Annotated in this window: 40 protein-coding genes (1 of these 40 cut by a window edge); 20 read left to right on the top strand and 20 right to left on the bottom strand. The window is 38.5% G+C overall.

All coding sequences use genetic code 11. From position 1 onward, the window contains the following. A protein-coding gene (gene mutS, locus H5116_RS02190) for a DNA mismatch repair protein MutS (RefSeq protein WP_182715450.1) crosses the window boundary here: on the bottom strand, nucleotides 1–377 show its 5' end (the start). It extends 2,209 nt beyond the left edge of the window; only the first 377 of its 2,586 coding nucleotides appear in the window; it begins with the start codon at nucleotides 375–377; its stop codon lies beyond the left edge, outside the window. Nucleotides 378–398: 21 nt separating this feature from the next. On the opposite strand from mutS, the gene H5116_RS02185 reads away from it, so the two are divergent. Further along, nucleotides 399–887 carry a CinA family protein gene (locus H5116_RS02185; RefSeq protein WP_024597314.1) on the top strand — a complete coding sequence of 163 codons (489 nt, stop codon included), beginning with the start codon at nucleotides 399–401 and terminating at the stop codon, nucleotides 885–887. A gap of 67 nt (nucleotides 888–954) precedes the next feature. Next, nucleotides 955–1,998 (top strand): recombinase RecA, encoded by a 1,044-nt coding sequence (gene recA, locus H5116_RS02180; protein ID WP_002958952.1) that lies wholly within the window; start codon nucleotides 955–957, stop codon nucleotides 1,996–1,998. Nucleotides 1,999–2,187: 189 nt separating this feature from the next. Here recA and H5116_RS02175 read toward each other — a convergent pair whose 3' ends face one another. After that, on the bottom strand, nucleotides 2,188–4,311 hold the full coding sequence (locus H5116_RS02175; protein ID WP_182715449.1) for a TonB-dependent siderophore receptor: 2,124 nt from the start codon (nucleotides 4,309–4,311) through the stop codon (nucleotides 2,188–2,190). A gap of 219 nt (nucleotides 4,312–4,530) precedes the next feature. After that, a complete protein-coding gene (locus tag H5116_RS02170; RefSeq protein WP_024600614.1) occupies nucleotides 4,531–5,697 on the bottom strand; it encodes a DcaP family trimeric outer membrane transporter in 1,167 nt (388 codons plus the stop codon). Between the two features lie 444 nt (nucleotides 5,698–6,141). Between H5116_RS02170 and acs the strand changes: the two genes are divergently transcribed. Continuing rightward, complete coding sequence (gene acs, locus H5116_RS02165; RefSeq protein ID WP_024597311.1) at nucleotides 6,142–8,082, top strand: acetate--CoA ligase; 1,941 nt, start codon at nucleotides 6,142–6,144, stop codon at nucleotides 8,080–8,082. 104 nt (nucleotides 8,083–8,186) lie between these two features. Then, complete coding sequence (locus tag H5116_RS02160) at nucleotides 8,187–8,837, top strand: response regulator transcription factor (RefSeq protein ID WP_002958948.1); 651 nt, start codon at nucleotides 8,187–8,189, stop codon at nucleotides 8,835–8,837. Nucleotides 8,838–8,938: 101 nt separating this feature from the next. On the opposite strand, the gene purU is transcribed toward H5116_RS02160, so the two are convergent. After that, entirely contained in the window at nucleotides 8,939–9,769 is an 831-nt protein-coding gene (purU, locus tag H5116_RS02155; protein ID WP_024597310.1) for a formyltetrahydrofolate deformylase, read from the bottom strand. A 206-nt stretch (nucleotides 9,770–9,975) separates the two neighbouring features. Continuing rightward, nucleotides 9,976–11,862, bottom strand: a complete 1,887-nt coding sequence (locus H5116_RS02150; RefSeq protein ID WP_182715448.1) for a hypothetical protein — start codon at nucleotides 11,860–11,862, stop codon at nucleotides 9,976–9,978. Nucleotides 11,863–12,173: 311 nt separating this feature from the next. Between H5116_RS02150 and H5116_RS02145 the strand changes: the two genes are divergently transcribed. The 3 genes from H5116_RS02145 to H5116_RS02135 all read left to right on the top strand — a co-directional run bounded on the left by H5116_RS02145 (nucleotide 12,174) and on the right by H5116_RS02135 (nucleotide 15,700). Then, complete coding sequence (locus tag H5116_RS02145) at nucleotides 12,174–13,151, top strand: DNA topoisomerase IB (RefSeq protein WP_182715447.1); 978 nt, start codon at nucleotides 12,174–12,176, stop codon at nucleotides 13,149–13,151. A gap of 210 nt (nucleotides 13,152–13,361) precedes the next feature. Continuing rightward, a complete protein-coding gene (locus tag H5116_RS02140) occupies nucleotides 13,362–14,687 on the top strand; it encodes a murein L,D-transpeptidase (protein ID WP_182715446.1) in 1,326 nt (441 codons plus the stop codon). 11 nt (nucleotides 14,688–14,698) lie between these two features. After that, nucleotides 14,699–15,700, top strand: a complete 1,002-nt coding sequence (locus H5116_RS02135) for a D-Ala-D-Ala carboxypeptidase family metallohydrolase (RefSeq protein ID WP_182715445.1) — start codon at nucleotides 14,699–14,701, stop codon at nucleotides 15,698–15,700. 273 nt (nucleotides 15,701–15,973) lie between these two features. Here H5116_RS02135 and pelG read toward each other — a convergent pair whose 3' ends face one another. From pelG to H5116_RS02095, 8 genes are all read right to left on the bottom strand, one after another. Continuing rightward, nucleotides 15,974–17,338 (bottom strand): exopolysaccharide Pel transporter PelG, encoded by a 1,365-nt coding sequence (pelG, locus tag H5116_RS02130; RefSeq protein WP_024597305.1) that lies wholly within the window; start codon nucleotides 17,336–17,338, stop codon nucleotides 15,974–15,976. Then, nucleotides 17,326–18,843, bottom strand: coding sequence for a GT4 family glycosyltransferase PelF (gene pelF / locus H5116_RS02125; RefSeq protein WP_154903678.1), 1,518 nt, complete (start codon nucleotides 18,841–18,843; stop codon nucleotides 17,326–17,328). Before pelF ends, pelG begins: the two co-directional genes overlap by 13 nt. Next, nucleotides 18,836–19,819: a protein PelE gene (locus tag H5116_RS02120; protein WP_182715444.1), complete on the bottom strand. Its 984-nt coding sequence runs from the start codon at nucleotides 19,817–19,819 to the stop codon at nucleotides 18,836–18,838. The genes pelF and H5116_RS02120 overlap by 8 nt, the downstream gene beginning before the upstream one ends. Beyond that, the gene (locus H5116_RS20470) at nucleotides 19,816–21,114 is read right to left on the bottom strand and encodes a PelD GGDEF domain-containing protein (protein ID WP_182715443.1); all 1,299 of its coding nucleotides are present in this window, start codon (nucleotides 21,112–21,114) and stop codon (nucleotides 19,816–19,818) included. Before H5116_RS20470 ends, H5116_RS02120 begins: the two co-directional genes overlap by 4 nt. Beyond that, nucleotides 21,111–21,626 (bottom strand): protein PelC, encoded by a 516-nt coding sequence (locus tag H5116_RS02110; RefSeq protein ID WP_076925174.1) that lies wholly within the window; start codon nucleotides 21,624–21,626, stop codon nucleotides 21,111–21,113. Before H5116_RS02110 ends, H5116_RS20470 begins: the two co-directional genes overlap by 4 nt. A 14-nt stretch (nucleotides 21,627–21,640) precedes the next feature. Further along, nucleotides 21,641–24,922, bottom strand: coding sequence for a tetratricopeptide repeat protein (locus H5116_RS02105; protein ID WP_182715442.1), 3,282 nt, complete (start codon nucleotides 24,920–24,922; stop codon nucleotides 21,641–21,643). Continuing rightward, nucleotides 24,922–27,630 (bottom strand): endo alpha-1,4 polygalactosaminidase, encoded by a 2,709-nt coding sequence (locus H5116_RS02100; protein WP_182715441.1) that lies wholly within the window; start codon nucleotides 27,628–27,630, stop codon nucleotides 24,922–24,924. Before H5116_RS02100 ends, H5116_RS02105 begins: the two co-directional genes overlap by 1 nt. 305 nt (nucleotides 27,631–27,935) lie before the next feature. Further along, nucleotides 27,936–30,641, bottom strand: coding sequence for an endo alpha-1,4 polygalactosaminidase (locus H5116_RS02095; protein WP_182715440.1), 2,706 nt, complete (start codon nucleotides 30,639–30,641; stop codon nucleotides 27,936–27,938). 520 nt (nucleotides 30,642–31,161) lie between these two features. Here H5116_RS02095 and H5116_RS02090 point away from each other — a divergent pair. From H5116_RS02090 to H5116_RS02070, 5 genes are all read left to right on the top strand, one after another. Further along, nucleotides 31,162–32,829, top strand: a complete 1,668-nt coding sequence (locus H5116_RS02090; RefSeq protein WP_182715439.1) for a methyl-accepting chemotaxis protein — start codon at nucleotides 31,162–31,164, stop codon at nucleotides 32,827–32,829. A 151-nt stretch (nucleotides 32,830–32,980) separates the two neighbouring features. Further along, the gene (locus tag H5116_RS02085) at nucleotides 32,981–33,466 is read left to right on the top strand and encodes a MarR family winged helix-turn-helix transcriptional regulator (RefSeq protein WP_138490033.1); all 486 of its coding nucleotides are present in this window, start codon (nucleotides 32,981–32,983) and stop codon (nucleotides 33,464–33,466) included. A 133-nt stretch (nucleotides 33,467–33,599) separates the two neighbouring features. Continuing rightward, nucleotides 33,600–34,349 (top strand): RIO1 family regulatory kinase/ATPase, encoded by a 750-nt coding sequence (locus H5116_RS02080; protein WP_182715438.1) that lies wholly within the window; start codon nucleotides 33,600–33,602, stop codon nucleotides 34,347–34,349. 315 nt (nucleotides 34,350–34,664) lie between these two features. After that, nucleotides 34,665–36,017: a magnesium transporter gene (locus H5116_RS02075; RefSeq protein WP_007584828.1), complete on the top strand. Its 1,353-nt coding sequence runs from the start codon at nucleotides 34,665–34,667 to the stop codon at nucleotides 36,015–36,017. Nucleotides 36,018–36,072: 55 nt separating this feature from the next. Beyond that, nucleotides 36,073–37,134, top strand: coding sequence for a DUF21 domain-containing protein (locus H5116_RS02070; protein WP_024598984.1), 1,062 nt, complete (start codon nucleotides 36,073–36,075; stop codon nucleotides 37,132–37,134). 32 nt (nucleotides 37,135–37,166) lie between these two features. Here H5116_RS02070 and H5116_RS02065 read toward each other — a convergent pair whose 3' ends face one another. After that, nucleotides 37,167–37,772: a TIGR04211 family SH3 domain-containing protein gene (locus H5116_RS02065; RefSeq protein WP_002958928.1), complete on the bottom strand. Its 606-nt coding sequence runs from the start codon at nucleotides 37,770–37,772 to the stop codon at nucleotides 37,167–37,169. Nucleotides 37,773–38,079: 307 nt separating this feature from the next. Between H5116_RS02065 and H5116_RS02060 the strand changes: the two genes are divergently transcribed. From H5116_RS02060 to H5116_RS02045, 4 genes are all read left to right on the top strand, one after another. Beyond that, nucleotides 38,080–39,603 (top strand): CYTH and CHAD domain-containing protein, encoded by a 1,524-nt coding sequence (locus H5116_RS02060; protein WP_024596277.1) that lies wholly within the window; start codon nucleotides 38,080–38,082, stop codon nucleotides 39,601–39,603. After that, complete coding sequence (locus H5116_RS02055; RefSeq protein WP_154903669.1) at nucleotides 39,604–40,269, top strand: START domain-containing protein; 666 nt, start codon at nucleotides 39,604–39,606, stop codon at nucleotides 40,267–40,269. A gap of 87 nt (nucleotides 40,270–40,356) precedes the next feature. Continuing rightward, a complete protein-coding gene (locus H5116_RS02050; RefSeq protein WP_182670812.1) occupies nucleotides 40,357–41,166 on the top strand; it encodes a phosphate/phosphite/phosphonate ABC transporter substrate-binding protein in 810 nt (269 codons plus the stop codon). Then, nucleotides 41,153–43,384, top strand: a complete 2,232-nt coding sequence (locus H5116_RS02045) for an ATP-binding protein (protein ID WP_182715437.1) — start codon at nucleotides 41,153–41,155, stop codon at nucleotides 43,382–43,384. The genes H5116_RS02050 and H5116_RS02045 overlap by 14 nt, the downstream gene beginning before the upstream one ends. Before the next feature lie 39 nt (nucleotides 43,385–43,423). On the opposite strand, the gene H5116_RS02040 is transcribed toward H5116_RS02045, so the two are convergent. Next, nucleotides 43,424–44,941, bottom strand: coding sequence for a S10 family peptidase (locus tag H5116_RS02040; protein WP_182715436.1), 1,518 nt, complete (start codon nucleotides 44,939–44,941; stop codon nucleotides 43,424–43,426). Nucleotides 44,942–45,304: 363 nt separating this feature from the next. Here H5116_RS02040 and H5116_RS02035 point away from each other — a divergent pair, with 363 nt between their 5' ends. From H5116_RS02035 to mrcB, 4 genes are all read left to right on the top strand, one after another. Further along, nucleotides 45,305–46,528, top strand: coding sequence for a diguanylate cyclase domain-containing protein (locus tag H5116_RS02035; protein ID WP_002958922.1), 1,224 nt, complete (start codon nucleotides 45,305–45,307; stop codon nucleotides 46,526–46,528). A gap of 211 nt (nucleotides 46,529–46,739) precedes the next feature. Further along, entirely contained in the window at nucleotides 46,740–47,078 is a 339-nt protein-coding gene (locus H5116_RS02030) for a P-II family nitrogen regulator (protein WP_004587162.1), read from the top strand. A 9-nt stretch (nucleotides 47,079–47,087) separates the two neighbouring features. Then, nucleotides 47,088–48,317 carry an ammonium transporter gene (locus tag H5116_RS02025; RefSeq protein ID WP_024596272.1) on the top strand — a complete coding sequence of 410 codons (1,230 nt, stop codon included), beginning with the start codon at nucleotides 47,088–47,090 and terminating at the stop codon, nucleotides 48,315–48,317. Nucleotides 48,318–48,467: 150 nt separating this feature from the next. Then, nucleotides 48,468–50,810 (top strand): penicillin-binding protein 1B, encoded by a 2,343-nt coding sequence (mrcB, locus tag H5116_RS02020; protein ID WP_182715435.1) that lies wholly within the window; start codon nucleotides 48,468–48,470, stop codon nucleotides 50,808–50,810. A 230-nt stretch (nucleotides 50,811–51,040) separates the two neighbouring features. On the opposite strand, the gene H5116_RS02015 is transcribed toward mrcB, so the two are convergent. The 5 genes from H5116_RS02015 to H5116_RS01995 form a co-directional block, all read right to left on the bottom strand. Next, complete coding sequence (locus tag H5116_RS02015; RefSeq protein ID WP_182715434.1) at nucleotides 51,041–52,882, bottom strand: methyl-accepting chemotaxis protein; 1,842 nt, start codon at nucleotides 52,880–52,882, stop codon at nucleotides 51,041–51,043. A 178-nt stretch (nucleotides 52,883–53,060) separates the two neighbouring features. Then, nucleotides 53,061–54,341, bottom strand: coding sequence for a glutamate-1-semialdehyde 2,1-aminomutase (gene hemL / locus H5116_RS02010; protein WP_024596268.1), 1,281 nt, complete (start codon nucleotides 54,339–54,341; stop codon nucleotides 53,061–53,063). Between the two features lie 33 nt (nucleotides 54,342–54,374). Then, entirely contained in the window at nucleotides 54,375–55,391 is a 1,017-nt protein-coding gene (locus H5116_RS02005) for an aspartate carbamoyltransferase (protein ID WP_002958914.1), read from the bottom strand. A 114-nt stretch (nucleotides 55,392–55,505) separates the two neighbouring features. Continuing rightward, nucleotides 55,506–55,940, bottom strand: a complete 435-nt coding sequence (locus H5116_RS02000; RefSeq protein WP_182715433.1) for a CopD family protein — start codon at nucleotides 55,938–55,940, stop codon at nucleotides 55,506–55,508. 15 nt (nucleotides 55,941–55,955) lie between these two features. Beyond that, nucleotides 55,956–57,638 carry a chloride channel protein gene (locus tag H5116_RS01995; RefSeq protein ID WP_002958912.1) on the bottom strand — a complete coding sequence of 561 codons (1,683 nt, stop codon included), beginning with the start codon at nucleotides 57,636–57,638 and terminating at the stop codon, nucleotides 55,956–55,958. Nucleotides 57,639–57,671 lie beyond the last annotated feature (33 nt).

Here is a 57,671-nt window from a genome sequence, read left to right as displayed (position 1 = left end):
TCATCAGAAATTGTACCGGGTGTAACTATACGCACTACTTTACGATCAACAGGGCCTTTACTGGTTGCAGGGTCTCCCACTTGTTCGCAGATAGCGACTGACTCACCCATTTGGACTAGACGTGCTAAGTAGTTTTCTACCGCATGGTAGGGTACGCCAGCCATAGGAATGGGATCGCCGCCAGCTTTACCACGATGAGTTTGCGAAATATCGAGTAATTGAGCGGCGCGTTTTGCGTCATCAAAAAAAAGTTCGTAAAAATCGCCCATACGATAAAACAATAAAATATCGCGATGCTCTGATTTTATTTTTAGATACTGCTGCATCATAGGGGTTTGTTGTTTTATAGTGTGTGGTGCATAAAGATCAAACGACATGTATTTACCCAAAGGCTGAATATGGAGTTACATCAAGAGATTAAAACACTTGCTGCGCAATTAGGCGCTATTTTAACGGATAAATGCTTATGGATCACTACTGCTGAGTCATGTACTGGTGGCGGAGTGAGTTATGCGCTTACCGATACACCTGGAAGCTCAGCTTATATCGACCGTGCATTTGTCACTTATAGTAACCAAGCAAAGCAAGATTTGCTCAATGTTAGTGCTAGTACATTAAATCAATACGGTGCTGTGAGCGAGCAAACAGTCCATGAAATGGCAGTAGGTGCTATTAAAGCAACAAACGCTAATATATCTATAGCTGTATCGGGCATTGCAGGGCCTGGCGGGGCGACAGAAGGTAAACCTGTTGGACTTGTATGGTTTGGCATACAAATTGATGACAAAGTACTGACCTTTAAACAAATATTTACTGGTGATAGGGCTCAAGTAAGACTGCAAGCTATTGTATTTGCATTAAAAAGTGTAATAGATGAGATAAAATGAAAAAATTAGCTTGATACTGTGATTTCATACAGTATACTTGTTCGCATTAGCTGGATTGGAGAACAAAATGAACGATAACAAACAAAAAGCGTTAGACGCAGCACTATCACAAATTGAACGTCAATTTGGTAAAGGCTCAATTATGAAATTGGGTGACAACAAAGCGTTAAACATTGAATCTGTATCTACAGGTTCACTAGGTATTGATATTGCCTTAGGCATAGGTGGCTTACCTATGGGACGTATTGTTGAAGTGTATGGTCCTGAGTCATCTGGTAAAACAACGCTTACTTTACAAGTTATCGCAGAAGCTCAAAAAGAAGGTAAAACATGTGCTTTCATTGATGCTGAGCATGCTCTTGATCCTGTATATGCACAAAAACTAGGTGTAAATATTGATGACCTTTTTGTATCTCAACCTGATACAGGTGAGCAAGCACTAGAAATTTGTGACATGTTAGTACGTTCAAGCGCAGTAGACGTCGTTATTATTGACTCGGTTGCTGCACTTACACCAAAAGCTGAGATTGAAGGCGACATGGGCGACTCGCACATGGGCTTACAAGCACGTTTAATGTCACAGGCATTACGTAAGCTTACTGGTAATATTAAACGTTCTAACACGTTATGTATTTTCATTAACCAAATCCGTATGAAAATTGGTGTTATGTTTGGTAACCCAGAAACAACAACGGGTGGTAATGCACTTAAGTTTTACGCATCGGTACGTATTGATATTCGTCGTATTGGTTCTGTGAAAGAAGGTGATGAAGTTGTTGGTAACGAAACCCGCGTTAAAATTGTTAAAAACAAAGTAGCGCCGCCATTTAAACAAGCTGAATTTATCATCATGTATGGCGAAGGTATTTCTAAGCAAGGCGAGTTAATTGATTTAGGTGTTAAGCATAAAATTGTTGAAAAAGCAGGTGCTTGGTACAGTTACAGTGGCAACAAGGTTGGCCAAGGTAAATCTAACTCAATTAAGTTTTTGAAAGAAAACCCAGAAATTGCAGATGAGATTGAAGGTAAGTTACGCGAAATGCTTTTACTAAAAGCAACTATTGAACCTGAAGACGGTGAAGATAAGTTAGGCGACGATCCAGACCTTTAAACTGCACCCAAATGAGTTTTTAAGCTTGATTTGACCCGAGCTTTGAAAAGCGCTAATCAGTAATGATTAGCGCTTTTTTGTTATTAAAAACTTACATCAGGTTAGATAAAATAAAAACGACACATTAAAAATGTGTCGTTTTTTAATTCAATAGAAAAAAATCTAGAGTCTTTAATTAATCAAATATATTTATAATTGCCAGTTTACAGATAGGGCGTAGTTACGAGGTGCACCGTAGTAACCTTGTGCCCAGTACAGGCTGTGCAAATATTTTTCACCGGTGGTGTTATTTACATTGAAAGTGACTCCTACGTTATCTGTAATTTCGTAAGTGGCCATTAAATCAAGTAACCCGTATGCATCTTGGTGAGTAGTGACGCTTGCAATACCATTTGCATCTTCGACTTGAACTCGGCTAGTTGAATCCTGCCAGCGATAGTTTGCACCAAATGATAAACCATCAACTAAAGGTACTTGGTAGGTTGCGGCCACTTTAAGTTGGTTTTCAGGTGTGTAATCTTTAACTAAATCATCACCATCAATAGTTAGGTTACTAAAACTTACACTTGCGCTTAAATCATCAGTTATTCGACCACTTAGTTCAACTTCAAAGCCGTTGCTGTTAATACCATCTGCTGCATAATAACGCGTATCACTGGGTAGTGAGTCGGGTAAAGCTATGGCAAGCCCTTCCTGCTTTGCATCGAAGTAAGCAAAAGTTACGAAAATTTGGTCATCAAGTAACTGTGCTTTTATACCAACTTCACTGCTTTTACCTATTACGGGAGCTAATTGGTTGGCATTAATATCAAGCTCTTTTTGCGGTACAAATGTTTCTGTGTAGCTTGCATAAGCTGATAGAGACTCGTTAAAGTCGTACACCGTGCCAATATAAGGAATAACTTCAGAGTCGCTTCTTGTTTGCTCAACACCGTAAGCACTCCCTTTTGTTTTCCAATCGGTATAACGCACACCAGCGAGCACACTTAAAGGCTCACTTAATCTAATGCGAGTAGATATGTAAGCTGATTTTTGCTCGTTAGTAATATCACTACCATTTAAGCCATCAGCAAGTGTTGCCTCTGGTACTACACCATCCCACGTTTTAAGTGATGGCATAGCTGGAAAACCATTGCCTGTAGTGTAATCGTAAAGAGATTGCTCGTTGTAATCCATTTTAGCTTGGCTAACACCAAATGATAGGTCGTGCTCTTGGCCAAATAAATTGAACTTACCACTGGCATATAAATCAAATAAGTCATGCTTATCTTCGTAATCATAACGGCTAGCATAACCTGTTAAACCAAGTTCAGTATCTTTATCAGGGGTGCCGTATACGTAGAACAACTCTGAGTCTTGTTCGTTTTCGATGTGAGCATAACGTGCTCTAGCTACCCATGTTGCCGATAAGTTTTGTTCAAGTGTTACATATACTTGCTCAGCACTGTTATCCCAGTAAGACCAGTCAGCAGCGGTGCTGGTTGATTCGTCGTAATCGGTTGCTGTTCCGTCTGTATAATAAAGAGGTAGTGCACCCCACAGCGGGCTATCTGCGTCTTTTTGTTGGTTAACGTAGTTAACGCTTAATAATGTGTTGTCTGTTAATTTGCCTTCGTAGGCTAAGTAAACAATGGTTTTATCTGTTTCGTAGCGATCTAAATATGAGTCAGCTTTTTGCTTTGTAAATACAGCGCGTACAGCGTGGTCTTCATTTATTGGCGTAGATACATCTAAATCTAAACGTTTTTTATTCCATGAGCCATAAGATGCTGATGCATTTGCCTGTGTTGTATAAGTTGGCTTTTTTAAAACCATGTTAACAGTTGCAGAAGGATTACCAGCGCCAGTCATTAAACCATTAGCACCGCGAACTATCTCTACACGGTCATAAATTGATGTATCAAGACTGCCTTGAATAGAGCCTGAGCTTTGTGGGATCCCTAAGCCATCAACTTGAAAGTTCGTAATTTCAAAACCACGGGCCTTAAAGTAAGTACGATCTGTTTCTATTTGCTCTACTGTTACGCCTGGCGTGCTTTCAAGTACTGAGTTTATATCGTCTAGTGAAAAGTCGTCCATTAATGCGCGTGAAACTACCGAGATTGATTGTGGTGTTTCTTTAATTGTTAAACCTAGTTTGGTAGCCGATTGCGCTTCTTCAGTAATGTAGTTTTTATGATGCTGACCATATACCGCAATTTTTTCGAGAGGTTCAGATTTTACATTTGCCTCATCAGCAAGTGCATAACCAGATAAAATTAAAGAAGTAGCAAAGCTTAGTTTAGATAAACGCAAAACTTGAGGGGACGACATAAGTTTTTCCAGTTAGTTCAAAAGAAGTGCGTAACTTAATCTAAATGATATCGATTTGCAATTGTGTTTAGTGTTTTTATCAATAATAATTCTATTTTTTTGGATTTTAGCGCCATATATAAAGATTTTAGGTACGAATTGATGAATTATATAGAACTCAATCTCGCTTATAAAAAAAGCGGCCTAGGCCGCTTTTTAAAGTAGTTAGCTTTTTAGCTATTAAAAAGAGTATTTAACAGAAAACTGTAAGCGGTCTAAATCGCCATCAACGCCGCTTTCAGTTTCACGCTCAGCATGCTTTAGCTCAGCACCAAAAGTTAGACGTTTAACCGGTGAGTATAGAATGTTAGCGCTATAGCTTTGGCTTGATTCAGTCGGATCACCAGAAATAGCTAATAAATCAGTGTTGTTATCAGCACTGAAGAATGAATATAAGAACGTTGAACGCCATTGGCTTGTCCACTTGTGCTGGTAAGCAACAAAACCAGAAGTCGAATCAATTGCATCTAGTTCATCACCATTAAGTACAGCACCGTGAGCAACGTTTAAGCCTACGTAACGGCCTAAGCCTTTACCTTGAGTAAGCATAAATTTAAGGTTGTCTTCACCAAGGTTTATTTTACCTGATGCACTAATACCAAAAGAAGTTTCATCTGCATCAACACTGCCTACTTTATAAGTAAGTTGGCGAGCAAGCGCTGCAACCACAATGTTACCCCAATCGGCTTTGTGTGTGTAACGAGCTGTAAAGTCAGGCAATGATGCATCATCAGTTACTACCATACCGCTAGTAGTAGAAATTGTACTTTCTGGGTTTTCTAATGAAAACGACCATGCGCCAGTGGTGTATTTAATTTGCGATTGACGCACAAACACAGTGCCCTCAGCAGGGCCTACAAAATCAAGCGTTTCAGCAAGCGCCCCCACGTTTTGGAAGTTAGACCATGTTTGACCAAATAACCAACCATCGTAAGTCACAAAGGCATGGCGAATACGCGGGGCGTAAGAATTTGAAACTCGCTCATTACCGCCAGCAGCCGAGGCCAAAAAGTCAATTTCAATTTTAGTATTAACGGTTTTACCGTTATCCATAACAGTGGCTGTGCCAAAGTTAAAACGTGACTCACGAGCATGCATATCAAATACAGCATCTGAGCTGTTATCATCGCCAACTGTTAACGTACTTGGTACGTAAAAGTCACGACCTACGTTTGAGCCTGCAGGCGCACCCGCTGAATAATCACTCCACATAGAGTCGAGTTTAATGTATCCACCGTAAGTAAATTCCGTATCACCAATTTTTGCGGCAGTCGCTGCATAAGCAGTGCTTGATAATGCACATAATACAGCGCTTGCTGCTAATGTTTTTAATGGGGTAAATTTCATTGTGGTGTCCTTTATAGGCTACTTGTTGTTTGTTGCTTTTTTTTTCATGTAAGGTTGTATTACTTGCTACTAGTATTACTTACGAATAAAAAAGGGTGTTAGTTTGGCTTCTCAATACACATATTGTTTTCATTCGTTAAATAAAGCTTTAGCAAGTAATACCGCAAATATCTTTATTAAAAAGTACACAAACACTTTTGAATATGTGCAATATTTACTCAATTACCTATTGGTCTATAAGACTAAGGTTTTAGAGTTGATTAGTTTGCATTTACTTACATTTAACGCGTTGTATTATTTATGTAAAAAAATTGAAAGCAGGTGGATTATAAACTACAAATGAGTAAATTGGAGTAGAGTACAACTAAGGTCTAATACTTAATAAAGTACTGCTGAGTAATCCTTGATAAAAGCTTAAGGCAAGTAATTTAAATGGAGACGAAGATGTCACAAAGTATCTATCCAGTTCCTGCGCACATTAAAGATGCGACTCTCATTGATAAAAATAAATATAATACGCTTTATAAGCAATCTATTGATGACCCTGAAAGTTTTTGGCGTGAGCATGGCAAACGCCTCGATTGGTCTACTCCTTACACTAAAGTTAAAAACACCTCTTTTGATAAAGGCCACATCAGTATTAAATGGTATGAAGATGGCTATTTAAATGCGTCTTACAACTGTATTGACCGCCACTTAAAAACGAAAGCAGACAAAATTGCGCTTATTTGGGAAGGTGATGATCCTTCTCAAAGTGAGAACATTACTTATCAAAAACTTCATGACGAAGTGGCTAAATTTGCCAATGGTTTAAAAAAACTGGGTGTACAAAAAGGTGACCGCGTAGCTATTTATATGCCAATGACCCCACAAGCGGTGTATGCAATGCAAGCTTGTGCACGTATTGGTGCTATTCATTCTGTTGTATTTGGTGGTTTTTCACCATCGGCTATTGCTGATCGTATTAGAGATTCTGGTGCTAAGGTTGTTATTACTTCTGATGAGGGACGCAGAGCAGGAAATTGTGTTCCATTAAAAGCAAATGTAGATGAAGCGGTAGCGCAAGAAACTGTAACCACAATTGAACACGTTATTGTACATCAATTAACAGGCGGTGAAGTTGATTGGAATGAGCACGATATATGGTGGCACGAGCTAGTTGCTGACTTACCGGCACAGTGTGAGCCAGAGCCAATGAATGCTGAAGATCCTTTGTTTATATTGTATACATCAGGTTCTACTGGTCAGCCTAAAGGTGTTGTACATACTACAGGTGGCTACTTAGTTTACTCATCAATGACACATGAATACGTATTTGATTTAAAAGAAGATGATGTGTATTGGTGTAGTGCCGATGTAGGTTGGATCACAGGCCACAGTTACATTGCGTACGGGCCATTAGTAAACGGTTGTACTCAGGTTTTATTTGAAGGAGTCCCCACTTATCCAACTGCAGGGCGTATGGGCGAAGTAGTTGATAAACACGGTGTTACTATTTTATATACCGCCCCTACAGCAATTAGAGCACTAATGGCTAAAGGTGATGAGCCTACAGCTTCGTCACATCGCGATAGTTTACGTATTTTAGGTTCAGTAGGTGAGCCAATAAATCCAGAAGCGTGGACATGGTATTACGAGAGTATTGGTAAATCTAATTGCCCGATTGTTGATACATGGTGGCAAACAGAAACCGGTGGCATTATGATCACACCACTTCCGGGTGCTACTGATACAAAACCAGGTTCTGCAACACATCCATTTTTTGGTATTGCGCCTGCATTATTTGATGCTGAAGGTAATACACTCGAAGGTGCCGTAGATGGTAATTTAGTTATTTTAGATAGTTGGCCATCGCAAGCTCGAACTGTTTATGGCGACCATGAACGTTTTGAACAAACTTATTTTAGCGCCTACCCAGGAGTTTACTTTACAGGCGATGGTTGTCGTCGTGATGAAGATGGTTATTACTGGATCACAGGCCGTGTGGACGATGTACTTAATGTGTCTGGGCACCGCCTTGGTACTGCCGAAATTGAAAGTGCGTTAGTTGCGCATGAAGCGGTAGCAGAAGCTGCTGTTGTAGGTTACCCCCATGATATTAAAGGCCAAGGTATTTATGTTTACATTACGCCTAACGAAGGTGTAACTGTAAGCGATGAATTAACTAAAGAGGTACGTAATTGGGTTCGTAAAGAGCTCAGCCCAATTGCATCTCCAGATATGATTCAATGGTCACCGGGTTTGCCAAAAACACGTTCAGGCAAGATTATGCGTCGTATTTTACGTAAAATCGCTGCAAATGAGCACCAACAACTCGGTGATACGTCAACGCTTGCCGATCCTTCAGTTGTCGATGAACTAATCGAGAACAGATTAAATCGTTAAATGTGCGTTAAAAACTTGATTACAAGTTGATTCTAAACGTAGTATATCGGCTGTCAGTAAAGGTTTTAAACCTAACTGGCAGCCGAATTTATTAGGAGTGAACCATGAGTCAGTTTTTAATAGCGGACGATCATCCGTTATTTCGTGAAGCACTAAAGGGCGCACTGAGCGCAAAATTTGAGGGTTTAGAGGTTTTTGAATCATCCGATTTTGACAGCACACTGCAAGTGTTAAGCGAGCAAGAGGATCTTGATATATTACTGCTAGACCTTCACATGCCAGGTAATGGTGATTTATATGGTCTTATTCGTATTAGAGAAGAATACCCAAGCTTACCTATTGCCGTTGTTTCGGGTAGTGAAGACGTGAATATCGTTTCTAAAGTAATGGGTTACGGCGCTATGGGTTTTATTCCTAAATCATCATCGTCTGATGATATTGCCAGTGCAATTAACCAAATACTTGAAGGCGATACATGGCTACCAAAAGAGCTAAAAAACAAAGTAGCTGAAATTGAAGGTGAAGATAGAGAAATAGCAGCGCAAGTTGCCTCATTAACGCCTCAACAATACCGAGTGCTGCAATATCTGCACGAAGGTTTACTTAATAAGCAAATTGCTTATGAACTACACATATCAGAAGCGACAGTAAAAGCACACATTACAGCCATATTTAGAAAACTCGGTGTGTACAATCGTACCCAAGCCGTTTTAATTGCCGCTAAATTAAAGCTCGAACCAATAGAGCAGGCATAATTTACATTTAAAAAGTTATTAGCTTATTTATGAGCAAAAAAATGCCAGCAACAATGCTGGCATTTTTTCATATGTAGAATAATTAAGCAGTTGGATTAATGCTAAGAAAACACCACGGTTTTATTACCATTAATAAATAGCTTATGCTCTGAGGCAAGTTGAAGTGCTTTACAAAACACAGTCTTTTCAACATCTTTGCCCATTTTAGCCATCATTTCGGCGGTATTAGCATGTGTAACGCTGGTTACATCTTGCAAAATAATAGGACCTTCATCAAGCTCATTATTAACAAAGTGAGCGGTAGCACCAATAATTTTTACACCGCGCTCAAATGCTTGATGATAAGGTTTAGCCCCTATAAATGCTGGCAAAAATGAGTGATGAATATTAATTATTTTACCTTCAAATCGACCCACAAATTCAGGACTTAAAATACGCATGTATTTAGCAAGACCAATAATGTCAGGATTGTAACTGGCAATTAAATCGCCTACCTTTTTATCATGCTCGCTACGGGTTAATCCTTCGTGCGATACAACATGAAATGGCACCCCAAACCCTTTAGCTAGCGGCTCTAAATCAGCATAGTTAGCAATTACAGCGAGTACTTCAATATTAAGAGTTTGTTCAAATTGCTTTAACAGCATACCACCTAAACAATGAGCTTCTTTAGTTGCCAATAAAACTACTTTAGTTTTTGCGCCGCAATGTAGCGCAAGTTTAGCGCCTTGTGGCAACAATGCGCGTAGTTGATCTAAAAAGTCGCTTTGTGGCTCGCCTGTAAGCTCTGTACGCATAAAAAACCGCTGCGCGTCTTTATCTACAAATTCGTTGTTACGCGTAATGTTTAAATTATTTTTATGGCAAAGCCCTGTAATTTTAGCTATTAAGCCTACATCATCAGCACATTGGGTGGTTAGTATATAGCTCATTGTCCTCATTCTTACCCTGTAATTAATCCTTTCATTATTTGTGTTTTGGCACATAAAGCAAGGGCTTTGTGAACTAATCCAATATTAATCATGTTGTTGAGTGCAAAAGAGGTAATAAAGTTAAAAAGTATTGAATAGAGGTTAAAAAAAATGCCACCTAAGTTAACAAGGTGGCATTAATAAAAATTATCTAGGTTTGAGGTTAATTAACCCTTGGGCTCGGGAGATAAGTTTTCTTCTTGTCTTAAATACCCGGCAGCTTCTTCATCATCTTTCGCTATCGCTTGCTGAGCAGGTATAGCGCGCGTTTGTTGGTTTAGTTGATGTATTTGTGACGCATTACCTAAATCACGCTCACTGGTGATTGAGGCGATAGATTCGCGGTCTTTTAAGAATGAAATAACGTCTTTTTTGATTGCTTGTAATTGTCCTTCGTTTTTATGCATTTCCATAATGTGGCGAGGATGTTCAAGGTTTTTCATACCTGTTGCAGCAAACGTAGTAGAGATAACACGAGAAACAATAATCCAAGGCGTTATGCTACTGCGTACTAAAGTATTTTCTGAGCGGGTGCTATCGTGAATACCAGTACCTGTTGATATTTTAGACTCAGTAAAAGTGCCTTCACATTTAAAGTACACAAGCAGTGACTCAAATTGCATTTCTGCAAAAAATAGATGCGCTGTGTTTGCAAGTAACTGCGCAAATGCTTTAATAAGTACGCCTATTAGCAATAAGTGAAAGCTTGTCATTAATAGCTCACTAAATTGAATGACATGTTGGTTATTAAATGCCTGTTTAAAACTATTAATATTTGCCGCATCAATGTAATGGTAAATATTAATAAACGAATACGCTAAAAGTACAGTAAATGCTAACGCTACAATATAAAGTAAGTTACCGCTCACCAAAGCAAGTAATCTCGCGAGTGTAAAGTTTTTACCTAAGTCCATTGAGTGCAGTTTAGGCTGAATCTCTTGGATCATTTCACCTTTAAAACCGCCTTTACCTTCTATTTGTTCTTGAAGCTTAGGGTCTAATTCTCTGTAAACTCTGTTAGGTACTTCTTTATAACGGCGATTAGCCATTACTAGGTTATCGAGGTTTATGAAAATCTCGTCTGGATGAACAGACTCTTGCCAGTTTTCACGTAGTTCAGATACTTCAGCTGAAGGGGTAACTGAATTTAAACGCGCTTTAATCATGATAAAAGCAAGCGCACAGCTTAGAGTTGCTAATACAATAATTGCAATTAAGTACATTCCAGCATGAAGACTAGGCAGTTGCTCAAGCCAGTTATCTATTTCTTGTTTACTAATGTGCTGCTCTTTCATCAACCATGACATAGAAAGACCAATAGCGATGGGTAAAATAAAAGATAAAGAAATAATTTTAGCGAGTGCACCAGTACCAAGTGCTTCAATATTCTTTTCTGCATTTCGAGAGATAGGTTTACCTGTAGAGCGCCACGAAAAAAGCACGTAAAACATTAATATTGCACTATAGACCGGAAATGCTAATTCCCCAGCTTCACCGGTAAAGCCCGACAAAGATACAAATGCAACAAGGCCATAAGCAATAAGGGCGACAAAGGTGCTTACCCATGAGCCAAATAATCGCTGGGCAACATTTCGAATAGGATATGGTAGAAACAATAACTTAGGGATTAAGCTGTGAAGTAAGCGAGATAAAAAACCATTAGGCTCTTTAAATGTACTGTTTTTACGACCAACCAGCATTTCTTCAAGTGATTGCGCTGTGTAGGCTACTTCTTTTTGTTCTTCTTGAGCGGTTGATGCTTGCGATTTACTGTAGTTATAAGCAAGTGAAGTTGGGTGGTTTCTACCTACAAAGTATTTAAGTGTTGCATAAATACCTGCCGATAGTGAGCGAATGCCGAATGCTAAAATAAGCATGCCAAACACCATTAAAATCCAACCTGCGGTTGTATCTTCTTTCACAGAGCCCGCAGCAATAACAAGTAAACTAATACCTGCTATAGACTCAATGAGTCCTCTTAATGCTGTTACTTTACCTTCCAGTTTGAAGGGGTTTTTTAGTCCAAGATCAATCGATCCATAATCAAAAGCCATTGAATTCTCCATTTAAACAGCACCCCAATTGCGGGGGACAAAGTGTAATTAATCTGAACTTAGGATAATAAATCTATCTCAAGTAGCTTTTTTAGCGCTAAGTGCATTGAGTTTAATCGTAATAGACTTGTTGCTGGCGCGTAAGTTCGACCTACTTTTACGAAAACCTAAATAGAATTATTAATATATATTAAGTATTTATAATTGTTGTTGGTTTTTTATTATATATCAATAATCTTGTTCAGTTTAAGGTTATTTTAAAGTGATACATTTTGTATTCCGACGCATGCTTAAATATAACTGGAGGGTTAATGAAGCTAATTTATGTAGACGATAATTTACCAGGGATCACTCGTAAACTTAAACATAAAAGTTGGCTTTACTTTGATCCAATCGGTAAGCAAATAAAAGAGCAAAATGTGATTGATCGTTTGAATGGATTGGCATTTCCGCCTGCCTATAAAAACGGCTGGTTTTGCCCAGAAGAAAACGGGCATATTTTAGCGACAGGATTTGATAGTAAGGGGCGAAAGCAATACCGTTACCATCCTGAATTTAGGGCGCAACAAGAAGCAAAAAAATACCAAGCATGTGGAGTATTTGGTAATAAACTCCCTTTGTTAAGAGCGCGTTTAGAAACAGACTTACAAGGCGATGAGCTTAATATTGAACGCACTTTAGCAGCAGTTGTAAGACTTATGGATTTAGGTGCGCTGAGGGTAGGTAACGAGCGTAACGTAAAGCAAAATAAAAGTTTTGGTGCGACAACATTACGAACACGTCATGCAAAACTCACGGGCAAAAATATTCAACTAAAATATCGTGCCAAATCAGGTAAAGAACGTGAAGTAAATATAACCGACAGGGTGCTTAGTCATGTTATAAAAGACTTACAAGATTTACCCGGGCAGCATTTATTTCAGTATATAAATGAAGGTGAGCGCACAAATGTTACATCAAGTGAAATAAATCAATACATTCAGCAAATAATGGGCGAGGAGTTTAGTGCAAAACACTTTAGAACTTGGCGAGCAAGCGTTATTGCATTCAAACAATTAGCTAAAGCTAAAGGGGCGCTTACTTTAAAAAGCATGCTTGATAGCGTATCTGAGCAACTTGGTAATACTCCAGCTATAGCACGCAAATCTTATGTGCATCCCGATTTAATTACCCTGTGTAAAGAAGATGAAGATACTCAAACTGCGTGGAGAGAGTCCCTTTCATTACCACGAAAAACAAAGTACTTGAGTCGTTATGAACGTGGTTTTTTAGCTTTTTTAAAAGATTAATTGCCATAGCAACTTTACACACTTGAGCATATTAATTACATATTCTCTAATTTAATTTATTAACGTTTAGAATAAGGATTTTTAAAAAGTCATTAAATTTCAATTGTTTATTTTGAAACTTTAATTTGGCATTACCGTTGCACCTCCAGTGTACTACTTAGTGGTAAGTACATAAGCATTTATCAACGATATTTAGCGAGGAGGTACACAGTGAAGGGGTCATTTTCAAATCAAGCGCTTACTAAAGCAAAGGGTTTTACTTTAAAAACTGCATTGTTTATTGGCATGAGCGGCTTATGCTCTGCACCAACACTCGCTGCCAATGAGCTTGAAAGTGTGGTACTCGCTAACTCTTCACTAACTACTTATAACTCACAAAAGTACATGCAAGCTGATGACACCTACTACTTTGACCAATATTCAGCGCAGTTAATTGAACGTACAGAAAAAGCCATTAATTGGTATCAAGAAATAGTTAACAAAGGTGGTTTTACACACTTATATAACGATGAATTGCTTGAACTAGGCAGTAATAATAAACAGGTGAGCTTACTTGCACAGCGTTTATATCAAGAGCGTGACTTAAAAACTAATGTGTGCGACGAAGCTATATGCACGTTTGATAAAGATATAGAGCAAGCTGTTAAGCAATTTCAAAGCCGCCATGGTTTAAAAGTTGATGGCCGAGTGGGTAAGCGTACTTTTGCATCGCTTAATGTGCCCGCACAACAAAAACTCGATAAATTAAAACTTAACTTTTATAGAATAACTAACTTTGCAGGCGCAAGTGATGAGCAATATGTGTATGTAAATATTCCTGAATACAGCTTACGATTTGTAAAAGCTGGCGATGTGAAATTGAAAAATAACGTAATTGTAGGTAAACCAAGTTGGGAAACACCTGCATTTAGCGACGAAATAGAAAAGTTTGTAGTTAATCCTGAATGGCGTATACCCACCTCAATTGCCACCAAAGAAATTGCTCCAAAGGTAGCCGAGGACCCTGACTATCTTGTAAAAAATAATATTGAAATTAGAAAAAACAGCTACCTAGACTCACAAACTGTTAATCCAAGCAATATTGATTGGGATTCTATTAAGCCGTACCAATTTGATCACTTTTTAGTAAAACGTGCTGGTGAAGAAAACCCCCTAGGGGAAGTTAAGTATTTATTCCCCAATGCCGAAGCAATTTATGTTCACGATACACCAGCAAAGCACCGTTTTAGCCAAGCAAACCGAGCTTTATCGCATGGCTGTATAAGAATAGAAAAGCCTTTTTCGTTAGCGCGTGAAATTATTAAGCACGAAGGAGAAGTGCAAACACTCAATAATATGGACAGCGCACTTGCTCAAAATAGTACTCAGACGTTTTATTTAGATGAGCCTCTTCCTATTCATTTAGTTTATTGGACTGCATGGGTTGACGAAAATAAGCTGGTTAACTTTAGAGATGACATATATCAACGCGATAAAAAAGCGCTATTAAAAAATGATGAACAGTCGGTGATTGCCGCTTTATTAAAAAATAAATAATGAGAGGATTTATGCAATTTATTCATTATATTTCTATTGCCATATTCACAATTATATTTAGCAATAGTGTATTTGCTGCCGCGCCTATAAAGCCTGCGCATCAGGTAGTTGATATAAAAAATAAAGCCAACTTTGAAGATGCAGAATTTAGCCTAAAAATTAACGACATAGTTATGCCATATTCGGTGTTTTCAGTATTTGTAATGCCCAAAGAGCAAGTTGAGTTTGAAGTGCTTTTTGCGCAATCAAAAAATGCTTACACGCTAATTAACACTCAAGGAAAATCTAAGCTTACAGACACCAACCGCTGGCAATGGCAAGCACCCAAAGAGCCTGGTTTAACAACGGTAATTATTGAGTCGCCCGATAAAAAACAGCGTATGAAAATCAACGTATTTGTAAAAGTACCGGCAGACAATGTTGAAGGAGGAAAGCTCAAGTATTACCACATTGGGCACTATCCTAAACCTTCACAGATTAAAGACGCTTCACACTACATAGTGCCCGATGGCTTTGTTAAGGTAACGCCTGAAAATGAAAACGTAAAAATATCACCTCACTTTTCACTAAAAGAATTTGTTAGTAAGCAGCGAAGTAAGCACCCAAAGTATTTATTTTTACAAAATAAGTTGTTACTTAAACTAGAAAAAATACGCAAAGAACTGATTTTAGAAGGTATACCGGTTAGTAATATGGTGGTTATGAGCGGTTATAGAACTCCGTACTACAACAAATCAATTGGCAATGTAAAACTTAGCCGACATGTATTTGGTGATGCTGCCGATATTTTTATAGATAACGATGGCAACTACCGTATGGATGATATAAATAATGACGGTAAGCATTCAATTGGTGACGCTAAAGCGATGGGCGATATAGTGGAGTCGTTAGCTAGACGTGAATCATTTAAAGGTTTGCTAGGTGGTTTAGGTATTTATGGGCCTAAGTCGCACAGAGGCGCATTTATACATGTTGATACGCGTGGTTTTAAAGCGCGATGGGTGAGTAAGTAATTGCAACGGCTACCTCATTTAGTATAAAGCTAAACTAGTTAAGTCTAATTGTATAAGAGATTAGCTAAGCCAAGGTAGGGGCTTGGTTTTTATAAGCCCTTTGTTTTATACATATTTTATACATTTACTGAGCTAGTCTTTTTTACTTTAAACTGAGGCGCTTATGTGAGCTATAAACATGGTGTGTATCAGCCGCTTTCCAATAATTAATTATTTTAATTTTGTACGAAAAGCTTTAAATATAAAGGCTGCATAAGCAGCCTTTATATTATGCTATTGCAGCATAAACGTTTCGTATTCTAAATCTTCAAATTGTTTAGAAAGCCAAAATAACCCAACAACAGAGGTAACAATAGTTGAGAGAGCAAAGCCGTAACCATAAAATTGCGGCCCAAAAGCGATTGATAGCAAAGTTAAAACAACGTTTATTACCAAAAATAGCCCCGCTAAAAACAGGACGGTTGAGCGTTTATCTAAATAAAACAAAATATTTAAAATAGACAAAAATATAACTTGTACACCCACACCAACTACATCAATAAATAAAAGCGTTTTATAGTTTGGATCAATACCAATAAAGGTAAGTATTTGCTCGCCCCATAATAATAAGCAGGCAACGGTAATACCTTGAATTTTAAATATATCGTATAAACCGGCACGTGCAGTTTGGATCATATTGTCTTTTAAATAGTAAATCTCTTCTAACGATGAACCCTCTCGAATAGCTGTGTAAAAACGGTCGTATTCTTCTACAAAGTCGGTTTCCATTTTTACTAAAAATACTGCCATACCGGGAATAATAGACAAATAGGCTAAAAATATAGGCAAGTCGTAAATTGGGCTGGCTCGTAACGTGCCAATAATTTGAATTGATGTGCTTGGTGAATACCAAAAAATGATTTTATCAGCCCACACACCAATGTTATAAAACAGACCACAAAAGAATAGGCTGTAATACACTTTTTTATTGCTTAAAAAGTCAAAGCTTATAAGTTTTTCACCTGGGTAGCGGCGAATAATCATAAACAAAAAGCTAAAAAAGAGCAGAGCTTCGCCTGCAAAAAACGCAAAAAATAAGCCGTCTAACTGCCAGTCTCTTAATAAATATGCAAGCAATACCATAAAGGCGTAACCACTTAGCATAGTTATTAAAATTAACCGGTATTCTTTCATACCTGATAGAAAAATAGCGCCAAGCCACTGATTACATAAGCTTACAAAGGCACCTAAAATTATAATCTTAGTAACAACAGGTATAGGGAGCATAGGCCATACAGCCAAGCCTACCAATAGCGCGGCTATTGTTGTTATAAGTTGCGCACCAAGTAAATTAGGCAGTACCTTTGCCTCTTCTTTTTGAAAAAATAAATCGGCAATAAATCGAGTTAATAATAACTGCAAGCCACCCGTTAAAATAAGTGAAGCTGCCATCATGTAGGTAACAAGCGTTAAAAACTGAATAATAAGTACTTTGGGTAATACAACGCCTAAACTTAAAATACCAATTAGCATTAACGCTACAATAGAGAGCAGCCAAGGGCCTGAGCCTATTAAGCCCGCGTAGCCGTATGCTTCAAAAACTGAGAGCAGGGTATTTTTTTTGAGAATTTTTCGTATCTCAAAACCTATTCCGGCCATGCCATTGTATCCTTATAAAGTTTATCGTAACGGGCAAACATGTGGCTCTCGTCATAAAATTTTTGTACGCGGTCTAAACCACTTTTTTGATACTCAAGCCAAACTTGCTCATTTGTTAGCATGTTTGATATTTGTTGTGCTGTTTCGCTAGGTGAAGCAATTGAGACAACTTCACCGGCTTTACCTAATGCTTTATCTTCATCAGTTCCGCCTTCGATTATTTCGCGGCACGAGCCAACATCACTAGCAAGTACAGGCACACCGGCCGCCATTGCTTCTAAAAGTACTAAAGGCTGCGCTTCGGAAATCGAGGTTAAAGCTACAATTCCGAGCTTAGGCAAAATTTTGGTAATATCTTGCATACCTAAAAACTTTACACTGCTTTGTAAATCAAGACTGCCTACAAGTAGTTCACACTCTTTATAATATTGCGGATCTTCTTCATAAGGGCCGATGATCCAGCCTTCTACTTCAGGCAGCATCGATTGTGCCTCTTTAATCGCACGTATAAAGGTTTTAATATCTTTTATAGGCACTACACGTCCAATTAATCCAACAACTGGTGGTATCTGTTTTGGACGCTGCTCAAGCGCTTCAATAAAGCGCACTGTTTTAATTCCATTAGGTACAACAAATGCTTTTTCTGGCGCTGCACCATCCTTTATTTGGCGCTGCCTGTTACCGCCGTATAGCGAAATGACCTTATCTGCTTCTTGGTATGTTGTTCGGCCGATTTGCTCAAAAAAGCTGATCCACATACGGCGAATAAAGCCCATTTCGGTATTTAAGTTTTTACCTAGGCTTTGCTCAGACTCTTTGATCCAACTGGCTTGAATAAGATCTATTTTTCTCTCTTTGGTGTAAATACCATGCTCGGTCAACAAAAAGGGAGTATCGCTTATTACACTGGCACCAGATCCTAAAATACCAGCATACCCGGTAGATATTGAGTGAATAAGTTTAACTTTTGGAAGTCCGCGTGCAATTTCGGCTATTTTAAATAGCGGTTTATATAAATTGCGGTATGACCAAAAAAAGTCAATAAAAGAGGATTCATCACAAAAAGTTGAATAGTAATTGGTGAGTACTTGCCACGATGATTCACTATATAAAAAGTCGGCTTCGTTAATACCGTCTTTTTTAGCCAAAGTCTCAAATGCAAACTTTAATAACTCAGTTGGGATGGGCTCATCACAATCCCTAAAATAATTTTGTAGTTGCTGCCAAAAATCAAAGAGCTCTTTTTTATATTTAACGCCATGCTTAGCTTTTATTTCAGATGTGTCATTTTCCACTAAATAATGAACATGCAGCTTGGTAACGTTTTCAGGCAAAGTATATTGAATCTCGCCATAATGCTCTGGTGCTCCACCTATAAAAACAAGCTCAAAGTTATAATGAGGTAACCCTTCAATTATTTGATGAACCCAGCTAGATACGCCACCACGTACATAAGGGTAAGTGCCTTCTAAAAGCAGTAAAATGTCTGCATTTTTATTACTCATGCCAATACTCCTGCAAATGACGTAATTCACTGCCCTTAGGTTGTTCTGGGAGTTCTTTTAAGTAGCGTTTACAGTCGTCAAACTTGTTCATACAAAAGGCAACTTCGGCTTTATAAGGCAATACATGGCGCCTTGCCATACCAAACTCAGTTGCTTTAAGTAGATACTCATGGGCTATTTCGTATTTGTCTAAGGCTAAAGATATACGCCCTAAAAATATAAAAGTTGCAGGTGTTTTTACGTGCTCAATACTTTGCAATGCAAGTGCTTCTGCTTTTTCTAAAACGTATTTACGCAGTGCGCCTTGTGCTAAGCCTAAATAGCTCAGTTCCCAATAAAGTTCGGCTAGCTGTTTTTGTAAATGACTCAATTTTGGCTGCTTAGTTGTAACTGCTATTTCTTGCTGATACAAACTGATTTTTTCGTTAAGTTTGGTTTCTTTACCATCAAGGGTTGAGTAGGCGAGCAAGCGAATATCATCCTCTAAATCTTTAAGTGCTAGCTTTAAAATAGGAATAGCTTGTGAGTCACTCATGTGACGAGCCGCCATTACAGCACTTAAACGCTTATTTGGCTCATTAGCGTGCTTCAAAATTGCTTTAAGTCCACCAATTGAATAGGTTGGATTTGCTGATATTGCTCTGGCTTCAAAAGGAAGTTCAGGTATTTTATGCTCCTCTATTTCTATCTCGTCATTCTTGAGAGGTTTACAAAGAGCAAATGTAAGCGCTACTACAACACCTATAATTCCAAGTACTGGTAATGTAAACAATAATAAAAACATGAGTAGCATAGAGCTATAAGGAGTCGTTTTGTATTTTTTAGGTATAAAAACATAACTAACAATAGCAAAAAAGATGCTAGCGATAGCATGCAATAATATAGCTAAAAACCAATCAGGTGTTTCCAGTACTTCTATTAGTGCAAAGTACTGACAAATACACCCTAATATAGCCGCTACAATAATTATAATCATGACAGTGAAACCAATCTCTTTATGTCATCTGAGCTTATAGGTAGTGCAAGTTGCTGCTCAATAACAATATCAAGCTCAGCTAAAGTGCTACCAGTGCGCTCTTTACACCAAGTGTTCATTCGGGCGATAAACCCTGCTTTTTCAAGCTCATCAGCTAATGGCATCAATAGCAGTAATACCTGATTTTGATTATCGTACAAATAAATGTCTAAACCACGGCGTGCTTCACTTAAATAACTCATAAGTTGAGTGGATTTATCAGTAATATTATTAGCTTTTATCTTTAGTAGCTGCGATGGAATGTTGTATCGTTTTGCTTCTTTATTCGCACGTTTAACTTGGCGAATAAAGTATGGATACTCTTCATAAGTCATTACTGGGTTTGTTATTTCATGGCGCAGTAGATCGCCAATATGCCCAGCCATAACTGCAAGTAGTGTAAGAGTGGTATTTTTAAGTGCAAAAAATTGTACTCTTTCAACTAAAATAGCGCCATAAATTGTGTTATTTACGTCGATAAGTGGAATCGCCATATGGTATTTACTTATACCTGATGCCATTTTTGCGTCTTTTACTGATACTAATTCTTTTTCTTCAATCATCGCTAATATAAGAGGATCGTTTTCAGCTATTTGACTCATTTTGCCAATAGAGGCTAGTGGTGGCTCTAAAACAGTGTCATTTTCAACTTTATATAAACCCGCTCTTTCTAGCGAACCGTACTCAACAAACAAGTCGATTATTTTTTGCGCTGCGCTATCAAGTCTTCTTTCTTTTAATAGCCCGATAGAGGTTCTTACTGCTTGTAGCGATTCACGTAAACTTAACGTATGGCCAGCTAGCATTTGCTCAATTCTATCGTGAGATGAATTAATTAAATGATACTGACGAGTAAATGTTTCAAGACGATCTGTTACGTACTCAAGCTGAATACTTTGCTGTTGATTAGTACGCTCCCACACATCCCTAAATTCGCCTGTGATCATAATTACAATAATGTAGCCAATCATAGCGTTAATATTGAAGTCGCTTTGCGGTGATAAAATATTTGCTTGAAGTAAAAAAAGTTGGCCAACAAGCAAACATAAAATACTAATAAAGCCTTTTGAAAAGCCATAGCGTAAAGAAACTAAAAGTGGGCCAAGTACAGGCCACGAAAACCCTCCCTCAGTCCAAAATGGGTCCTGTGCGTTAAATAATACAGGCAGCCCTAAAGCAAGCGCGGTAAATATAAATACCTCAGCCCATATTTGTAGCTCAGGAACGTCTCTTGGTCTAAGGAAATGTGTTTTCACTCACTAACCTCTATATAAGAAATTAAATCGGCAATCACATCTTGTGCTGTTGCTGCAATGCTATCGCGGCCCCAACCACTTTTAGCAATAGTACCGGTCCAAATCGGTGTTGTTTGTCCAGTTACAGTGAGTGATAATGTAAGTGCAACAACGGGTTCGCCATCAAGGCCAGCTTTGTAGCGCCACTCTTCAATACTGCCTGTTAATACATAGTCAGCTTGTTGAGTGTTTAACCACTGCATAGCATTGTCTAAGCGGTATTGATCGTCCAGTGGTGGAAGCTCTTTGGTGTTAACGCGAGGTGCACGTATAAGAGTTGGTAATTTATTTTGTTGCCAAATACTGGCTAAAATATCTTCAGCACGCTCACCTGCAAGCGGTGTTTGAGCATGATTAACAAGTGGCATTAATGCCACTGTTTTTAAAGGGCTAAGCTCTACATCATCAGCAACTCTGCTGGTGGTACATGCTGATAATAGTAATACCAAACACGGTATAATTAAACGAAACATACTCTCTCCTAACATTAAAAATGTACGTAATAACCTAATTGTAATTGTGTATCTGAGTTACCCACTTTATTACTACTTTGGTAACCTAGCTGTAATTTAAATAAATCATCGCCTAGTACAGACCAACCTGCGCCACTCGAAACAGATACATCTACTGTATCGTTAAGTGTTTGATAGCCAGTACTTATATCGAATAGCCATGAAGGGTTTGCGCCTAAATAAGGCGGCTCTAACGAACCCGTTGAGGCAAATGAGGTGCCTAGTGCAAAGCGCCTAAATGGTTGAAGGTCAACTCTTAGAGGTCTTGTGTCTGTATTTATTAATGCATTTACACGTTCAAAGTCTTGCCATTGTGCACTAAAATAAGCGTTCCAAATTGGGCGATCTTTTAAAATGCTGTACTGGTAACGTGCATTATATTCTTGGCCATTAATGAGTGAGCTGCCATCGCTTCTTCGAGAAAAAGACATCGCTGCTGCTGATAGCTGTACGTTTTGTCTACCATCAATATTGTAGTTAACATAGGCCGTGGCTTTATCTAGCTGAGCATAGCTAAGTAGTGCTTCTGATTGGCGGTTTTCAACATTATATTCAAGCTTTAAACCTACCTGTGTTCGTGAATCCCATTGATAACGAGAGTCTATGCTAAGACCTTGGCGGCTAACTAAGCTGCCTTGGTGCGAATCTATTTTTGCATCAAAATACCAACGACCAAATGTCATTTTATCTTCTATTGCAAACAGTAATCCGTTGTTATCAAGGTTTTGCTGATTACTTAAACTTAATTTCCATTGCCCATTAGCATAAGGAAAATAAACGTTTACATCGTACTGGCTACTGTTTAAACCAGCCTCTGGCGATAGGTTAATTTCAAGCGCCCTAAAGTAGGATGCACGTGCATTTCTAAGTAAGCTCAATTGTGATTCGTCAAGCTCACCAGTCAGTTCTTCATACCAACGCTGCATTGTTGCGTATGGCTGCTTTAGATAGAGTAGGGCGTTTAGTTCATCTAATTTGCTTAGTGAGCCTTCTGCTAATAGTTGTTTCGCTTTATTAAATTCGCCGTTGGTCATATAAAGTTGTAGTTTTTGCCATGGCTCTAATTTTTGTGCAGCTCGGCGTGCTAACCACCAGTTTGTTTGGGGCTCACCAATAGTGTCGGGGGCAAGTTCTTCCATTGTGTTTAATTGCATTAAATGAGGAACAGCCATCGCGCCCGCCCAACGGAACATTAAGCCTCTGTATGCATATTTATCTTTAGGTAAGTGTTGCAGTAAATAGTGATTAAGTTCAGCAGCATTTGCATAATAACCAAGTTGCTTCATTACATCGGCTAAGTTAACCAGTGTTGTTAAATCGCTTGGCTCTGCAATGGCCAATTTACGCAAATAAAAGTAGGCACTGTTATATGACTTTTCGTGAATAGATAGGCTAGCTAAGAGCTGCGTCCACGCATAGGAAGTGTCGCTTTGAGAATAGCGCGTTAAAATGCGGCCAATCATTACAGTGTCATGCATTTGCAGCGCTAACCAACCTTGTGCAAGCACAACATCAGAGTCATATTCGCTTAATTTAGCGGCGCGGTTTAAAGTTGTATAAGCTGAATTTAAATCACTTTGGTTTTGATACCAATTAGAAAGAATTAACCAAGCAGGGTAGAGAGCTTTATTGTAGCGCTGCTTATCAAGTTCAGCATGAATACGTGCAACTGATTTAGCATCATTTACTTGTGTGCTTAATAATGCAATTTGAATCAATTGACGGTCAGTTTGCGACTCACTTTTCCATAAATAATCAAGAAGCTCCTGAGGCCGACCTTCAAAGCGCAGTTGTTGGTAGTGCAGCATGTCGCCTACGCTCAAAGGACTTATTTTTTGTAACTTCTCTAATGCATATAGCTCATGAGCTTTGTCCTTAACTCGCATTGCCATGTCAACATTGGCGCTCCAAAACTCATCGTCAGAACTTTCATGTTTGTTTTTTAGTACTTGCAGAGCTGTAGAAAAGTCATCATCTAGCCAAAATGCGCGGGCAATCCAAAGTAAATCTTCTTCATTTTTAGGCCCTTTATATGTAGGCCACAAAGCTCTTAATGCTTTTAAATTACCAGTATCGTGAAGTACTTTTGCTTTCCAATATTGTGATAATGCACTTTTACCATTTATTTGCTCAAAGCGTTCAATATTATTTAATTCTTGCTTTGTGTTACCAATAAATTCGTTAGCTTGCATCCAATTAGCAAAGCCATGACCTTTTAGATTTCTATTTTGGGCTTTATATTCGTATATATCATTAGCGTCTTGGTATAAATATAAAGCGGTGGCATCGTTAATACTATCGGTAAGCATCGCAGGAGTTACAGCTTTGTTAGACATTAGCCATTTAAACTCTCGAAGTGCTTCTTTAGGCTTGTTTTGCCAGCGCTTTATCTTCCAATTTAATAAATGTAGCTCTTTGTCAGCTGGGCTTTGTAGTAATAGCTTTGCAAGTAATTGCTCAGCCCCTTTTGCATTTCCATTTGCTAAACGCAGGTGCATTGCTTGTGTTAAGTACTCGCTGTTATTTGGATCGGTCTTTAATAAACTTTCAATGGCTTGAGCCGCATCTTCTGTATTGCCTGCTAAGTTAGCCAAATAAAGTGTGCGTTTAATATTGGCTTGGTCGCCATAGGTTTTCCACCATGCATAAGCTTGTATCGGGTTATTTGCACCAAGTGCAGTTTCAATCGCTTTAGCTGCAATATCAGCATTTATATTTGTTTTATAAATAGCGAATGCTTTGTCAGGTTCCCCTGCGCTTAACCAGTAATCGGCTGCAAGGAGAGGCTGTTTATTTTTTTGATAGTACTGAGCAACTTTTGCATTTAACCCAACTGCTTTTGCAATAGTTAATATTTGTTCGTTCCAGTTTTTATGAGCACCAATTTTTAAAGATAACTCTTCAAAGCGGTCGTCAACTTTAGCACCGCTTGCTAGCCATAATGAGTAGAGCAGCTTTATTTCAAGTGTTGCTTTGCGCTCACCTCTAGGTAGCTTTTCAAGCTCGTTAGTAGCTTGTGAATACTCACTAAGCCCTATATGTAGCTCAACTAATTTTGCGCGTAGCTTTTCGTTGTCGGGCTCTGTATTGAGCGCTGCATTAAGGTAAGACTTCTCAAAGGTATAGTCTTGTGAAAGTGCATCATCTTCAAAAAATAAGGTATGGGGAAATAACGCATAAAGTGCAAAACAACTTACGGCTAATATCGCTAATATTGTTTTTACTGAAATTAACTGAGGGCGCTTTGTAGTATTCATTATAGTGCGGCTCCGTCGCAGTTAAGGTAACCATAAAAATCACCTGCAGGTATTTTGAAATGTGTTAATTTACCTCGGTTAATACCTTTAAAGTGCTCACCCAAACCAGATACAAACTCACAAGAGCGTGCATTCATTAAATCAAGCGAAGCAGGTACCCACGCTTTAAAGCTAACAGGCCCGTTAACTTGCCAGTTATTAATAACAACATTTGCAGATGCTAAATAAGGTTTTTTACTATTTTGGCTATGATCAAAGCTAAGGCGAGCTATGTTATTTATAATATGTATGTAGTCACCTTTTTCAGTTACACCAGATACACCTTCACTTTGAGCTATGTTTGGCACATCAAAGTCGGTAGGTATTCGCAAAGTATGAATGTACTTTGAGCTAAATAACCATTCATTATTACTGTTTTTAGCAAGTGCAGAAAAGTAAAAGTCTTTTGCTACTTTTGCATAGTGGCTTAAATGCACCGGTGTATTTGGCCTTGCTAAAACATAATCAATGTTGTGTTTTAGAGCGTCTAAGCCCGCAAGAACTTCACCTGAATAAAAGTGATAATAAATAGTGTAAGGTTTTAACCTATATGGCTTTTCTGTTATTTCGAATGTTTCGGTTAAGCGTCTAAAGCCGTAATAAGGGCCATGCCATAAGTTTGTGTAAACATTTTCATTTAATATGGGGGCGTAAATTTGATACAGCAAATCTCTTTCAGGGCGACCGATAGGGGAGATGTGAGAAAGGCTTGGGTTATCAGCATTTACATCAGTATTACCGCCATTGACATTTAACACACCAGCGTCACGAGCAAGTTCAAGTGCTTTTGGGCCAGGTGTTGCATCACCAGACCATAGCATCATTACTGTTTTTTTATTTTTAGGTGCGAGCTTGTCATTAATGTACTTTATCGAGTCGGTAATTTCTTTTTTAAGGCTAATTGTGTTGTAGCCAGGCACGTCTAGATGAAAACCGTAATCAGTGTCGTCTTCATCTATCTTTTTTCGCCCAGATAGAGCAGTCCAAAAATAGGGGTGGCTATAGGTGTGTGAAGCAACTTCTACGTAAGGCAGCTTAAAAATACTACGCGCAATGTCTTCGAGTTTGGCACTTTGTTTAGAGTGAATACCGCCTTCTTCAATGTCAGCTTGGATCACTGAGGACGTTAACGGTAGTTTGTAGTGTTTAATTATTTCATCTCGAATTACTTCTGCTGAATAAGGCCTACCCGCATAGTGGGCAACACTTGTAAATCCATCTCCATCTATATGCAGCGTAAGCATTCGCCTGCCGCTTTCGGTGGTTGTATCTGGCACTAATATAGGTGGTAGTTCCATAGCCTGAGTTAGTAGTGTACGTGGATCAATAACCCATTTGCTGCCTTCCATCGGAAATGTATCAATTAGCCAAGGAGCAACCACGACTGCACCATATTTAGTTTTAGCCGCTTGTACAATTATCGTGTTATCAGCTGATTTTATTGTAATTAAAGGAGTCGCATTAGTTGCTAATTTTAGTAAATATGGTTTAACGATAGGGGGAGGTGTTGTGGATTCTCCTTTGAGCCAAGGTGCAAAGCTATCTTGTTTATATGGACCTTCAGGTAGTGTGTTTAACGACTCAATACCCATGTTAAAAAGTAATTTAGTTGACTGTGGTAACTCGCCTAAAATAAGTTCTGGCACAACACCTAAATTAGCTTCAAGCCAATTGGTAAGTGTTGGGGTGTAAAATGCATCGCTTGAGGTCCACGAAATAATACCGGCATGTAAGCTAGGGTCAACCAAAGGTAAGTCGCGTTTTGCCATATCTATGTAATCAGGTATGTACCCCAAATACTCAATCATGGTCGCAAGCTTTAAGTGTACGGTAGTGTATATGAGTGGTTTTACGTTACTGTTATAAGGGATTAAAATGCGCCTAGGGATCGGCGTAATTGATGATGTGCCCCACGTTTGCAAGTGACCGTCGGTCACCCACGGATTGAAACCTGCGTCTATAATATTTTGTGCCATAGTAAGGCGATTACCGGGCTTTGCATAATCAATAACTTGGACGTTGAGGCCTAAACTTTGTGCTGTTTTTAATTGTGCGCTTAGCCAATCTTGGTCGTTTTTGTTGGTCACTTTATAGCTATTGTCGGTTGGATTGAAGTGGCTATACAAACCCTCAGCAACTAAGTCACTTGCTAAATTAGCGAGTTTAGGCAATAACTCAAATCCCCGATTGAGGATAAGGTGCTTATCAAAAGTCTCAGATAGTGAGCTTATTATGGTGACTAACCCAGCTTGTTGATCGGGTTTACTGTGTGTAGCATCTAATAGCTGATAGCTATCTAGGGTATCTAAAAATAAGCCGCTAAAGCCGCGTGCTTTTAATGCCGCAGCGCTACTTTTAATATGTTGTTGCCAATGTGCTGATGCTAAATCGGCAATATGGCTATTCCAGTTAGGGTTAACTGCGAGTGAAGACTCACTTTCAATAAACGACTCACCAATACTTAAATAAGCATAGACAGCAATATTACGCTGTTTAAACCAATTAAGTTCGTGCTCAGTCACAAGATCAGGCTGGACTACAACGCGAGAATAAAAGGTCATTTCGGCTAATGGCATCGGCGCTGAGTAGTAAAATGCAATACTATTATTCACAGGCTTTGCAAATACTTGACTAGAAATTAAAAGCACTAGGTATAAAAAATATTTCATTAGTAATTCATTTCAATTAATTTATAACTGTGGCTCAAAGTAATGCGTTCCAATTTATCTAGCTATTTGGTATTAGTAATATAGGGTTATTATATGTTAATGGAAGATTAATTTCTACATGTTAATTCAACCATATACTCAAGGGGTATAATAACATGCTGGTTTGATTAACTCACCACAATAAAACCCATTGGTTTGCCACTCGAGTTATTAAGAGCAACCTACAAACCTATACTTAGAAAAACGATAAAAGAATGTATCAATATGTTACTTACAATAAGAGCTTAGTTTTTTATTACTCACCATCAAGCAGCTCTTTTACATTTTAAGTAACCGTAGAATTGACCTTTTGGCAGACTAAACTGTGTGATATCAGCATTTGATTTACCTTTAAAGCGCTTTCCATCATTAGAAACAAACTCACAAGAACGGCCATTAACTAAATCAATTTTAGCAGGCACCCAGGCTTTAAAACTGACAGCTCCATTCACTTGCCAATTATCCATGGAGACATTAGCTGAAGCTAAATACGGTACATTGTTTTCTTGGCTGTGATCAAAGCTAAGCTTTGCTAAATCATCAGTTATATGAATGTAATTACCCTTTTGAGTGACGCCGGATATTCCTGAACTTTGAGCTACATTAGGAACATCAAAATCATTGGGAATACGTAATGTTCGAATACTTTGAGAGCTAAAAACCCATTCGTTATTGCTGTTTTTAGCAAGAGCTGAAAAATAAAAGTCTTTAGCTATTTTTGCATACTGGCTTAAATGTACTGGCGTATTCGGTCTTGCAAGTACGTAGTCTATATTATATTTCAGGGCATCAAGTCCAGCAGGTAGTTCACCAGAATAAAAATGAAAGTAAATACTATAGGGTTTTAATCTGTATGGTTTTTCTGTAATTTCAAATGTTTCGATTAGGCGCTTAAAACCATAATAAGGCCCATGCCACAAGTTGGTGTATACGTTCTCGTTAATAATGGGTGCATAAATTTGGTATAACAAGTCACCTTCAGGTCGTCCAATTGGCGATACATTTGTAAGAGTTGGGTTATCAGCTTTTACTGAAGTATTACCACCATTCACGTTGAGCACGCCAGCTTTTCTTGCTATGGCTAAAGCCTTTGGTCCTGGAACCGCATCGCCTGACCATAGAATTAATACTGTTTTTTTATTCTTTGGCGTCAGTCGTTCATTAATATATTGAATTGACCCTGAAATTTCTTTTTCTAAATCGACAGAGAGATACCCAGGAATATTTAAATTAAGTCCGTATTTCGTATCATCTTCATCTATGTTTTGTATCCCTGATAGCACTTTCCAAAAGTAAGGGTGGCTATATGTGTGCGATGCAACCTCTACATAAGGTAGTTCAAATATATCTCTTGCAACTTGCTCAAGTTCTTTACTTTGTTTTGAATGTAAGCCGTTAGGCTCTATGTCTGCTTGTATTATGGAGGAGGTTAATGGCAATTTGTACCTTTTTATTACCTCATCGCGAATTACTTCTGAGTTGTATGGCTTACCTTTGAAGTGCGCAATGCTACTAAATCCATCGCCATCTATATGCAAAGTTAACATACGCCTTCCGCTTAGAGTCGTTGTATCAGGAGCTAATATTGTGGGTAAATTTAGTACTTTTGTTAACAAGTTCTTAGGGTCTATCACCCATTTACTGCCTTCCAGTGGTAAATTATCAATTAGCCAAGGGGCTACTATTATGCCACCTAGTTTAGTCTTACTTCCTTGCGCTAGGATTTTACCATTTGCTGAACTAATGCTAATTAACGCTGTGGCGTCTGAGGTTAACTTAAGGGAATTTGGTCTGATAATTACAGGTGCTTTTGTAGTTTCACCTTTTAGCCAATCGGCAAAGTATTTAACTTCATAAGGGCCAGGTTGCGCATTATTTATATTTTCTACGCCTAAACTAATCAGTAATTTATTTGATTGAGGTAATTCCCCTAATATTAGCTCCGGTACTATTTTTAAACCCCCTTCCAGCCATTTAATAATCTCAGTACTATAAAATATATTACTAGTAGTCCAAGAAATAATGCCGGCATGTAAACTCGGATCTATTCTAGGTAAGCTTTCTTTAGCTACATCTACATAATCAGGAATATACCCTAAGTATTCTATGATTGTAGCAAGCTTTGAATGAACAGATTTTTTAACTAATGGTGAAATATCGCTATTATAAGGAATTAATATTCGCCTAGGCACCGGTTTTATTGATGATGTACCCCATGTTTGCAAGTGGCCATCTGTCACCCATGGATTAAAACCTGCGTCTATAATCTTTTGTGCCATAGCGAGGCGGTTATCGGGCTTTGCATAATCAATAATTTGGACGTTGAGGCCTAAGTTTTGTGCTTTTTTTAATTGTGCGCTTAGCCAATTTTGGTCGTTTTTGTTAGTCAGTGTATAGCTATTGTCGTTAGGGTTGAAGTGGCTATACAAACCCTCAGCAACTAAGTCGTTGGCTAAATTAGCGAGTTTAGGCAATAGCTCAAAGCCCCGGTTGAGGATAAGGTGCTTATCAAAAGTCTCAGAGAGTGAACTTATTATGGTGACTAATCCAGCTTGTTGTTCGGGTTTACTGTGCTTGTCATCTAAAAGTTGATAGCTGTCTAGAGTATCTAAAAATAAGCCGCTAAAACCACGTGCTTTTAATGTCTCAGCGCTCCTTTGAATATGTTGTTGCCAATGTGCTGATGCTAAATCGGCAATATGACTATCCCAGTTGGGGTTTATACTAAGTGATGACTTATTTTTATTAAAGGACTCGCCAACACTTAAATAAGCATATACAGCAATATTACGTTGTTTAAACCAATTAAGTTCGTGCTCAGTGACGTGTTCGGGCTGAACTACAACGCGAGAATAAAAAGTCATTTCGGCTAGAGGCATCGGGTACGAATAGTAAAATGCAATACTATTATTTACAGGCTTTGCAAATACTTGACTAGAGATTAAAAGCACAAGATATAAAATATATTTCATTAGTAATTCATTTTTATTAATTCATAACAGTGGCTCAAAACAATATGTTTCAATCTATTTGGTTATTTAGTACTAGGAAGATAGGGTTATTATATGTTAATAAAAAATTAATCTCTACATATTAATTTAACCTTGAGGTCAATGTTTATACTCGCTTACAAATAATCTAACTCGCTGCAATTAAAACTAATTGACTTAAATAAAAGCAGTAGGCTACGTGGATATTATTTATAGAGAGTGTTTTAAATAATGGATAAACGTTGGATGAATTATTTTTATTAAGACTAAGGTCTCTGCGTTATTGGTGTCTAAAATGCCGAGTTGGGATTATAATATGGCTAAGCTGACTTCTAACTAACTTGGTCCCACCTAATTTTACCTATGCTTTTCTTAATATAAGTTTAAAGCGATATAAATGAGCGAAGTTATTTTGGGCAAATAAGTAAATCTGCAAACTATATTAGTTTTGCTAGATTTTAGTTGTTGCTGCACACACACCTTTATTCACCTCGGAGAAAAAATGAGTAATTTAAGCTTGAAAAACAAATTGCTGTTACTAGCTATTTTACCGCTAATGCTACTTTTGATCAGCTTAATGCTGAGTTCTTATTATTTAGAGAATAAAAATCAGCAACAAAATTTTGAAGCATTTCAAACTAAGTTAATAAGTGACAAGCAAACGTTACTAAGTACCGAAATTGAAATTGCTAGCAAAATTGTTCGCTATCAATTAGCAAATGGCTCTGAGCAAGATGCTAAAAACGCTTTAAGAGACTTAACATTTGGCCAAGGTGGTTACTTTTTTATATACGACACCAATGGCATTAGTGTTTTTCATGCATTACTAGGTGATGCTATTGAAGGGCAAAACAAAATAGGGATGACTGACCCTAACGGTAAAAAAATAATAGTGGGCTTATTAGAGCAAGCTAGAAAAGGCGGTGGCGCTTTTAACTATCATTTTCAAAAACCAAATACCACAGGCTTAGTTGAAAAGATGGGCTATGCAGCAATGATACCAGGCACAAACTGGATGATTGGTACTGGCGCATATATGGATGATATAGACGCAGAGCTACTTAAATACCAAACAGCAATGCAAAAGCACATGAATGATAAGGTAATGACCTTATTATTAATTGCTTTATTTTGGGTTGTTTTAACAATTATATGTGCGTTAGTTGCCGCAAATACAATGGTAAAACCAATACAGCGCATGGCGCAAAGCCTTGACGATATTGCAAAAGGTGAGGGCGACTTAACCAAGCGTCTAGACATTGATACTAACGATGAAATAGGCCAACTTGGCGAAGCATTTAATATGTTTGTAAGTAAGCTACATGGCATTATTGCTAATGTGGTTGATGTAACACACGATGTAAAAACAGCTTCTGGTGACATAAATACACAAACACGATTAATTGAAGACAAGTTACTTAATCACAATCATGAAACAGATCTTGTTGCGACGGCTATTACCGAAATGTCGGCTACTTCTCATGAGGTGGCTCAAAATACAAACCAAGTGGCAGAGTCAACTCAAGCGGCAACGCAAGAAGTTGCTAAAGCTCAAGAGTGTGTTGATATTTCACTCAGTGAGGTTTCAAACTTAATGGGCGAGATAAACCTAGCCGCTGAACAGGTTGATTCACTCAGTGATCAATCTAAAAAGATTAATAGTGTACTAAGCGTAATTGGTGGAATTGCCGAGCAAACAAACTTACTTGCACTAAATGCTGCGATAGAAGCTGCACGAGCAGGTGAGCAAGGCCGAGGATTTGCTGTTGTTGCCGATGAAGTAAGAAGCCTAGCAAGTCGTACTCAAGTTAGCACACTAGAGATTAGTGAGATGTTAAGTGAGTTACATAATTTAGTATCAGATGCCGTAGCTGCAATGCAAGCAAGCCAAAGTAGTTGTAATCGCTCGGTTGAATCGTCTCGTGCTATTTCAGAAAGTTTAGGCGCGGTAACAACCTCAGTTAGATCAATTAACGACATGAGTACGCAAATTGCAACGGCAGCTCTGGAGCAAAGTAGTGTTACAGAAGAAATAAATCGTAATGTATTTGCCATTCAAGAAATAGTTAATGAGTTAACTATTTCAAGTAAAACCACCTCTTCAGTTGGTCAGCATTTAGCTGGGCGTGGTGAAAGCTTAGGACACTTAGTTGGCCAGTTTAAGATTTAACAAAATTTTAAACTATATAAAATAAAGCCGCTGATTGCGGCTTTATTTTTGTGGCTTAGTTTTAGCTGCTTAGTTTTTATAAAAATTATTGAATTTTTTGTATGCGTTAAGGTCTATCAGCATGCAAATATACTTATACAGTGGAATAACTATGCAAAACATGCCATCAATTAAACGTTGTACTCGAGAAGAGTTAGCGCCAGAGCAAGATTTGGGGCGTTTAGTCTCTTTTTTACGTTCGAGATTAGCCATTCATGTTGATGCCAAGTTACTTCCTATGGACTTAACTTCTGCGCAATATATTGTGGTTGTACTACTTGCGAGAGAGTCGGTTAATACGCTTGCAGGACTTTGCGAATATATGGTTTATGATCGTGGCGCTATGAGCCGCTTATTAAACCGACTTGAAGAAAAAGGACTCATTATTAAAACGCAATGTGAGCTTGATAAGCGCTCAACTATTTTGTGTTTAAGTGAAAAAGGTAAAGCTCTTTGTCCTGAAATTATGCCTGTCGTGAACGAAGTCTATGCGCAAGCATTAAATGGTTTTTCAGAGCCAGAAAAAAACCAAATAATCGACTTACTATTCAAAGCTATAAATAATCTTGATTCACTGCCAGACTCCCCCCAAAAGTAGATTATCAATAAAATAGCGATACTGTTTCAATAGAAAGTTAGCGTGCTAATTAGTTGATCTGATTGTGCGCAGAATCTAACTTTGATAATATAGTTGCCTAGGCAATTAAGGTTATTATCTTGTTAGGTTTGTTATGATTGAAAATAATTTGTTAGTACAATTACAGCAGCAATATCCAGAACATACTTTTATGCAACATCACTTAAGTGTTGTCCATAAGGGACGTTTTGCTAACGCGATTGTGTATCGATATAAAGATAATGAATTTGATTTAATTGTTAAAGATTTTAGCCAAAGCCCGTGGTTTATCCGCAAAACATTTGCACGAATGTCGGTAAATCAAGAGTACAAGGGGTTGAGCCGTTTAGCTGAGCTTGATGCAGTTGCTAACCGCTTTTGTAGATTGTCGCCGCTAGCGGTTGCTTATAACTATATTGAAGGCACGCCACTGCGCGCTTTAATTCATGAAGACAAAACACTACCTGTTAACTTTTTTAGTGAGCTTGAGCGTCAAGTAGCAAAAATGCATCGCAAAGGCATCGTGCATTTAGACTTACGTAATATGGGTAATATTTTATGCGGCGCAGACGGTAAACCTTACTTTATTGATTTTCAGTCCACTATTAGCTTTTCTCGTTTTCCACGTTGGTTGCAACGCTTTATGCGAGGATCTGACATGTCAGGCGTATATAAAGCATGGAATAAATTGGGTGAGCAGCCTCTGCCACAAAAAAAGCAAGACTATTTAGAGCGCTTTAATCACGTGCGTAAACGCTGGATTTTTAAAGGTTACCCAATACAGCGTGGCTATGCGTGGGGCGCTGCACTTATTACTCAATTTGTAGATTCTGACTTAGTACGAAATATTACTGATAGACTTTAATTTAAAGCATAAACCGTAATTTAAAAACACCTAATTCATTGTGTGATTTTGCCCATATTAGCCTAGCTAATATGGGATTTTTTTTTATTATAAGTAATCCCTTTAGTTTGCTTACTTGTTGTTTAATCCCTCAAAAATAATTCCTTTTACTGTTTTTTTAATTTTTTAAAATAAATATTAGTACTGCATTTAGTTTGCCCATACAATGCGCAAAAATAGCTTGCGCATGCTTAATAAGTTCACGTTTTTTCTGCAATTTTTTATTGTTCAAGTAGACTATAAATAATGTGCGCTTTTAAATTTTAAGGTTTTAAGATGATTGAGTATCCGGTAGACCAACTTCCACAGCTCATAAATGATTTATTGCAATGCGATACAACAGAACGCAAAAATAAATTATTAGCAGATGCGCAGTTAACGCTTTCAACAGAGCACCTGTCATTACTTTTTGAGGCGATACCAAAAGAACAACGACTTGAAATTTGGCAGTTGCTTGATGAAGACACGCAACACGAAATTTTTGTTAATTTAAGTGAAGATAGTTGTTTGTGGTTGCTACAAACGCTAGAAGACACTGAGGCTTTTAAACTTCTTGATGAAGTTAATGTAGAAGAGCTACTGGAACTTGAAGAAGTTATACCAGAGCGATTTGTTGAGTATGCAAAAAAGCAACTCGATGAAGCGCAAACCAAACAATATGATTTAGCGCAGCAATACCCGCCAGAGCAATTAGGTCACTGGTTAGGTTTTGACTTTTTAAAAGTATCGGAGAAGCTAACAGCCGGTGGTGCTAAAAAATTGCTACATAAAGGTTTACCGCAATACAGTGAAGTTATTTATTTAGTAAGCCGCAAGGGTAGTTTAATAGGTGAGGTTGCGGTAAATGATTTAATAAAAGCCAGCGACACCGATAATTTAATGACATTGGCAAATCATGACTTTTCATCGCTCCATGCTGATGATGATTTATATGAAGCGGCAGAAGTGGTGATCCACAGTGAAAAAATGGCACTGCCAGTGGTTAATGCTGATAACAAATTACTTGGGCGATTAACCATTGCCTCTGCTTATGAATTACGACAAGAAATTGCTGATGAAGCAGCCGCTAAAGCCGGTGGTTTACGTGAAGACGAAGACCTGTTCGCAAGTGTGCGAAAAAGTGCTAAAAACCGTGGTATATGGTTAGGTATTAATTTAGCAACTGCCTTTTTAGCGTCGTGGTTTATCGGTTTATTTGGCGCAACGATAGAACAAGTTGTAGCATTAGCTGTATTGATGCCAGTGGTCGCTTCTATGGGGGGAATTGCAGGTAGTCAAACATTAACCGTTATTGTGCGAGGTTTAGCGCTTGGACAGGTTACAGATTCAAACCGTAATGCGTTGCTTAAAAAAGAGCTGCGTGTTGGCGCTGTAAATGGCTTGGTATGGGCGTTTGTAATCGGCCTACTTACCTTTTTATGGTTTAACGACTTAATGCTTAGTATTACGATTACGGTAGCCATATTATTGAATTTAGTGGCCGCGTCACTAGCAGGTGTTGTTATTCCGTCTATTTTAGACAAAATGAAAATTGATCCTGCGTTATCTGGTTCGGTAATTTTAACTACCGTTACCGATATTGTTGGGTTTGTTACCTTTTTAGGTTTAGGCAGTTTATTGCTTTTATAAGCCTTATACCAATTCGCTTAATTAAGTGAAATGGTATTACTAACAGGAAAATACAATGACCTTTGAAGTCATGATTTGGTGTGCAATTGCTTTGTGTATTTCACAATCGGCAATATTTTCGGGCTTAAACTTAGCGTTTTTTTCACTAAGTAGGCTTCAGCTTGAAATGGAAAGTGCAAAAGGGAACGAGGCGGCCATAAAAGTAATGGCCCTTCGAAACGACTCTAACTTTTTATTGTCGACTATTTTGTGGGGCAACGTAGGTATTAACGTACTACTTACACTACTTTCTGATTCGGTATTAATGGGCGCAAGTTCGTTTTTATTCTCAACTATCGCAATTACTATTATTGGTGAAATAACACCGCAGGCCTATTTTTCGCGTAATGCGTTAAAAATGGCGAGCCTACTTTCGCCGTTAATTAAGTTTTATCAGATTCTGTTTTATATAGTTGCTAAGCCAACGGCTTTAATACTCGATGCATGGTTAGGCAAAGAGGGGATTACGTACTTTGCTGAAAGTGAGCTCAGGGGTATTATTCGCAAACACATAGAGGCTGAAGAAGCTGATGTTCAACATGTTGAGGGAATAGGCGCACTTAACTTTTTTAGCTTAGATGAAATAAGCGTAACCAAAGAGGGTGAGGTAATTGATCCAGACTCTATTATTGCTTTGCCTACTAAGCTTGATTTACCTATTTTCCCAGACCTTACATTAACAACTGATAATGAGTTTTTACGCAAACTACATAAGTCAGGTTATAACTGGGTGATCATTACCAATGAAGACGGTTGGCCTTTATTAGTGGTAGATGCTGACGGTTTTTTAAGATCAGCGTTATTTGAGCCAGATACGTTTGACCCTTATCATTATTGTCACAGACCTATAATTGTTGCTGATGAAGCGATGCGTTTGAGTGAAGTGATTTTAAAAATACGAGCTAATCATTCTTTAGATAAATCGTTTGATGGGGCCATTGATCACGATGTGGTCTTAGTGTGGAGCGACGTGAAACGCATTATTACCGGCGCTGATATATTTGGTCGGTTGCTCAAAGGTATGAGTGCACCAAAACTCGAACTGCATGAAAATACAGAGAATAAAAAGCCGCTGTAAAGCGGCTTTTTTGTATTTAGTTGGATGGAGCTTTACGCCCAACCTTCGTAGCGCTTACGACGTGACAGCACTATCGTTAATATAATACCTAAAAACAGGCCTAAAAACGCAATAGCACCACCGTAAGTCAGTAGCTGGCGTTTCTCTTTTGAGCTAGCAGCTTCTTTTTGAGTGCGCTCTTGTTCTAGCGTTGTTTTAAGTTTAGTGATTTGAGCAGATAGCTGCAGATTTTGATCTGTTAAAGTTTGATTTTGTTCTTGTAGCTGTGGAAGTTCTATTTGAGCTTGACGTAGCTTTTCTTGCATAGTGCTCATTTCGCTACTTAGTGTTTTGTACTGTTGGTGTAAGCCAGCTGTTTTAGTAATAAACTTAGTTTCTATCCAGCCTTCGCGGTCTTTATCATCTTTAATTTTTATAAAGCCATTTTCTTCATTTGATAACAAGGTTAACTTTGTTCCAGCATCTACAGAGCCGAGTAGTCGATAATTTTTACTCGCCCCAGAGCGCATAAAAGTGTATAGATTATCGATAATATAAGCGGTGTTTGCATTCGTTGAATTTGCAGGTTGTGCTTCTTGTGCATAACTCATGAATGTGGTGGCTGTTAAAAGTAGCCCTAATAAACAATGTTTTAGCATTTATCTACCTTGTTGATCTAACTGCGTCCGTTATGAACGTGATTTTTATTTCACATAAGTAGTTAGATAGTATGGATTAAATAGATCAATAGCAAGACTGATATTGTAACCCAGTACGGTAACGCAGGAGTAGTTATCGAGTCCACTAGGTTACAAGCCTCACGCTATGATTAAATTGCTCCTAGATAGAACGAATTTTAATCCACAAAGGCCATCAAGCCCTAAAATAAGGTTAAAAAATTTGCATTGTTAAGGCGCTTTGTTTATTTTGAGCACTTATTTATTTTAAAGGTAATCCGCAAACCGAATGGATACTGAGATAGAACTGAAATTTTTGGTATCAGATGCCGTTATTCCACTGATCCCCTCGTTAATTACTCAATTTGCAAAAACGGTGAAGAATAAACCGTCTCGCAGCTTACAAAATGCATACTACGATACGCCAAGCAGAGAGCTTAGAGCGCTTGATATAGGCTTTAGAACGCGTTGTTCTGACAGCGAATGCGAGCAAACTATAAAGCTTGCAGGTGAAGTGGTAGGTGGTTTACACCAACGTCCAGAGTACAATTTACCAATTGAATCAAGCCGCCCTAATTTAATGGCGTTTGATGCTGATATTTGGCCTCATGGCATGCAAATAAGCGCCATCTCAAAAAACCTGTATCCAATATTTAGTACTAACTTTATTCGTCGTACTTGGTTAATTGAAACTGAAAGTGGCGCTAAAATTGAAGTCGTACTCGATAAAGGTGAAATTGCGGCTTCGGGTAAAATTGAAATTATTAGCGAGCTAGAAATTGAGCTAGTTGAGGGCAGTCGTAATGAGCTGTTTGCATTTGCAGATATACTAGTTAGCCAAAACTGCATACGCTTGGGTTTGTATTCTAAGGCCGCGCGTGGTTATCGACTTGCTGATGAAAAACCTTTAATGCCAAGCAAATCTATTGGTTTTGTACAATTACCAAAATCGACTACTCAAGAGCGTGCTTTAGTTGAAGCTATGAACTTTGGCATTCGCTTTGTACAAAAGCACGAGCAGTGCTATTTCGATAAGCCAAGTTTAAAAACACTTAAACGCGTAACTGACGGCATCAGTTTAATCCGCCATACTTTTTGGCTATACGACGATATAGTATCTAAAGAAAGTACAGAGCACTTACGTACCGAACTTAAATGGTTATTAAGTGAATTAGCGTGGGTAGAAAACGCGATTCAATTAAAAACGTACACGTCTAAACGCCATGCTTTTTATAAAAAAATTAATGCGGCGCCAGCACTTGCTCAAGTCATTGGAGACTTAAAAGAGTTACAGCCAAGCATTGACGATATAAATGCACTGTTTCACAGCGCACGTTATAATCGTTTATTACTATCGTTAACTACCTGGTTAATCGATAAGCAATGGCGTAAAGACTGGGGGCAAGCAGAGCTTCAAGCGGCTGAGCAAAATGTGTCGTCTATTGCCAATAGGCTTTTCAATAAAGACTGGAAAAACCTGCACGAGTTGCTTCCAAAGGAGCAAACACTCGATGTCGCTTCGTATTTAAACCTACGAACTCAGCTTGAAAATAGCCTACTGAGCGGTAACTGTTTAGGATCGTTATTTGATAAAGAAGAACGCCTAGAGTTTAGATTGCCTTGGCTTGATATTTCTCATGGTATTTATGAATTAAGTACGCTTGAGTATTTAAAGCAATTATGTGCAGGGCAAGAGGACGAACAGCTTGCTAAAATCCAGTCATGGCTTGAACAAAAGTCTGAATATTTGGTCAGTGCCATGGAGCAAAGTCGCCTTGCTTCACTTGACATAGAACCTTACTGGCAAAAATAAATGATGCGCTTTTGTAATAAAATTCAGTTGCAAAAGTGTTTATTCGTTATTTTTTTATTAGTTAGTTTTAACACTTACGCTGAGCCCATATGGCATTTGTATAAAAACAAAAATGGCGTAAGTGTGTATTATCAAAGCCACAGTGATAATACCTTTGAAGTAAAAGCGCAGATGAGCGTGAAAGGCGTATCCACCAATGAGTTTTTAGAATTACTTAGTGATACCGATGCCGCACCCCAATGGCTCGAAAATATATCTCAGGTAAAGGTTATTAAGCACATAAGCCCATCAGAAAATTTAGTGTACAGTTATTTTAATTCTCCTTGGCCTGTTAGAGATAGAGATAGCATTACTTATTCTTGTTATTCACAGCTGACTGCAAATAAAAGCCAATTGCTTATTAAGGCTCGCCCTAATAAGCAGCCCAAAAACAATGGCGTTATAAGAATTACTACTTTAAATGCACGCTGGCTGCTGAGTGAGGACAAAGGCCGCCTTGATATTGAGTACCAAGTATATGCTTTGCCTGATGGGGCAATACCTACTTGGCTAAGCAATAAGGTCGGATTGAAAAGTACTTACATCACATTTATGAACTTGCATCATATGCTCACAGATAAAAAATACACTCCAAAACTACCTGTAATCAAAGCAGGTCAATGCTAAATATCGAATATATAATAATTTAATGGTGTGTTGAGTAGTCTTTAACTACGCTTAAGCAATAATGACACGCTATTATTTGGAGAATTGATGAAGTATTTAGTGGCTATATTATGTTTGATACACAGCTCATTCTTATTAGCTCAAGAATATACCTTTGGTGTAGTGCCGCAATACGAGCCGCAAAAGCTAAATACTATTTGGCAACCTTTGTTAAAGCAAGTAAGTAAGCAAACAGGGGTAACAATAAAGCTAATTACAGTTGAGTCTATTCCTGTATTTGAAAAAGCCTTTGCTAATGGCGAGTACGACTTTGCATACATGAACCCATGGCATAGTGTTGTAGCATACGAAAAACAGGGGTATTTACCACTAATAAAAGATGCAGGGCGAAAGCTGCAAGGTATTTTGCTCGTAAACAAAGACAGTGATATTGATAATTTAAGCCAACTAGAGGGCGCTGAAATAGCATTCCCTGCACCTAACGCATTAGGTGCGTCATTATTAATGAGAGCTGATTTAGCATTGTTATACGGGCTAACAATAAAGCCTGTATATGTCCAAACTCATCCATCGGTATATTTAAATGTAGCACTGCACTCAACAATGGCGGGCGGTGGTGTAATGGGCACATTTAAACAACAACCAGAAAGCTTACAAAATAAACTCAAAATTCTTTATAAAACGCGTGAAATTAGTCGCCACCCAATTGTCGCCCACCCAAGGGTTGATGCTGCAATACAGTTAAAAGTGCAACAAGCTATTTTAGATATAGGGCAAAGCGCAGAGCATAAACATTTACTTGCAGGTATCCCAATTATTAAACCTAGTATTGCAACTTTAGCAGAGTATCAGCAGTTAACTCAGTGGGGCTTGCGCTCATTTTATGTTGAAAATTAGAGGGTTTCGTAGTTTAAGGGCGCAAAGCTTTATTGTTGTATTGCTTTGTGGCTTGCTTATGGCATGTCTTTTTATGTTTTACGCATTACCTGAACAAGCGCGTTGGGTAAACGATGGGCTTTCAAAGGCTGCTCAGCGTTCTTTAGCGCAGTTATCGACTTCTATAACGACTCCGTTGTTAACTAGGCAATATGCAGAGCTATATGAAGAGATAGACAGTCAACTTCAAACTCGCCCTAATTGGAAAAGTATTAAAATTGTTGATGTTGATTCAAAAAACCAATTGTATCCGCTTGATAATTGGGTTGAAGCAAATGAAAACGGCGACATGCTGTTATCTCAACAGGTGATATTTTTAGACAAACCGCTGGCTAATATTAGCTTGGTTGTTAATTTTACTAATGAAATTAACGAATCTTCAAAACTTCATTACACCTTAATATATATACAATTTATTATTTTAGTTATCGTTTTTATAGGTTTGGCTTGGCTGGTGGATTACAGGGTTACATCGCCGTTGAGGACGCTAAAACTTGGGTTTTCACGTTTAGCCAAAGGCGACTTTGATTGCCATATAGATAAACAACAACAAAATGAAGTGGGCAGTGTAATAAATGCATTTAATAATATGGTTGATGAGGTTGCGAATAACCATCAAAAATTAAATGCATTACGAATTCAAGCTGAGTCTGCAAGTAAAGCAAAGTCAGATTTTATGGCCAGTATGAGCCACGAATTAAGAACTCCATTAAATGCAATTTTAGGCTTAGCCCAGCTGTATGGATATGATGAGAGTGCAAATAAAGTACAAAAAGAAAACGCGAAAAGCATTTATCAAGCTGGAGAACATTTACTATTACTCATAGACGATGTGCTTGATTTAACAGCTATTGAGTCGGGTAATATGCAGTTTAGTTTTTCTTATGTGCCTATTAAAAGCATATTAGAAGAGTCAGTAGAGCTTGTCACTGAGCTTATTAAAGGGCAATCAATAACACTGCAAACTCACGGTTTTGAGTCCTTAGAAGGGTTGAGTATTTATATTGATCAGCGCCGCTTTAAACAAGTGATGCTTAACTTGCTTTCAAATGCGATTAAATACAACAAACCAAATGGCAGTATTAATATTAATTGTCGGGTGTTAAGTAATAAACAATGCGAAATAGATGTAATAGATACCGGATGTGGATTTTCTCCAGATGACATTTCTCGCCTATTTAAACCTTTTGACCGCTTAGGCGCTGAAACCAGTAAAGTAAATGGAACCGGTATTGGTTTAGTGATAACTAAGCAGCTGGTAGAGCGTATGCAAGGGTCTTTGAGCGCACAAAGCGAGCAGCACAAAGGTTCTTGTTTTACGCTAAACTTTAACAGTTTTGATCAAACTGACTTGCCAGCACAAGTGCAAGCCCCTCAAATAACACAGCAAAGCTTAAATGCGGTAACGCTTCCTACGCTTGAGGTTTTAGTGGCAGAAGATCAAGTTACAAATCAGCAAGTGTTAAAACAGCAATTAACTATGCTTGGAGTGTGCTCTACTTTTGTAAGTAACGGTGAGCAAGCTTGGGAGGCCATACAAAATAAACGCTTTGATATTTTACTAACCGACATTCAAATGCCCTTACTCGATGGGTTAGGGTTAGCCAAAAAAATACGCGAAAACACTCATTTTGATGAACTGATTATAATTGCAATTACGGCCAACATTACCAAAAACAACATAGATAATTGTTATACTTGTGGAATGAATGGCTTTTTAACAAAGCCTATTGAGCTTGTTAAATTAAAGTCGTTATTGATGGAGCATTCTCAAACTATGGTCAATACACGTTCAGAAAAATCAGATGGTGAAAGTATAGCTTCAGATAGTTTTGATCAATTAGATATTACGCTACTAAAAGCAATGCTTGGTGATGATCCTAGCGTACATTGCATGGTATTTAATGCGTTTTTACAAACAGCAGGGGAGCAAATTAAATTAGCTAACGCGTATGCTAAAAGTAAAAACTATGTTGATTTAGCTTTTCAGGCTCATGCATTAAAGTCGTCTTCAAAGTCTGTGGGGGCTATTGAGTTGGCAAATATATGCCAACAGATAGAAACACAGGCAGAGAGTGAAATAGTTAAAGGTGATTATATACAGCAGCTGGAAGAGTGCTTTAACGATGTAGTCACACAACTTAAAAGCTATTGTTTACGATATGAAAAACGCACATAAAAAATGGCTCTTAAAGAGCCATTTTTTGTTTTAGGTATATTAGTATTTAGCCGCTTGCCCTTTTTTGGGTAAAGCGTGCTGTATAAAGTCACGTAAATCGTTATTAGAGCTTTCTAAATCAGCGTGGCGAAGGTACATCATGTGTCCGCTTCTGTAGCCTTTAAAGCTCAAACGGTCTTTCATTTTACCGCTTGGGTCTAATTGCCATAACGTATATTTAGCGTCAAAGTAATTGGTTGCGCCATCAAAGTATCCTGATTGGATCATCACGTTTAAGTAAGGGTTTTGTGCCATTGCTAAACGTAGGTTTTCGCCTGTATTATTACCGGTTCTATCCCATGGGTGAACATTACCAAATAAATTATATTTTACATCCGTTTTATAGTTTAGCTCTTCACGCAAGTAGTGATTAATTGCAGGAGTGAAAGAGTGTAACCAAGAGGTAAGTTCAGCCCAGTAGTCTGGGGATTCACCCGCGTCTCTTTTATCCATTCCTAAATAACGAGAATCTAAGCGACCCACAGTTTGACCACGTTCACGTAGTAGCTCTTTCCAGAAAAACTGAGTTGGAATATCTAAGTTATTTTGCTCAACAAACTTTTCTGATAAGCCTGCGTAGTGCGCCATTTTTGTAATTATGCGTCGCTTTTCATCAGCATTAATAAAGCCACCTTTAGCAAGCGCAGGGATTAACTCATTTACAGTAAACTCTTCAACTTCAGGTAATAACTCATCAAGATCTTTAGCTTGTAAATCGGCGTTAAGTGCTTTGTGATACCAAGCAGTCGCTGCAAAGTAAGGTAGGCGGTTAGCTGCTTTAATCGGACCATCGCGCTTAATACCAATGTCAGTAGGTGATACGAGAACAACACCGTTTATGTACATCCACTGACTGTTTTGAAGCTCATGAGCGAGTCCAGATACACGTGTTGTACCGTAGCTTTCACCAATTAAAAATTTAGGCGAGCGCCAGCGCTGTGCTCTATTTACAAAAGTATTTAACCACTCAGCAAGGTATTTAATATCGGCATTAACACCAAAAAATAACTCTTTTTGTTTTGCTTTGGAAGGCAGTTCGCCTTTTTCGTTTTCAAGTACGCGAGAATAGCCAGTATTTACCGGGTTTACGTAAACAATATCGGCAATATCAAGTACAGAATATGGGTTGTCTTTTACGCCATAAGGTTGAATTGGATAGCCTTCGTCATCAATTTTTAATACGCGAGGGCCAGTATAAGCAAGGTGCATCCATACCGAAGCCGAACCTGGCCCGCCATTAAAAGAAATAAGTAATGGGCGAACTGTCCTGTCGTCAACTTTGTCACGTGTGTAGTAGGTGTATTGTAGTGTAGCAACCGCGTCGCCTTTATCATCCCATACAGGTTGTGTGCCTGTAGCTACGGTATAACTAAAACGCTGGCCATTAATTTTAGCCTTATGTTGGGTAACTACTTTGCTGTCTACATCAATACGACGTTGGTTATCGGCAAGCGTGCTTGTACTAATTATTAATGCAATAACGGTTATCGGTAAACTGATAATACGACTAAGCTTCATTAGGTGTCCTTATTATTGTTGATACATCATTAAAGATAAAAATGAGTTAAATAACAAAAGTATTGAGACTAGTGGCCGATAATACTGGTTAAGTAAGGTATTAATACATTGAAAGGCGCGTATTAATCGCTTTTATAGTTATTTTGGATTTACTTTCTTTATTTAGTTAATTGCAAAATTCAGGTATATTGCGGCCTACTTGTATTGATTTTTTATACAGGCTATCACCAAAAAATCTAACGGATTACGCTTTCAAGCACATAAGTGCACTCTACACCGGATGTTTATGACTAATGCTATTGCAGTAATTGCGTGGTATTTGTCGTTTTGTGGTAAAACTAATTAAAGGTAAAGAGAAGCTTTATGCAAAGAGTATTAGTGGTTGAAGACAGTAAAGTAGTGCAGCAGGTACTTCGCCACTTAACTGCACAATACCTTGATGTGGCAATCGATTTTGCTTGGTCTTTAGCTGAATGTGCCACTTACGTAGAAAAATACGACTACACGCTTGCGTTAGTTGATTTAACCTTGCCAGATGCTCCTCACGGTGAAGTCGCAAAATATACTTTATCTAAAAAGATTCCTACGGTTGTTTTAACCTCAAAAATAGATGAGTACAAGCGCCAACAAATGCTTGAATTAGGTGTCGTTGATTATGTTATTAAAGATAATCGCGACTCTTACCATTACGCCGTTAAACTCGTTGCGCAATTGCTAAGAAACCAAGGTTGTAAAGCATTAGTAGCAGATGATTCATTACTGAGCCGCTCGTTAATGAAGCAAATGCTTGAAAAGCAATTGTTTGATGTGACAGATGCCCACGATGGACAACAAGCACTCGAAATATTAAAAGCTAATCCTGATATAAAGCTACTTATGACCGACTACGCTATGCCTTCTATGGATGGCTTTGAACTTGTTAAAGCGGTACGTAACTTTAGAGGCCGAGACGACTTAGCAATTATTGGCTTGTCGGGCGCGGGGAAACATGGCCTATCAGCGCGATTTATTAAATATGGCGCCAATGACTTTTTAACAAAGCCATTTATGAATGAGGAGTTTCATTGTCGAGTACTTCAAACAATGGAGCAACTATCGTTAATTTCAGATATTAAAGAAAGCGCGCATAGGGATCATTTAACAGGGCTTCATAATCGACGCTATTTTTATCAATATGCAGAAAAGCTCCTTAAAAGTAAAAACCAGAAAAATACTCTCGCATTGTTAGATATCGATTTTTTCAAAAATATTAACGATACATTAGGCCATGAGGGTGGCGATCAGGCTTTAAAGCAGGTTGGTTCATTAATCCGTACTACGTTTTCAAAGTTTACAGTTGCACGGGTTGGTGGAGAAGAGTTTGCCATAATATTACCTGAGATAGAGCTTGAACGTGGTCGTGAATACTTTGAAGCATTTAGAAAAAAGCTGGCTAGTTACGATTTTTCTATCAGCGATAAATCAATTAAAATTACTACAAGTATAGGCTTGGCAGACTTTCAAGACACTAGCTTGACGCAGGCAATGCGTGTTGCTGACAAAGCATTATACGAAGCTAAAAACCAAGGAAGAAACTGCGTGGTATAGCTCTGTTATATAAAGCTAAGCATGCAATTAATATATTGCACGCACCAATGTAGATAACTTGTTAAATTAACGCACCTAATTGGTGCGTTTTTTTTGTTATTTAGTTTCTGTTTTTCACTAACTTATTGTTTTAAAAAATATAAAAATAGTGGCACAAAGGTTGGGTTGTTTAACCCAACAGGATAACAATAAAGAGTCCGAGGGGGCCGCTATGAAAATGATTAGTGCAATCATAAAACCATTTAAATTAGACGACGTGCGTGAAGCACTCGCTGATTTAGGAATTGAGGGGATGACAGTAGTTGATGTTAAAGGTTTTGGACGTCAACGAGGTCATACTGAGTTATATCGTGGTGCAGAATACCAAGTAGATTTTATTCCTAAGATCAAACTTGAAATTGCAACTCGTACTGAAAATTGTCAACGCGTTGTTGAAGCAATTACTAAAATTGCATCAACAGGTAAAATCGGTGACGGGAAAATTTTCGTGTACGACTTAGATCAAATTGTTCGTATCCGTACTGGCGAACTTGACGAAGAAGCAATTTAAGGGGGTCTCATGGAAAATACAATAATAGAACTAAAGTTTTCACTCGATACCTTCTATTTTTTAATATCAGGTATATTAGTAATGTGGATGGCAGCAGGTTTTGCCATGTTAGAAGCGGGCTTAGTTCGCTCTAAAAACACAGCTGAAATTTTAACTAAAAATGTCGCGCTGTATTCAATTGCATGTACGATGTTTTTATTAGTTGGCTACAACATTATGTATGTAGACAATGCCGAAGGTGGTTTTATTCCTTCAATAGGCGCTTTAATTGGCACACAAGCTGCTGATGCTGACCATTCTTTAGAATCTGATTTTTTCTTCCAAGTAGTATTTGTTGCAACGGCTATGTCGATTGTATCGGGTGCAGTTGCTGAGCGCATGAAGCTATGGGCTTTCCTTGGCTTTGCTGTAGTACTAACTGGTTTTATTTACCCTATTGAAGGTTACTGGACATGGGGTGGTGGTTTCTTATCTGAAATGGGCTTTGTAGATTTTGCAGGTTCTGCAATTGTACATGGCGCAGGTGCAGCTGCTGCACTAGCGGGTGTACTAATCCTAGGTGCTCGTAAAGGAAAATATGGTAAAAACGGTGAAATATACCCAATTCCAGGTTCAAACTTACCACTTGCTACACTAGGTACATTTATTTTATGGATGGGTTGGTTTGGCTTTAACGGTGGTTCTCAATTACTACTTTCGGATAAAGAAAACGCAACTGCGGTAGGTCAAATATTACTTAATACTAATGCAGCTGCTGCAATGGGTGCTATTGCTGCACTGTTTGTATGTAAGATACTTTGGGGCAAATCAGATTTAACCATGGTATTAAACGGTGCATTAGCAGGTTTAGTTGTAATTACTGCTGACCCACTTTCACCTTCTCCATTAATGGCATGTTTACTAGGTTTACTTGGTGGCTCATTAGTTGTGTTTAGCATTATAGCACTTGATAAAGTTAAGATTGACGATCCAGTAGGTGCTATCTCTGTACACGGTGTGTGTGGTGCATTAGGTATTATGTTAGTACCGCTAACCAATGGTGATGCAAGCTTTGTTAATCAGTTAATTGGTTTAGTGTGTATTCTTGCCTTTGTATTTGTAGCATCATTTATTGTTTGGACTGTGCTTAACAAAACAATGGGTATACGAGTAACTGAAGAGGAAGAACTAAACGGTATGGATCAACACGATTGTGGTATTGAAGCCTACCCAGAGTTTGTTTCTGTTCGAAATAGCTAATAGTTTATTTAAATAATAGTGTGTTTACACAAAGCCCTACTTCGGTAGGGCTTTTTTTGTTTCAGGGGGGGTTAACTTTTCGGATGTTAGGATATGCCCAATATGCTAAGCTCACACTCGTGAATAACCCTTGGAATAAATTACACTTAAATGGCCGACAATAAAAAAACACCTACCAGCAAACCTGCAGCTAAACGTGCTAGTAAATCGTCAAGCACGACAAAAAAAAGCACATCAAAGGGCAGTAAAAAAACAGTGAATCCCACTGTTAAACGCTCTTTTATGAGAAAAACATGGTCAGTGTTTTGGAAATTCAGCTTGGCTTTTTTTATTGCAATGGCAATGTATTTCATTTATTTAGATTCAAAAACTACACGTATATTTGAAGGTAATAAATGGCAACTTCCAGCGCAAGTGTATGCTCGTTCTATGGAGTTCTATCCGGGGCAATTTTTATCAAGCCAAGAAGTTGTGTTTGAGTTAGAGCGTCTACATTATTCATCTGTTAATAGATTAAGCAGAACAGGGCAGTTTGTTAAAACAGCAGATAGCATCAAGATTTATCGCCGTGATTTTGAATTTTATGATGGCCTTGAAGAATCACATATTATTGAACTTCGTTTTGCAGGGCAAAAAGTTGCGACTATTAAAGATAAGTTCGGCAGACGTTTAAACTCTGCTCGCCTAGAACCTGTGCAAATAGCGCGAATTGGCAACGACTCTAAACAAGATAGAGAATTTGTACCGCTAGATAAGTTCCCAGCCATGCTTAAAGATACGCTACTGGTAGTTGAAGACCGTGATTTTTATGATCACCATGGTGTGTCGGTGTTTTCTATTTTACGTGCGCTTTATTCAAATATTAAAGCGGGACGCACCGTTCAAGGTGGCAGTACGCTTACTCAGCAATTAGCTAAAAATATTTACCTCACGCGTGAGCGTTCTTTAGTACGAAAAATAAATGAGGCCTTTATTGCCCTTATTTTAGATTATCGCTATTCAAAAGATCAGATATTAGAAGCTTACTTAAATGAGGTATACCTAGGGCAGTCATACAACCAAGGTATCCATGGTATGGGGCTTGCCTCTGACTTTTACTTTTCAAAGCCTGTAGACGAGCTTGAGTACGATCAAATTGCTCTGCTGGTGGCAATGGTTAAAGGCCCATCTTATTACAACCCACGTCGTTATAAAGAGCGCACAATGGAGCGCAGGGACTTAGTGCTGCGTCTAATGGTCGAAAATAAGTTACTTAGCACAAAAGAGTACCGTGCATCGCTTAATCGCCCAATTGATATTGCGCCAATGAAAGCCAGTTTACAAAAATCATACCCAGGCTATTTAGAGCTAGTAAACAGAGAGTTAAATGAATTATTACCTGATCAGCAAACACTTGATGCAGGCGTAAGAGTATTTACTTATTTTGACTTGCAAAAGCAAACAGCAATGGAAGAGTCGATTGAAAAGAGTTTACCGTACTTGGAAAATCGCCCTAGAACTGAAAAACTAGAAGCAGCCATGATCTCTGTTAATGTAGAAAAAGGCGGTGTTTCTGCACTTATTGCTGGTCGCGATGTTCGATATTCAGGATTTAACCGTGTTTTAGACACAAAACGTAATATAGGCTCGCTTGTAAAACCTGCCGTGTATTTAACCGCACTGCAATTGCCACATTATAATTTAGCTACTTTGCTTGATGACTCGCCAGTACAGGTCACAAATGAGCAAGGTAAAGTGTGGCAACCAGAAAATTTTGACCACCAATACCGTGGTGCAATTCCACTTTATAAAGCATTTAGTAACAGTATAAATATCCCAGCGGTTAATTTAGGCCTCGATGTAGGTGTTGATAAAGTAGTAAATACATTGAAAGGTTTAGGCGCAACAGGGGCGATAGACGAATACCCATCGCTGCTTTTAGGGGCTGTTGAAATGTCGAGTTTTGAAGTGGCTCAGCTTTATACAACAATTGCTGCAGATGGCGAATATAAAAAGCTCACTGCAATTTCGGCATTAACTGACTCTGTTGGTAAAGTACTTTATAAGCATAAAGTAAATGCAGAGCCTCGTTTTGATAAATCTGCAATGTATATGACCAAATACGCGATGAAACGCGTAACGAAAGATGGCACTGCTAAACGCTTAAATTTACACTTTCCGTCAATCCAGCTCGCTGGTAAAACAGGGACCAGCAACGATTTACGTGATAGTTGGTTTGCAGGCTTTGATCAAAATACAGTGACTGTTGCGTGGCTTGGTCGAGATGACAACAAAAGCACTGGTTTAACAGGTAGCGTAGGCGCATTAGAAGCATATATTCGTTACTTAAAGCCGCTTAACCCACAAGCAATAGCTGATACGCGTCCACCATCAATACGCTGGGCATTTGTAAATGAGCAAACGGGTAAGCAGGCACCACCAGGATGTGGCAAGGTGATTCAGCTACCGCTTAGAGCGAGTGAGTTCGAGCCTAGGCCGCAATGCATACGTTAGTTTAAGATTACTTTAAACAACAAAGCCGCTTATTTAGCGGCTTTGTTGTAAGTTGTAGTTAACGTAATTATACCAATCCGTAATAATACTTAATCAATTTGAGGGGTTAAATCTGACGTTAACTACGTTAAAAATTTCTGATATAGAACAACTAAATAACGAAATTTTTGCCTTGTTATCGACACGATTTTCTTCCCTCAAAATAGATCACTTAATTAAGCGAATTGGTATTAAGATTTAAAAAACTGCATTGATTTGGTTAAATCATTAGATAAGCGACTTAATTGCTGTGCATCTTGTAGCGTTGATTGAGCCGATGTTAGCGTTTGATCTGCTAAATTACTCACTTCTTGCGAATCATTTAATGCTTGTGTTGTTGCATTTGATTGCTGTTTAACACGCTCTGCAATTACTTCACCTTGATGTTTAATATCGCCCATACTTTGCTCTGCACTTTGCAATACTTCATTGGTTTGATTGGCTGCTTTTACTGATTGCTCCATTTTTTCAACACTTGAGCGCATTTTTTGCTGGGTGTCGTCAGATGCTTGTTGTAAAGAGCTAATAATTTGATGTATTTCTTGGGTTTGTGTTTGTGTACGCTGAGCAAGTGTTCTTACCTCATCAGCTACAACGGCAAATCCACGGCCATGCTCGCCGGCTCGCGCGGCTTCAATAGCGGCATTAAGTGCAAGCAAGTTTGTTTGATCGGCTATTTCACTGATCCCTTTACTTACTTTACTAATTTCTTGGCTATCTTGTGCTAGTTTATCGAGTGCTTGTTGGCTCTCTGCAAATTCAATTTGGAGGTCTTGCATATATTTAGCAAGCTCCATTGTATTGTCTGAACCTTGTTTTACATGTGCAGCAGCATCTTGCGCGGTAAGCGTTGCTTGATGCGCAGACTCTTCAACTGCAAGTGCGTTTTGAGCCATTTCGCTTAGTGCATTATAAATGGCATTTACTCGAGTTTGCTGTTTTGAAACATCATTGCTTGTTTGGCTACTCGCATGCGATAGCGATTTAGTTGCGCCGCATAGCTCTTCTGTACTTGCTTTAACATCAAATAATAAGTGTGAAAATGCATTAAGTAATGCGTTGTAGCGCGATGCAATAATACCCATTTCATCATTGGTGCTTGAATTAATCGTTGCATTTAAGTCGCCATTCGCGGCTCTATTCGCCGCATCAGCAAAGCGATTAATGGTATCAACAACCGCAAAATAAAAACCAATCATTAAATAAAATGCAAATAACAAACTAATCAATGAAGCGGCTAAAACAAGATTTCGAGTCCACTGTTGAGTTTGCAGTTTTGCTTCAATAAGGCTCTCAAGCGTTGGAATGCTCTTACTAACAAGTTGATTAATACTGCTGTGAACATTGTTTGTTAGCTTATTAAATTCTGCTTGAGTTAATAAAATATCGTCAGGCTCAAGTAGTTTTTCATCTATTGCTTTTTTAAATGCACCAACAGCACTGTGTAAATTAGTTAACGAAGGCATGAGCGCTTTATTTACTGATTTATCTGCATTGGTGGCTACATTGAGTATTTTATCTAGTTGTTTTTCGTACAAAGGAAGTGATTTACTAAAATTTGAAAGCGCTATAAAGGTATCGGGCGTAAAACGATTACTTGCCAAAACAGTGTTTGCGCTTTGCGCTGTTGAGTTTATTTGCATTATAAGTGCAGGAATCGGCGTGACTAAAGAGCGGTTTACATAAGCACTGGCTAACTGGCTATCTAATGCTAGGTTTGACTGAATAGAAACAAGTTCGAGTACTTCATTGGCTTGTGTGTCTTTTATGTCAAAGCCGAGTGAGCGAGCTATTTTTATATTTTGATTCGTATCTCCCTGCATTTGATTTGAAAGTATAGCTCTGTAGCCTTTTAAGCCTTGCTGCTGCATTTTTGAAACAACGATACTTTCACTTAATAACGAGACTAAAAAAAACAAACTAAGTGCTAGAGGAACGAGTAAAATTCCAAACATTAAGCTGATTTTAGTTTTGTATTTTAAATTTGCCATTAGCTGGATAGCGGGAAAAGAAAATTGGCGTAATCCTGACATAAGGCTCTCTTGTATTTTTTGTAATAGAGTAAAGGTGAATAGACCTTGTTATGCTTAATTATCATTCATTTATAGTACTTTACAAATAAAAAAAGCCCTTTCGGGCTTTTTTCAATCTTTAGTCTTAATTACATACTGTAAAAACAAGCGCTTATAAAATATAAAAAGTAATTTTAACTTAAAGTTTAGCAAACGAGCGTTCTGCTGCCGCTATTGTGTCTTTTACTTCTTGTTCAGTATGCGCAGCACATACAAAACCAGCCTCAAATGCTGATGGAGCAAGGTACACGCCTTCTTCAAGCATAAGGTGGAAAAAACGTTTGAAGCGCTCTAGGTCACACTCAGTTGCTTGCTTGTATGTCGTTACTTTTTCAGCATCAGTAAAAAAGAATCCATACATGCCGCCCGCATAGTTAGTTGTTAGCGCAACACCGGCTTTTTTAGCACCAGCTTCAAAGCCTTCACAAATTGCTTTTGAAATAGCTTCTAACTTATCGTGAAGGCCAGGCTCACTTAATAGCTCAAGTGATTTTAAACCTGCAGCCATTGCAATAGGGTTACCAGAAAGAGTACCAGCTTGGTAAACTGGTCCTACAGGCGCAATGTAATCCATTATTTCAGTTTTACCACCAAACGCGCCAACTGGCATGCCGCCGCCAATTACTTTACCTAAACACGTAAGATCTGGTTTAATGTTGTAATAAGCTTGTGCACCGCCAAGTGCAACACGAAAGCCTGTCATTACTTCATCAAAAATAAGTACTGATTTATATTCGTCACACACATCACGCAAACCTTCTAAAAAGCCAGGCACTGGTGGAATACAGTTCATGTTACCGGCTACTGGCTCTACAATAATACAGGCAATTTCGTCTGCGTATTTTGCAAAAATAGCTTTTACTTCATCTAGGTTATTAAACGAAACTGTAAGTGTATGCTTAGCAAAGTCTTCAGGAATACCTGGAGAATTAGGTACACCCATTGTTAGTGCACCAGAGCCTGCCTTAACTAATAACGAGTCAGCGTGACCGTGGTAACAACCTTCAAATTTTAATATTTTATCGCGACCGGTAAAGCCACGTGCTAAACGAATTGCACTCATTGTCGCTTCAGTGCCTGAGCTAACCATGCGTACTTTTTCGATTGATGGAACTAGCTCTTTTACTTTTTCAGCCATTAATATTTCGGCTTCAGTTGGTGCGCCATAGCTAAGGCCATTTTCTACAGCTTCGTGTACAGCTTGTTTAATTGCAGGGTGATTATGGCCCATGATCATAGGCCCCCAAGAGCCAACATAATCAATGTAACGATTACCGTCGGCATCAAATGTAAACGCGCCTTCTGCTTTTGTAATGAATAGTGGCGTACCGCCTACACCATTAAAAGCACGAACTGGTGAGTTTACGCCACCAGGAATAGAAGCTTGGGCGCGTTCAAATAAGTCTTGGCTAATTGTCATGAAAAATCCTATAAATTGTCACTTAAAAGGGGGTTAGCTGTCGCGTTTGCGGCTAAACCAAGGTACGTCTACTTCATACTTATCGACTTTGTTTTCTACGCCGAGTGTTAAAGCAAACAGTGCCATACGAATTAATACGCCGTTTTGTACCTGGCGAAATATTGCTAAATTGTCGTTACTGTTTAAGTCGTTATCAAGCTCGTTGGCTTCTAAGCGACTGTCACGTGGAAGAGGATGCATTAATACAGAGTTAGGCTTACAGTGAGCGCTGTAAATAGATTGGCTAATCCTAAAGCCGCCACGGTATTTATTTGCTTCTTCTTGCGATGGAAAACGCTCTTCTTGAATACGTGTTTGGTAAACAATATCGGCTGCTAAATTGCCTTCCATCTTATTTACTAGCTCAATTTTATGGCCAGCATTTTCTACTGCATCTAAAATGCTTGTTGGCATTTGTAAGCCGTCAGGCGCGACCATCGAAAACTTTACATTTTTATAATGGCACAATAGTTTAGATAAAGAATGCACTGTGCGGCCATACTTTAAATCGCCCACAAGCGCTATATGCATACCATCAATATTTTGACCAAAACGATGTAATTCGCGCTCAATGGTTAATAAGTCAAGTAATGCTTGAGTAGGGTGCTCATTTGGGCCGTCGCCGCCATTAATAACCGGCACAGTACAGCCGTCAGCAAATTCACTTACTGAGCCTGCATCAGGATGGCGCATAGCAACAGCGTCAGCATAAGCTGAAATAACGCGGGCGGTATCGTAAAGAGACTCACCCTTAGCAAGGGCTGAACTTTGCATACCTGTAGTTTCACGTACACCACCGCCAAGTAAGTTAAAGGCGGTGCCAAAGCTAACTCGTGTACGAGTGCTTGGTTCAAAAAACAAATTAGCTAAAATAGCGCCTTCTAGCACCGTAGTTTGCTTTTGCTTTTTAGCATAAGGCTCCATTTTTTTTGCTACTGCAAAAATACGTTCAATGCAGTCTCTGTCTAGCTGATTTACAGACAGTATATGCTCACCTTGGAAACTTAACATGGGGTTATTCCTAATCAATCAAATGGGCGCGATAATCCATAAATGGAGCACGCAATCGCGCGTGTTAAAGCAAGTATTGTAAATTGCAGCGAAGTTTAACATGCGCCGCAAAGCTTATAAATTAGGTTTTATTACCGCAAGTGCCACTATGATGAGCAACGCAATAACTGGGAGCTCATTAAAAATACGGTAAAAGCGGTCTGTCTTAGTGTTGCGGTCATGTTTAAAGTCATTTAATAACTTAAAACAGTAGCCGTGGTATATATATAATATGATCACCAGCACTAGCTTATAGTGCAACCACATACTGTATCTAAACCAATCACGACCATATTCAACAATGGTCAATACACCAAATACAGCGGTTAATACAGCAAATGGGGTAACGAAATAAAATAGTCTGCGCTCCATAACTTTTAACATAGAGTTGCATGATCTTTCCTCGCTCATAGCGTGATATACAAATAATCGAGGCAAGTAAAAAATACCGGCAAACCACGCAATCATAAAAAATATGTGGAGTGTTTTATAAATCAATAATGCGCTCATAATAGTCCTTATTGTTTAAAGTAAGCTGTTACGAATGGTTAAAATATGATGAATTTGATCCCAGCGTAATAGCCCCATAATTTGTTGATTATCTAAAAGGTTATAAACGTAAAGCGCGCCACTTCTTTTATCTTTTAGGATATCGAAAGCATCGGCTAGGGTGGCCTGACTACTGATGCCCTGCAAGCTAATATAATTTATATTTATTGTTTCATTAGACATTAGCGTTAAATCGTATTCAGCGAGACGATAGCCATTTTCTTCGTCAAAAACAATTAACGGAGTTTGGCTATCCATGGCATCTAATGTGCTTTTTATTTGCACTTTGTCGTCAGAATAAAGCAATTTAAAGTCTTCATCCATATCATCCATTATCCCCACTTTTTGTAATGCTTCGGTAGCGGGAGATACATGGTACGGTAATCCCTGAAAATCTAGTTGCTGCAAAAATATGGAGCGATTTCCAAAAAACTGTAATGCTGTTACATAGGCCGTGGTGATCACAAGCATAGCTGGAACAATTATTTCAGGTGACGATGTAAGCTCCATGACCGTTGTTAAAGCAGCTAGTGGTGCATGCAATGTGGCGGCCATTAATCCGGCCATACCTAAAACTCCATAAGTACCCGCTATATCAGTGCCAGGACTAATAAACTGAGCAAAAAAAGCCATTAATGTACCAATTAATACGCCAAGTCCAATTACCGGACCAATTAAACCGCCCGGAATACCCAAACCGATAGCAAACAATGTAGCAAGTAGTTTAGCGATTAAAATAGTTGTGAGTAGCTTTACGTCATCAGGAGATTCAACCGCGATAGTTATTGCGCTCATACCAGAGCCCATAGCATGAGGCACTGCGTAAGCTATTAAGCTGGCAATGCACCCTGCAATTAATAAACGAGGGAACATACTTAAAGGTTTAAATGTTTTAATAATTAGCATTAAGTTTTGATTAAAGCTAAATGCAATTGCACCCAGCGCCATGCCGCATAATATTAAATAAGGGTAATGCCAACCACTCAATGGCGCTATGGTAATGAGCGCAAGCTCTGAGCCTTCACCAAAAACAAACTGTGTGGCCAGTGCGCCAGTGACAGCGGCAAGCATGATAGGTACAAATATATGTACTTTATATTCACGTAGTACCACTTCCATTACAAAAATAACGGCTGCAAGTGGAGTATTAAACGACGCGGCTATACCTGCCGCTACTCCACAACCACTTAGAGTGCGCATGGCATTATGCGGTAAATGCAGCTTATCTGCCAAAATACTCGCCCCAGTTGCGCCCATATGCACGGAAGGCCCTTCTCTGCCAACTGAAAAACCGCTAATGAGAGCAAGTGCGCCACCAACAAATTGATTAACCGTATTGTATAAAGGCATTTGCCCGTAGTGACGTTTAATTCTGTGTATAACGAAGGGGATACCCAAGCGGTAATGTTTAAACCCAGTAAAGGCAGCAAACGTGGCTATTAGTAATGCAGCAACTAAGGGCATTAGTACACGTTCAAGTGTTGGTAGGGTAGTAAAGTCGTCAGGTGTTTCTAAAAATAAGCTTTGGAAAAACAGAATGGTTAAGCGAAATAAAATAATAAAAAATGCAGCAATTAATCCGGCAACTACGCCTAATAAGCATAATTGTACAGATGTTTTAGGTTTTGCCAGCCGACGCCTGAGTTGCTCAAGCCACATGCATAATTCCTCGCTGTATTTTTCAGCAGCATT

Source organism: Pseudoalteromonas sp. SG45-2, assembly GCF_014164115.1.
Lineage (GTDB): Bacteria > Pseudomonadota > Gammaproteobacteria > Enterobacterales > Alteromonadaceae > Pseudoalteromonas > Pseudoalteromonas distincta.
The sequence above is the reverse complement of the archived record's forward strand: the minus strand, read 5'-3'. Positions and strand labels throughout refer to the sequence as shown.

Coding starts and splice junctions, on each gene's coding strand:
- H5116_RS02035 (WP_002958922.1), top strand. CDS start 45,305: ATGCAAAGAGTATTAGTGGTTGAAGACAGTAAAGTAGTGCAGCAGGTA.
- H5116_RS02050 (WP_182670812.1), top strand. CDS start 40,357: ATGAAGTATTTAGTGGCTATATTATGTTTGATACACAGCTCATTCTTA.
- H5116_RS02045 (WP_182715437.1), top strand. CDS start 41,153: ATGTTGAAAATTAGAGGGTTTCGTAGTTTAAGGGCGCAAAGCTTTATT.
- H5116_RS02080 (WP_182715438.1), top strand. CDS start 33,600: ATGATTGAAAATAATTTGTTAGTACAATTACAGCAGCAATATCCAGAA.
- H5116_RS02090 (WP_182715439.1), top strand. CDS start 31,162: ATGAGTAATTTAAGCTTGAAAAACAAATTGCTGTTACTAGCTATTTTA.
- H5116_RS02000 (WP_182715433.1), bottom strand. CDS start 55,940: ATGAGCGCATTATTGATTTATAAAACACTCCACATATTTTTTATGATT.
- H5116_RS02095 (WP_182715440.1), bottom strand. CDS start 30,641: ATGAAATATATTTTATATCTTGTGCTTTTAATCTCTAGTCAAGTATTT.
- H5116_RS02145 (WP_182715447.1), top strand. CDS start 12,174: ATGAAGCTAATTTATGTAGACGATAATTTACCAGGGATCACTCGTAAA.
- H5116_RS01995 (WP_002958912.1), bottom strand. CDS start 57,638: ATGTGGCTTGAGCAACTCAGGCGTCGGCTGGCAAAACCTAAAACATCT.
- H5116_RS02040 (WP_182715436.1), bottom strand. CDS start 44,941: ATGAAGCTTAGTCGTATTATCAGTTTACCGATAACCGTTATTGCATTA.
- H5116_RS02085 (WP_138490033.1), top strand. CDS start 32,981: ATGCAAAACATGCCATCAATTAAACGTTGTACTCGAGAAGAGTTAGCG.
- H5116_RS02060 (WP_024596277.1), top strand. CDS start 38,080: ATGGATACTGAGATAGAACTGAAATTTTTGGTATCAGATGCCGTTATT.
- H5116_RS02015 (WP_182715434.1), bottom strand. CDS start 52,882: ATGTCAGGATTACGCCAATTTTCTTTTCCCGCTATCCAGCTAATGGCA.
- H5116_RS02120 (WP_182715444.1), bottom strand. CDS start 19,819: ATGATTATAATTATTGTAGCGGCTATATTAGGGTGTATTTGTCAGTAC.
- H5116_RS02030 (WP_004587162.1), top strand. CDS start 46,740: ATGAAAATGATTAGTGCAATCATAAAACCATTTAAATTAGACGACGTG.
- H5116_RS02070 (WP_024598984.1), top strand. CDS start 36,073: ATGACCTTTGAAGTCATGATTTGGTGTGCAATTGCTTTGTGTATTTCA.
- H5116_RS02175 (WP_182715449.1), bottom strand. CDS start 4,311: ATGTCGTCCCCTCAAGTTTTGCGTTTATCTAAACTAAGCTTTGCTACT.
- mrcB (WP_182715435.1), top strand. CDS start 48,468: ATGGCCGACAATAAAAAAACACCTACCAGCAAACCTGCAGCTAAACGT.
- H5116_RS02055 (WP_154903669.1), top strand. CDS start 39,604: ATGATGCGCTTTTGTAATAAAATTCAGTTGCAAAAGTGTTTATTCGTT.
- H5116_RS02185 (WP_024597314.1), top strand. CDS start 399: ATGGAGTTACATCAAGAGATTAAAACACTTGCTGCGCAATTAGGCGCT.
- pelG (WP_024597305.1), bottom strand. CDS start 17,338: ATGGCCGGAATAGGTTTTGAGATACGAAAAATTCTCAAAAAAAATACC.
- H5116_RS02135 (WP_182715445.1), top strand. CDS start 14,699: ATGCAATTTATTCATTATATTTCTATTGCCATATTCACAATTATATTT.
- H5116_RS02170 (WP_024600614.1), bottom strand. CDS start 5,697: ATGAAATTTACCCCATTAAAAACATTAGCAGCAAGCGCTGTATTATGT.
- pelF (WP_154903678.1), bottom strand. CDS start 18,843: ATGAGTAATAAAAATGCAGACATTTTACTGCTTTTAGAAGGCACTTAC.
- H5116_RS02025 (WP_024596272.1), top strand. CDS start 47,088: ATGGAAAATACAATAATAGAACTAAAGTTTTCACTCGATACCTTCTAT.
- hemL (WP_024596268.1), bottom strand. CDS start 54,341: ATGACAATTAGCCAAGACTTATTTGAACGCGCCCAAGCTTCTATTCCT.
- H5116_RS02105 (WP_182715442.1), bottom strand. CDS start 24,922: ATGAATACTACAAAGCGCCCTCAGTTAATTTCAGTAAAAACAATATTA.
- acs (WP_024597311.1), top strand. CDS start 6,142: ATGTCACAAAGTATCTATCCAGTTCCTGCGCACATTAAAGATGCGACT.
- H5116_RS02075 (WP_007584828.1), top strand. CDS start 34,665: ATGATTGAGTATCCGGTAGACCAACTTCCACAGCTCATAAATGATTTA.
- H5116_RS02005 (WP_002958914.1), bottom strand. CDS start 55,391: ATGTTAAGTTTCCAAGGTGAGCATATACTGTCTGTAAATCAGCTAGAC.
- H5116_RS02100 (WP_182715441.1), bottom strand. CDS start 27,630: ATGAAATATTTTTTATACCTAGTGCTTTTAATTTCTAGTCAAGTATTT.
- purU (WP_024597310.1), bottom strand. CDS start 9,769: ATGAGCTATATACTAACCACCCAATGTGCTGATGATGTAGGCTTAATA.
- H5116_RS02065 (WP_002958928.1), bottom strand. CDS start 37,772: ATGCTAAAACATTGTTTATTAGGGCTACTTTTAACAGCCACCACATTC.
- H5116_RS02160 (WP_002958948.1), top strand. CDS start 8,187: ATGAGTCAGTTTTTAATAGCGGACGATCATCCGTTATTTCGTGAAGCA.
- H5116_RS02110 (WP_076925174.1), bottom strand. CDS start 21,626: ATGTTTCGTTTAATTATACCGTGTTTGGTATTACTATTATCAGCATGT.
- H5116_RS02150 (WP_182715448.1), bottom strand. CDS start 11,862: ATGGCTTTTGATTATGGATCGATTGATCTTGGACTAAAAAACCCCTTC.
- recA (WP_002958952.1), top strand. CDS start 955: ATGAACGATAACAAACAAAAAGCGTTAGACGCAGCACTATCACAAATT.